Consider the following 56,987-nt stretch of genomic DNA (forward strand, 5'->3'; position numbering starts at 1 on the left):
AGGGCTTCTACGCCGAGCTGACGGTCCCGGTCCCCGGGGTGGACCTCGCCCGTGACGAGAGCATCCGCGCCGGGTCGACACCGGAGAAACTCGCCGGGCTCAAACCGTCGTTCCGTCCGGACGGGACGATCACGGCGGGGAACGCCTCACCGCTCAACGACGGCGCTTCCGCCGTACTCCTGGGATCCTCCGATCTCGCGGGGTTGATCGGTTCTGCGCCGATCGCACGGATCGCCGGTCGCGGGGCGCACGCGCTCGACCCGCAGGACTTCGGGTTCGCGCCGGTCGAGGCCGCGGAGAAGGCCCTGAAACGGGCCGGGATCACCTGGTCGGACGTCAGCGCGGTCGAGCTCAACGAGGCGTTCGCGGTGCAGTCGCTGGCCTGCGTCGACGCCTGGGGCATCGACCCGTCGATCGTCAACGCCCGCGGCGGCGCGATCGCGATCGGACACCCGCTCGGCGCGTCCGGCGCCCGGATCCTCGGCACCCTGGCCGCGCGGCTGCGCGAGACCGGCGGCCGGTGGGGCGTCGCCGCGATCTGCATCGGCGTGGGTCAGGCCCTCGCCGTGGTCCTGGAGAGTGCGGCGTGACCGTGACCATCTGCGACACCGCGCTCGAGGCGGTCGCCGGCATCCGGGACGGCTCCACCGTCCTGGTCGGCGGGTTCGGCATGGCCGGCATGCCGGTACGGCTCATCGACGCCCTGATCGAGCAGGGCGCCGGCGACCTGACGGTCGTCTCCAACAACGCCGGCAACGGCGACACCGGCCTGGCCGCGCTGCTCGCCAAGGGCCGGGTCCGCAAGGTGATCTGCTCGTTCCCCCGGCAGACCGACTCGTGGGTCTTCGACGGGCTGTACCGGGCCGGCAAGATCGAGCTGGAGGTGGTGCCGCAGGGCAACCTCGCCGAGCGGATGCGGGCGGCGGGGGCCGGCATCGGGGCGTTCTACGGGCGCACCGGCGTGGGCACTCCCCTGGCCGAGGGCAAGGAGACACGGGAGATCGACGGCCGTACCCATGTGCTGGAATTTCCGATCAAGGGTGACGTGGCGCTGATCGGCGCCCACCGCGCGGACCGGATGGGCAATCTGGTCTACCGCAAGACCGCCCGCAACTTCGGTCCGGTGATGGCGACCGCCGCCGCGCTGGTGATCGCCCAGGTCCGCGAGATCGTGCCGACCGGCGACCTGGACCCCGAAGTGATCGTGACGCCGAGCATCTACGTGGACCGGGTGGTGGCGGTATGAGTTCCCTGGACAAGCACGCGATGGCCGCGCTGGTGGCCCGCGACATCGAACCCGGCTCCTACGTGAACCTCGGCATCGGCCAGCCCACCCTGGTCGCCGACCACCTGCCGGCCGGCGCCGGGATCGTTCTGCACACCGAGAACGGCATGCTCAACATGGGCCCTGCCGCCACCGGCGACGCCGTCGACCCGGACCTCACCAACGCCGGCAAGATCCCGGTGACCGAGCTGCCGGGCTCGTCCTACTTCCACCACGCGGACTCGTTCGCGATGATGCGCGGCGGTCACCTGGACGTCTGCGTGATGGGCGCCTTCCAGGTGTCGGCCCGCGGCGACCTGGCGAACTGGCACACCGGCGACCCGGACGCGATCCCGGCCGTCGGCGGGGCGATGGACCTGGCGGTCGGGGCGAAGAGTGTCTACGTGATGATGACGCTGTTCGCCAAGGACGGCTCGCCGAAACTGGTGCCGTCATGCACGTACCCGCTGACCGGGCTGGCGTGCGTCGACCGGGTCTACACGGACCGGGCGACGTTCCTGATCACGCCGGAGGGCGTGGTGGTGCGCGAGACGTTCGGGATCACGTTCGAGGAGCTGAGCGAGCGCCTGGACGTGACACTGCTGCGGCCATAGACGGCTGGCGCTGTCCTCGTATCCTGAGGAGACTCACGCGGGGAGGCGCCCATGCCGCTGACCGAGGTGAGCGTGCTCGGGATCCGGACGTCCGTCATCACGGTCCGGCACCTGTGGGCGCGGCGCACATGCCGGCGGTGGTGCGGGCGCTGGCCGGCCGGCTCGGATACCGCCCGGTCCGGGGCGGGGATTGGTTGACGGCCATTGACTTCTAGACGCGTTCTGATCGTCGCGGCGCCGCTGCTCGGGCACGTGTTCCCGCTCGTGCCCACCGCCGCGTCCCTGCGCAAGGCGGGACACGAGGTGCTGGTGGCCACGGCCGCCGAGGCGCTGAAGGTCCCGCTGCCCACCCACGACATCGCCCCGGGTTTCCGGTTCGGCCCGGTCGCGGCCGGCGCCATGCTCCGCCACCCGCTGCGCATCCGCGCCGAACTGTCCGGCACCGCCGGCACCGAGATGGTCGGCGCCCTCTTCGGCGCGGTCAACCGCAGGCTGCTCCCCGGTCTCCGGACCCTGGTCCGCGAGTGGCGACCGGATCTGATCATCCACGAGCCGCTGGCGGCCGCCGCGGCGACACTGGGCGTGCCGACCGTCCTGCACGAGAACTCGCTCTACGCCGGCCCGCCGCTGGTCACCGCCACCGCCGGCGACGTGCCACCACCGGTCGCCACGATCACGATCGCCCCGCCCAGCGTCGCCGGTCCCCGGGCCGGGCTGCCGATGCGCGCGGTCCCGCACGGCCTCGACGACGCCCTGCCCGGCTGGCTCACCGAGCCGTCGCCCCGCCCGCGCGTCCTGGTCAGCCGCAGCACGGTGACCCAGCCCGGTCCGGAACGCCTGATGAGCCGCGTGATCGCCGCCGCCGCGTCGATCGACGCGGACTTCGTGCTGGTCCGGCCGGACGCGCGGGCGGCGGCGCAAACCCTTCCCCCCACGGTACGGGTGACCGAGTGGCTCCCGCTCTCCCCCGCGATGGCCGTCAGCTCCGCGATCATCCACCACGGCGGGGCCGGGACCGTGCTGGCCGCCCTCCACGCCGGCATCCCCCAGCTGGTGGTCCGCGGCGCCGGCGACCGCCGCCACAACGCCGAGCTGGTGGCGGCCCGGGGCGCGGGAATCGCCGTCGACGGCCGCCAGGTCGGTCCGGAAGTGATCAGCCGCCTGCTGACCGACGCGTCCCTGGCGTCAGCGGCCCGCGAGGTGAGCGCGGAGATCGCGGCGATGCCGCACCCGGACGAGGTGGTCGCCGACCTGCCCGGCCTGTAGGTCCGGCGTCTCAGGCCGCTCGGAGACGCCACCCGATCGCCGATGCCGCGTCGCCACCGCCGGATCGCCGCTGCTTGCCGCGACGTACCGGGGCTGCGGCTGACCGGCCCGGCGAGCCGTAGCCCACGCAGGTAAACCCACCGGCGAACCTGCACCAACTACGGCCGGGAGCGCCGAGCCGTAGTCCAGGCAGGCAAAACACGCCCAGAACCTGCTTGGACGACGGCTCGCGGCCCCGAGCCGTAGCTCCGACAGGTGATCAAGCCGTCATAACCCGCGCCAGCGACGGCTCGCGACGCCGAGCCGTCGCTCCGCCATGTGATCAAGCCGGTTTTCCTGCGCCCGCTACGGCCGAGGGCGCCGACCCAGCCAGAGCGACCGCCCTCAGCCGGTCACCCCAGCACGTCACCCCGGCAAGGTCACCCCAGCACGTCACCCGTGTCCAGGATCGCCACGTCGTTTTCGGTCAGGCTCCCGACGACCACGACGCCGTCCCGCTCCGCCACCGACGTGACGAATCCATACGACCCGTCCGAACTGCGCCAGTCGTGCACCCGCTTCCCCTCCATCGTGAACGCCATCACCCACGCGATCGGGGTGGCCGCCGGCCGTACCCTCTCCGGCAGGTTCCAGACCAGCACCCGCAGCAGTCCCGGCATCGGCAGCAGGCGATCCACCAGCGGGTTCCGGGGCGCGGCGATCGCCACCCAGAGCAGCCCATCGCTGCCCAGTGACATGTTGTCCGGAAAACCGGGAAGGTTCCCCACAAGCGTGTCGGTGCGACCGGCATCCGGCCCGGTCAGCCAGTGCCGCCGGATCCGATAGCCGGCCGTCTCCGCGATCAGCAGGTGGGACTCGTCAGGGGCGAGAACGACCCCGTTCGCGAATTTCAGATCGGTCAGCAGCGTGGTCACGGTCCCGTCCGGGGCACGCCTGACCAGCCTGCCGGTGCAGCTGTGCTCGAGGATGTCACCGGTGTGCTCGTCGAGGGCCCACCGGCTGGTCGACGTGGTGAACCAGATCGTCCCGTCGCTGCCGGCCACGACGTTGCTGGCGAACCGGTACCCGGGGCTGACCAGGGCGGAGATCTCCCCGTCCGGGCTCATCGACAGCAGTCCCCGATCGTGGTCGCAGATCAGCGCTCCCCCGCCGGCGAGCGGCCACAGCCCCAGCGGGCGCCCGCCCGTCGACGCCAGCACCGCGCTCGTCCCGGTCGCCGGGTCGATCCGCACGACGGTCCCACCGGCGAGACCTGTCATGATCCGCCCGGCGTCGTCGAAGCGGACGTCCTCGGGTCCGTGTCCGCCGGTCGGCAGCCTGCGGCTGATCCGCAGCGGCGCGGTGGGCCCCGGATCGGCGAGCCGGGGCGGCGTCCACCGCCGGGGTCTGATCAGGCGACGAGCCATCAGCAACCTTCCAAGATCAAAAACAATTCACCGGTACGTCAACAAGCGCGCGTCCCCGTCGAGGTGAGTGTGCTCGTTGTAGGTCGACATCGACAGCCCGCGCCGCCCGGCGATCAGTTTCGTGACACCGGTGTTGACGGCCACCCGGTTCAACGCGGTCCACACCGTCGCGAGCTGCGCCACGTCCGCCTTCGGACCGCAGGTCAGCAACGCGACGGCCATCGCGATCGGCCCGCCGGAGCTGACCGCCACGATGTCGCGATGCTCGCGGAGCAGCTCGCCCGCCCGATCCAGGACGCCGGCGACCCGGTCCCGGAACGCGGGGAACGACTCGGCGTACTCATGGTCGTTCCCGCCCGACGACCAGCGCCCGGTGGCCGCCTCGAACACCTCCTGGAAGGCGCGGTCCGGACGGGCGTTCCGGCCGAGTTCGGCCATCATGGCGGCCCGGTCCCGGTAGAGCGGCCGGTGCACCTCGACGACGTGCTGGAAGTCGAACTCGTCGCAGCCCGGATCGACCGTCACCGCGGCCGGCAGGTCCAGGCCCGCCACGGTTTCCGCATGCCGGCGCAGGGTTCCGCGCAGCACCAGGCCGGGCCGGATCCCTCGCGCGGCCAGTGACCGGCCGAGCACCCGCGCCTGCTCGTGACCCGCTTCGGAGAGCGCGTCGTAGTCGTCCGCGCCGAACGACGCCTGACCGTGCCGGATCATCAGGAGACGAGCCACGGGCGATCACACCATCTTTCGTACGACGGAAAGCGGAAGCACCCGCATGGCCGCGCCGATCGGCACCCAGGGCCAGGCCGGCACATAGGCCCGCGCCCGCCGTTTCTCGATCGCGTCGACCATGGACCGCACGCCGGCCGGGGTGTCGACCATGAACCGGGTCCGCTGCTGGACCCGGGCGTTCATCTCGGACCTGATGTACCCCGGGAAGATCACCGAGACGTCGACGCCGGGGATCCGCTCGGACCGTACCCCCTCGGCGATCGCGGCGACACCGGCCTTCGTGGCGGCGTACGTGGTCATCGACCGGCGCATGCCGCGCAGCGCGGACATCGACGAGATCAGGACGAGGTGACCCCGTCCCTGCTCCCGGAAGATCCGCAGGGCCGCCTCGGTCTGCGCGAGCGCGCCCACGAAGTTGACCATGGCGGTCTCCCGGTTGGCGTCCCACCGTCCGGTGCCGAGCGGCGCGCCCTTGCCGAGCCCGGCGTTCACGACGATCCGGTCGATCCGGCCGAACTCGGCGGCGAATTCGGCGAAGACCCGGAAAACGGCGTCGTCATCGGTGACGTCCAATGCCCGTACCGCGATGTGGCGCTCGGGAATCGCCTCGCGCAACCGTTCCAGAGGGTCGGTGCGCCGCGCGCAGAGCGCGAGGTCGTAGCCGAGCGCGGCGAACTGCCGCGCCATCTCCTCACCCAGGCCGGCGCTCGCGCCGGTGATCAGAACGACACCCTTGCTCATCCGCGGGAACTTACGCACTTCTCCGGATACGCGCTACTGATCGGTAATTTCCGCGGCGCGCGGAACGGGTTGTCGCCGTGCGAGTGACTTCCGGTCGGAGATCCGACTTGTGTCTTTTCGACGTTGTCCGCGGGGACATCGGTCGTTGCCCTAGGGCATAGGTTGCCCCGACGAACAGGACAGTGACGATGGTGACGGAGAACGACGCGGTGCTGCGCGACCCCGTGCGGCTGGCGGCGGTGGAACAGGCGCGGTTGCTGCTGCCCGTCTCGCCGGCGCCGGCCGACGGGGTCGCCCGCCTCGCGGCCCGGCTGCTGCACACGCCGATGGCGGCGGTGACGCTCGTCGGCGCGGAGGAGGAGCATTTCGCCGGCGTGCACGAGCTGCCCGCGTCACTGGCCGGGACCGGGCACGCGTCGCTGTCGTACTCGGTGTGCAAGTACATCGTCAGCGCCGACCAGCCGGTCAGCTCCGGGGACATGCTCGCCGAGTCCGCCCGCGAGCTGCGCGGGCACCCGCTGGTGACCGAGTACGGAGTACGGGCGTTCGCGGGCGTGCCGGTGCGGGACGCCGAGGACCGTCCGGTGGGGTCGCTGACCGTTCTCGACGTCGCGCCGCGGGAGTGGACCGCGGAGCACATGGACACCCTCACCGAGGCAGCGGCGCTGGTGCGGCCGGTGGCGCCGGCCAAGCTCGACGCCGCGGCCCTGCTCACGGTCCTGCTCGACAGCCTCTCGGTCGGGGTGATCGTCGCCGACGAGCACGCGCGGATCGTGGTGATGAACCGGGCGTTGCGCGAGGTGGTCGGCCTGTCGCCGTACGCGCCGGTGCCGGACGATCTCCCCGCTCACGTCGGCGGGATGCTCCACCGTCCGGATCTGACGCCGCTGCACTGGGAGGAGACCCCGCTGATGCGGGCGCTCGGCGGCGAGCAGGTCGGCGTCTCCGACGTGCTCACGGTGCGTCCCGGGCACCGGATCCGCACCTTCGCCGCCACCGCGAACCCGATCGTCGGCACCGGTGGCCGGCGGCTCGGAGCGTTGTCGGTGGCGCACGAGGTGACCGCGCTGCGCCGGGCCGAGAAGTTCCGGGACTGCCACCGCCGGGTCGAAGTGGTGCTGCGGACCGCGGAGTCGGCCGAGGACGCGGCGCCGGAGATCCTCGAACCGGTGGTCACGACGCTGGGCTGGCCCTGCGCGGAGCTGTTCCTGATCGACGACGCCCACGGCGACCTGCGCTCGGTCGGGCACTACGACGCGACCGGCGCGGACCCCGGCGACGGGCTGTTCGGGCACGTGCCGGCGTACGGGCACGGGATCACCGGCCGGGTCTGGGAGACCGGGCAGCCGCTCTGGGTGCCGGACATCGCGGACACCGCCGCCTACATCCCCCGGCCCGCCGAACGGGCACGCATCGACATCTGCCTGCGGCGCGGCATCCGTACGGTCCTCGCCGTCCCGGTCCGCGACGGCGGCACCATGCTCGGGGTGCTGACCTGTTACGCCGGCACCCCCGAGGTCCAGGAGGACCTGCTGACCGTGCTGCTCGACGGGGTGGCGTCGCAGATCGGCGTCTACGTGGCGCTGCGCCGCGCCGAGCAGCTGGCCCGGCAGCTGAGCCGGGCGCAGAACGACTTCATCGACCTGGTCGGCCACGAGATGCGCACGCCGCTCACCTCGATCACCACGAACGCCGGCGTGCTCGCCGAGGAGGCCGGCGGGCTGGACGACGAGCAACAGCAGATGATCCAGTCGATCAGCCGGAACAGCGCCGCGCTGCAACGGATCATCGACACGCTGCTGGACCTGGCCGGCCTGGACTCCGGTCACCTCGGCCTGCGGCTCACCGAGATCGACCTCGCCGCCCTGGTCACCGACGCGGTGCAGACCGCCCGGGCGAGCACGGCGCTCGACATCGACCTGTGGGTGCCGCCGGCCGTCGGAGTACGCGGCGACGCGGACCGGCTGCGCCAGGTGATCACCGATCTGCTGTCGAACGCGGCGACGTACAGCCCACCCGGCGGTCACGTCGTCGTCACGCTGACCGCCGGCGCCCAGACCGCCGAGCTGAGCATCGCGGACAGCGGGATCGGCATGCCCGCCGAGGAACGGGAGCGGGTGTTCGACCGGTTCTTCCGCGGCAGCAACGTGCGCCACCAGGGGATTCCCGGCAGCGGACTGGGACTCAGCCTGGCCCGCACGATCGTCGCGCTGCACGGCGGGACCATCCGGCTGGACGCCAACGAGCCGGCCGGGACGATCGTGCGGGTGCGCCTGCCGAAGGCCTGATCGCAGAGTTGTGCCGCTGCTCCGGGCACCACTAGGTTGAGGATGCCAACTGCGGCGACGCGAGGGAAGCCGGTGGGAGTCCGGCGCGGTCGCGCCACTGTGACCGGTCCTGCGAGGGGCCGGGAGTCAGGGAACTCGCCCGTCGCAGCCCCACGATCGGGACGCGTCATCCCGTTGGAGGTTCGCTCTCTCATGTCTGCGTCTTTTCCGGCTGGGCAGCCCCGTTTCGTGTCGTTGCTCTTGCGGGGCCTGCTCGCCGGGCTGATCGCCGGTCTGCTGGCCGGCGGGTTCGCCTTCGTGTTCGGTGAGCCGCACGTCGACGCCGCGATCGCCATCGAGGAGGCCGCCGCGCCCGCCTCGTCCACCGACGCGGCGGAGGATCCGCTGGTCAGCCGCAACGGGCAGAAGGCCGGCCTGGTTCTCGCCACCACCCTCTACGGCATCGCGATGGGCGGACTGCTCGCCACCGCCTACACGCTGCTGCGCCGCCGGTTCCGGATCGCCGCGGACAGCCGGGTGGCGCTCGTGCTGGCCGGATCCGCGCTGGTCGGGGCGGTGCTGGTGCCGTGGGTGAAGTACCCGCCGAACCCGCCCGCCGTCGGCGACCCGGCCACCATCAACCAGCGGACCTGGAGTTATCTGGCGGTGCTCGTGCTCGGCCTGGTCGCCGTCTGGGCCGCGGTGATCGCCGCCCGCACGCAGACCGTGGAGTGGCGCCGGGCGGTGGCCGCGACCCTGGCGTTCGTCGTGGTGGTCTCCGTGGCGTACCTGCTGCTGCCCGGCATCCAGGAAGTGCCGGAGTCGTTCCCGGCGGCGCTGCTCTGGGAGTTCCGGATCACCTCGCTCGGCGTGCAGGCGGTGCTCTGGACCGTGCTGGGCCTGGCCTTCGCCGCGCTGGTGACGCCGCGGGTCACCGCTGCGGAGCCGGCCGCCGCCGTCGCTGCCTGACGTTCAGCACGCAGTCGCCGCAGGTGCCGCCGCCCGGGATCCGGTAGTACAGGCAGCAGTTGTTGCGGGTCAGCGTTCTCCGGTGATGACGATCGGGGCGGTGCAGGACGGCCGTCCCGATCAGTGGTTCCCGGGACAGCAGCCCCTCGATCAGGTCGCCCGCGTCCGCCCCCTGCGCGGCCATCATCGTGGCGGCGCCACCGAGCGCGGACGCCACGTTTCCCCACAAAACCCGGGGCGACACCACAAATTGGGTACGGAACACCTCCAGCACCGGCGCGACCAGTATTTCGATCACCGTGTTGAGACCTGTGACAAGGTCACCGGTGCCGGCCGTCAGTCCGGCGCACGTGATCGGGATCGGTCCCCGGTCCACCGGCTGCCACCGCATCCGAGCCGGCTCCGGGATCGGGACCGCGCCGCCGGCCACCGCGGCCGCCAGCGGCGGGGAGACCAGGCGAGCCGCCAGTCCGAGGAAGACGGTCGACGCGACCGCGCGTCTAGGCAGGTCACCGGGGTTGAGCCCGCCCATCGCGGCGAGCAGCCGGGTGGCGGTGTCCACCCGATCGGCGAGCACCGCGGGGTCCTGCAGATCGGTCAGCGGCCTCGTCCCGCCGACCGGAGCTTGTGTCTCCCACGTGCAGTAGGGACCGAACCGCGCAGCGGCTTCCAGCGCGGGCGTCGCATCGATCGGGTCGGCCATGCCGGCGACGGTATCAGCGAAGCCTCAACCGACAGTTCAACGATACGGTTCAGGGGTATGACCGACGTCAACGCCCTGTTCCCCGACCCGCAGTCTCCAAGCACCCAGCCGGCAAGCCCGCAGTCCCCAAGCACCCGGCCGGTGAGCCCGCGGTCCCCAAGCGCCCAGCCGGCAAGCCCGCAGTCCCCGAGCACTCAGCCGGTGAGCCCGCGGTCCCCAAGCGCCCAGCCCTCAAGCACCCAGCCGGTGAGCCCGCGGTCCCCAGGCGCACACCTCGCAAGCGGGCAGTTCCCCAGTGCGCGCCCCGCAAGCGGGCAGCCCGTAAGGCCGCAGCCCGCCAGCCCGCTGTTTACCGGCCCGCCCCGGCTGCTTGCCGTCGGCGAACCCACCCACGGCTCGGAGCCCCTGCTCCGGCAGCGCAACGACCTGTTCCGGTCACTCGTCGAGCGGCACGGCTACCGAACCATCGCGATCGAGAGCGATTGCCTGATGGGCCTGATCGTGGATGAATACGTCGCCGGGGGCGCCGGCACGCTCGACGATGTGATGAAGCGCGGATTCAGCCACGAGTGGGGCGCCTTCGAGGGCAATCGCGAGCTGGTCCAGTGGATGCGTGAGCACAACACCAGCCGTGATGCCGCCGCCAGGATCCGTTTCGCGGGCTTCGACGGCCCTCTGGAGATAACCGCCGCGGCCAGCCCCCGAGAGGCCCTGACGGGTCTCCGCTCAGCCTGCGCCTCAGCCCTCCCGCCGTCCCCGCCGTTGCCATCGGCGCAGGAGCTCGACGATCTACTCGGCGCAGACGAACGGTGGACGAACCCGGCCGCCATGATGGACCCGTCGCAGTCCATCGGGCGGACCACCGAGGCCCTGCGGTTACGCGTCCTCGCCGACGAGATGGCAGGCCTGGTCGAAGCGTGGACGCCACAGCTCGGAGCCGACGTGGACCGGGCGCGCCTCTATGCTCGAACCGCCCTCGGACTGCTGCGCTACCACTACGCGATGGCCGACACCTCCCCCCACCGGATCGAGCGCCTGCTCGGCGTCCGCGACTCCATGATGGCCGCCAACCTGCTCGCCCTCGCCGAGCGCGGCCCGACACTCGCGAACGGCCAGAACGCCCACTTCCAGCGACACAAGAGCTCGATGCGGATGGGCGGCCGGCAGGTGGAGTGGTGGAGCGCCGGCGCGATTGCCGACGTCCACCTGGGTACGGCCTACGGGTTCCTCGCCGGCGCCGCAGGAACGATCCGTGCCCACGGCGTAGAAGTCCCCCCGCCGGACACCGTGGAAGGCTCGCTCTATGCCCTCTCCCTCCCCGAGGGCCGATTCGTCGGACGGGTGCCCGAGACGCCGGGCGCCGCGCGGGTGTCCCCGTGGTTCGGGTACGCCCCGCTCGACCCGTCTCACCTCGGCGACGTGGACGGCATCGTCTTCGTCAAGGACGCCTGAGGTCAGCCGTTGGGGCGGGTCTCGATGGCCTGCAGGGACCAGCTGTTGCCGTCCGGATCCTGGAAGTAGACGAACCTGCCCCACGGCTGAACGTCCACCTCGCCGGTCGTGACGCCCGCCTCCAGCAGCTGGGCGCGGGCAGCGTCGGCGTCGGGCACCACCACCTGGATCTCCTGTGTGCCTGGCGTCTTCGCCGTGATCCCGTCACCGATCACGATGGAGCAGGCCGAACCGGGCGGGGTGAGCTGGACGAACCGCAGGCTGTCGTTGACCTTGTGGTCGTGATCGGCGTTGAAGCCCAGGCTCTCGTAGAACGCTTTGGCCCGGTCGACGTCGGTCACGGGGACGGGGATCAGCTCGATCTTCCATGTGGCTGTCATGGATTCATCCTTCCTCGTATTGCGGTCACTTTCCGACCGCTAAGTGAGCCGACCCGCGAGGACGCGGCGCGGCGCGGCGCGGCGCACAGGACGGAAGCGTTGAGGCGGATCAGGGCGCAAGGACGCGTCACTGTACGAAGGACCTGTCGCGGAACGCCGGACCTGGTTGCCGCGCGGGCGTCGCGGTTACCGCGCGGGGTGCCTCGGTGGCCGCGCGGGCGTCGCGGTTGCCACGCGGGCTTCGCCATTGCCACGCGGGCTTCGCGGTTGCCGCGCGGGGTGCCTCGGTGGCCGCGCGGCTGTCTAATGTGCCGGGGCGGGCGGAGCGGACACCGGACGCTCCGGATCGGCCGGCGTGATGGCGCCCCACTTCGGCCCACCCGGCGGTGGAGTGACCTGCAGCGGGTCCTCCAGAGGCACGGTGTTCTGCGTGAACAGGATGGTCCCCAGCACGACCAGCACACCCGAGACAGCGGCGAACCAGCTGGCGACTTCGACACCCTGCATTCCGAACAGCCACGCGGCGACCGTCAGCGCCGTGGCGGCGAACGCGCCCACATCGAGGATTACCCAGCTTCCAGCACCCATCCCTCCATCATCAACCCGTACGTCAACTCGCCTCCTCCACCGCCGTAGGCCATTCACCCGAAATCGTTTGCCTAGCCGTGCGCCGACTGCTGATGATGGGCGTCATGGTCATGGACACGGTCGATGGCCGCCCGGCCGGCAACGCCGCATCCATCCGGGCGACGGCACAGGCGATGGCAAGGGCCCAATCCGCCGCGTCCGTGATCCTCGTCGAAGGACTCACCGACCAGATCGCGCTCGAGACCGCCGCCGCCCTCTGCGGACGGGACCTCGATGCGGAACAGGTCGTCATCGTCCCGATCGGTGGAGCGCACGCGATCAGCCGAACCCTGTCCGTCCTGATCACCCCATCCTCTCGCCCGGCCCTTCCGGCTGCAAAAACTCGGCTCGCGGGCCTGTGCGACGTGCAGGAGGAACAGATCTTCCGTCGCGGTCTGGAGGCCGCCGGCCTGGGCTCGCCCCGCACGCGCGCCGAGATGGAACAACTCGGGTTCCACGTCTGCATCGACGACCTGGAGGACGAACTCATCCGGGCGGTAGGCGTCTCGGGTGTCACAGCGCTTTTCATGTCTCAGAGAGACCTCCGTTCCTTCCACTCGTTCCAGAAGCAGCCCGCGTGGCGTGGACAGGACACGCGAGCCCAGATGCACCGCTTCGTGCGTAGCAGCTCACGACGCAATCTGCGTTATGCACGGCTGCTCGTCGAAGCAGCCGTCGCCGGAAACGCCCTGCCCCGGCCGCTCGACGCGGTGCTGAACGCCGTTTGAGCTTCGCCTCGTGCGGCTTGGTTCGAAGTGAAACAGGACCGCCATGACAGGAGCAGAACGACCGCTGTTATGCCCCTGTCATACCCGGCGCGCGATGCTGTCGGCACGGAAAGCGGATCGCATCGCCATCGAGGTGGGAGCATGAGCCGATGAGCTGGAGTGAACGACTGGGCGGCGTCGGCGTGTGGCGTCCGGGCCCCTTCCTTGATCGGGACCTCGCCACTGCCATTGAGGACCTCGGGTTCGGCACGCTGTGGCTGGGCGGCTCTCCCGGGTCCGACCTGCGCCAGGCGGAGGAGCTGCTCGACGCCACCACGTCGCTTCAGCTCGCCACCGGCATCGTGAACATCTGGGCGTCCGATGCCGCCGAGCTGGCCGACTCCTATCACCGCATCGAGGCCAGGCATCCGGGACGGCTGCTGCTCGGCATCGGCTCGGGCCACCGTGAGGCCAACCCGGAACGGGTTCGCCCCGTCGACGCGATGGCTCGCTACCTCGACGTTCTCGATGCGAGGGAGGTGCCCGTCCAGTCGCGTGTCCTGTCCGCGCTCGGGCCACGCATGCTCGCGATGGCGAGCGAGCGCAGCGCGGGCACTCATCCCTACCTCACCGTGCCGTCGCAGAGCGGGGAGGCCCGTGCCGCGCTCGGCCCGGACGCGCTCGTCGCTCCGGAGCAGACCGTCGTCCTCGACACCGACGTCGAGTCGGCGCGACGCTCGGCCCGCAGGTTCCTCCGGCTTTACCTGGGCTTGTCGAACTACACGACCACGATGCGGCGGGCCGGCTTCACCGACGACGACGTCGCCGGCGAGGGCAGCGACGCGCTGGTCGACCGCCTCGTCGTGCACGGCGACGCGGCCGTCATCGCCGCAGCTGTCCGGGAGCACCACGACGCCGGCGCCGATCACGTCTGCGTGCAGGTCCAGCCGCAGCGCGACGACATCGTGCCCGCCCTGCGCGCCCTCGCGGCCGAGCTGAAGCTCCGCCCGCAGGGATGAGGCCGCCGATGTGACGCAAGCCCCGATCACCGCGCCCGCAACGGCGGCCGGCAGCGGTCCGGTCGCTCTGAGCGGACTCTAAACAAGAGCGGTCCGGCGCGCTGAGCGGACGCTAAAAGGCAGCGTGTGCTGGTCACCGAAATGTGTCGGGTGGCAACGGGTGCCCGGCAAAAACGAGCGCCGGCCGGCAACGGACGCCCGCCAGAAACTGTGCCAGCTCGGAAAGGGCGCCGGCCTTCACCCGGCGCCCACCGAAGGACGGCGCTGGCCACCACCGAGGGCGGTGACCAGCACGTGCGAAACGGGGGAACATGTCATGCAGGGCTGGGATCAGCGGAGCAGTCGCCGGGGCACTGCGGCGGCCAGTGCTCCGTACCCCGTGGGGTTGAGATGCAAGTGATCTCCGGTGTCATAAGGCCCGGCAAGGCGGGCCGGCGCGGCCGGGTCCCGCACGGCGGCGTCGAAGTCCACCACCGCGTCGAACAGTCCACCACGGATCGCCGCGTTGACCGCCTGCCGGGACCGCTCCCGCAGCCCTTCGGCGTCGTCGTAGATGTTGCCGCCGAACGGGGTGAGCGTCGCGCCGTAGGCTCGCAGCCCCGCCGCCTGGGCACGCAGCATGATCTGACGGTAGGCGCCGATCAGCTCCGCGGTGATCCGCTGCTGATCGGCGACGGTGGCCGGGGCGACGCCGATGTCGTTCACGCCCTCGAAGACCAGCAGCCACCGCGCGCCGCTGGTGGAGAGGACGTCACGGTCGAGCCGGGCGAGCGCGTTGGGTCCGAGCCCGTCCCGCAGCACCCGGTTGCCGCCCGCTGCCTGGTTGAGCACTGCCAGTTCCGGATCGCGCAGCCGGTCGAAGAGCTGGTCGGGCCATCGATTGTTGCCGTTCGTGGTGGAGCCCCGGCCGTCGGTCAGCGAGTCGCCGAGCAGCACGAGACCGGACGCTCCGGCGAGGACTTCGACGCCGCTGATCAGGTACCAGTGGTCGGACCCGGTGGCGCCGGCGAGGTCCAGCGCGGTGTGCTGGTCGCCCTTGACCAGCCACGATGTGGTCCGCGATCCGGGATGCGAGGTCAGTTCTGCGGTAGCGATGCCGTCGCGCAGGTAGGTGGTGAGAGTGAGGTTGGCGGCGGCCAGCACCGGCAGGTCGACCGGGTCGGAGACTATCTGCGCACCGACCGGAACCACCACCGACGGGCTACCGCCGAAGGTGAGCGGCCGGCTGCTGCCCGGCCGGATCGCGGACATGCCGGCCTGGTTACCGACGGGCAGCGCGACAGCCGCCGCGGTGATCGGCAGGTCGGCGGTGCCGAACGCGTTGGAGTACCGCACACGCAACCGGCGCCCGCCGGCGGTGACCCGCACGGTCTGCCGCAGCGTGGTGTCGGCGAGACGATCGAAGGGCGCGGGTGGCATGTTGTGCGGCTCGGTGAGCTGCGGCATCGCCGTCCAGGTGTGCGTCCAGCGGGAGAGTTGATCCCTGCCTCGGGTCAGGAGGAGGCCGGAGGCGGCGAACCCGGACGAGGCGAGCAGTGTGCGGCGTCGCATGGGTCAGAACCTCCTGCTCTCGGCCGGGCCGAGGTAGCTGTAGCCCACGCCACCGGTGTCAACCACGAGCCGCTGCAGGATCACGGTCGGGTCGACGGCGTGGAACGTCAGCGTGTGCGTCCCCGGCCGGTCGATCACGTGCGTCGTGGTGGTCACGTTGACGTTGTCACTGGTGTTCCGCGCCCACTGCCGGTTCATGGTGGTGTCGTCGGCGCCCGTCGCGGCGATGACGTCGACCGTCTGCGGTGGCTGATCATCAACGGATATCGCGTACTTCAGACCCGTGCCAGGCAGCACGTTGTTGCGCGGGGACAGGTGCGCGGAGATCTTCACCGGGCCGGTCGTGGTCAGTGTCATCCGGTATTCCAGGCGACCGTTTCCGGTCACGGCAGCCATCCCGTTGCCGACCTTGCCGATGTCCGGCAGCAACTGCCAGTCACCGACACGGCGATCGTAGCGGTCCGCGTTGATGGCCACGTATCCCCCGGCCTCGGCGAAACCCGCCGGCCTGAGTGCCGGGTTGCGCACGGCGGCCTGCACGACCTGCGTGCCTCCCGGGCCTTCAATCGTGATGGGTACGGTGGTCAGCCCGCCCGGGGCCTTCCGCCAGTCCACGGTCACGGCCACACGGACCTGCTCGTCCACCCGCCCCGCAGACGGGGTGACGCGCAGCCACGGTTGTCCCGTGGTGATCCGGTAATCGAATGCGGTCGTGCCCTTGTTGTAGATCTCGATGTACCGCCGCGCCCCGCTCTGCCACGGACTCAGCTCCGGCAGCAGCGACTCGACACCCATCGACGCCGCCGCGGGAACCTCGATCCGCTTGAGATGCGGGTAGATCTCGTCCGGCAGCGCGACGTGGTCGTCGGTCTGCGGCTGCTGCCAGGACGCGTTGTTGTAACGGGCGGCGTTGCCGTAACCGATCTTCGGTTGGGTCTGCCACCCGGCCCACTTCCCGCCGGCGAGCCGGGTGTTGTAGTGCTCGCTCAGCGCCTGGTCCTCGGCGAACCGGGCCTCCGCCTCGGCCGCGAGATCGTTGGTGGCGGCCCGGCCCTGCGCGGCGTACCGGATGTTGGTGAACTGGGCACGCCGCAGTTCGTACAGATTGGCGCCGGCCTGCACCTGATAGTCGACGAGCTGGAAATAGGCGTCCCGCGCGGCGGCCGGGATCCGGCGTTTGATGCGCGTGGCCTCCGCGGCGAGGGCCTGCCATTCGGCGACGACGGCATCCATTTCCTCGGGTGTGTACGGGTTTTCCTGGTCGTTGTAGACGACGTTCGCGGCGTCCCCGGTGATCCGGCGGTTCAGCAGTTCCGGCTTGCGCCGCGACTGCAGACGGCCGTACTCGGAAAGGACCTCGGCGATGCGCGGCGCCAGCTCCGGTCCGAAGTTCTCGGCCGCGTACTTCCGCTCCCAGGCCCCGAGCTCCGACACTGGCAGAGCATCCGGGTTCCAGGCGTAGTCCAGGAAGAACTGGGTGGGCATCTCCTCGTTCTTCAGATCACCGACGTTGACGACCCAGAGCCGGTCAACCCCCTTCGAGTACGACAGATGCAGCTGCTCCCAGGTGTTGACCAGATTGGTGGTGTCCACCCACTTGTAATTGCGCCCGTCACCGACGTAATCGAAGTGGTAGTACAGCCCGTAGCCTCCGCCGCGCGGCGGCAGACCGGCGTGCGGGAGCTTGCGCATGTTTCCCCAGTTGTCGTCGCAGAAGACGACTGTCACGTCCTGCGGCGGCTGATAGCCCTTGTCCCAATAGCGCTGCACCTCCTTGTAGAGGGTCTGCACCTGCGGCGCCTCCTCGAGACCGAATTCGGCGAGGATGCCGCGCTGCGTCTCGATGATGCTGCTCATCAGGTCGATGCCGTCGCCGTCAGGCAGGCTCACGTCGCCGTTACCGCGCATTCCCAGCGTGATGACGCCCTCGAATCCCTGCTCCTTCATCCGCCGCGCGCCATCGCGCCAGTAGGCGACGATCGCGTCCCGGTTGCGGCGGAAACTCCATTCACCGGTGCCGCCGTAGGGGTCGCTGCCGGGTGTCACGATCGTGCCGTTCGCGTCGCGGACCGCCGCTTTCGCGTGCCGGTTCCACTCCTCGATGCCACGCATCATCGGCGCTTCGTGCGAGGTGCCCATGACGACGCCGTAACGGCTGGCCGTCTCGTGGTTGGCCGGGTCGTCCTCGGCGAAGGCGCGCCCCCACACCGCCGGCCACAGGTAGTTCGCCTTGAGCCGCAGCATGGTTTCGAAGACCTTGGCGTAATAGCCGGCGTTCAGGCCGCCGGAGTAACCGGGCGCCTTCCCGGGTCCGAAGTAGTTCGGCGCCCACGTGCCGGTCGCCGGGTTCTCGTCGTTGATGAAGAACCCGCGGTACTTCACCTTCGGGGTGCCCTGGGTGTGCCGGCCCGGCAGTGCGTAGAGGGCGTCGGCGTGCGGCACCGGTACGTCGTCCCAGAAGTGCCACGGCGAGACGCCGATCCGTTTCGAGACGTCGTAGACGCCGAAGATCGTGCCCCGCTGGTCGCTGCCCGCGATCACGAAGGCGCGCCGGACGCCCGGCAACGGGTTCTCGACGACCTGCTGCAGCGAGGTCTCCCACTTACCCGCGATCCCCCGCGTGTCGATCTTGCCAGCGGCGGCAAGCCGGTCGACCAGCGCGCTCCGCCCGAGCGTGCCGAGGATGACCGGATCCCGCCCGCCGGCCAGAGACGCGGCGGCATCGGCCCCGACCTCGGCCGTGGCTCCGGCCCCGACCCCTACCCCGACCCCGGCTCCGGCTCCGGCTCCGGCTCCGGCTCCGGCTCCGGCTCCGGCCGAGCGTGCCTCACCATCGACGCCGAAAGCTACGGCGCGGAGGTCGGCGCTGACGCCGGTCGCCGAACGAAGGTCGGTGTGGAGGTCGCCGGCTACCCGGACCACGCCCGGGAAGTCGCCGCTGTCCACGATGATGGGCGCGGCGCGGCCGGCGGCAACGAGCGGGAAGCGACCAGGGCCGGGCGTCGTGGAGATGTAACTACCACCGCCTCGGGCACCCGCGGTCGGGTGCGCTGACGCGGATGTGGGAATGGGTGCCTGCGCTGACGCGACCGATGGGGCGGCGGTAACGGCCAGCGCGAGGGCGGTAAGGAGGATGAGGGGACGGTTCCGCATGGGTACGCCTCCGAAAGTTTCGGATTCGTTTCGCGAGGACGTCCGCAACATATAGTTACAGGTCTATGCCGTCAACCCACCCGCCCGCCTATGGACAACCGAAAGGCCGCCCGGAAGTTACGAGCGGCCTTCGGTCCTTCCGGTTCAGCGCTTGGTATTGATGGTCTTGACGATCCACGGGCGGAGCTTGGTCGCGGCGGCTACGGCTACCGTGCTCCGGCGGTCCGAGTCGGTGAGGACTCCCTGGAGCACCGCGGTGCCCCGCTTGGTACGGGTCAGCGCCGGCCCACCGGAGTCGCCGCCGACGGGGAGGCCGGACTTCTTCGTGGCGCAGTAGTCGCTCGTGCCCGCGAGCATGTAGCACTGGTTGCGACTGTGCTTGATGACGGTCACGGTGGCCTGGCGGAGACGGTTCGACTGGCACTTGGCCTCGTTCGGCTCGCACGTGGCGCCCCAGCCCTGCACGGTCAGCACCGAGCCGACCCGCAGCGGCTTCTGGGTCTTCACCGGGAGCGCGATCGGCTTCACCGTCACCAGCGGGATCTGGACGAGAGCCACGTCGGCGTTCGACGCGAAGTAGGTGCGGCCGGGGATTCGCTTGACGACCTTGCCGCGTCGCTGGTCGAGGTTGCCGACCCGGAACGTGATCTTCGTGTTGTCGAACTGCACGCAGTGCGCCGCGGTGATCACCCAGCGTGGGGCGACGACCGCGCCGGTACAGATCGGCTGGCCGTCGGCATAGATCCGGACCGCCCACGGCGCGCTGGTGGCGAGCTTGCCGCCGAGGACGGCCTGCGCCGGCGACGCGACGAAGAGGGCGGCAGCGGCGGCAACCGCAAGGCCGACAGCGACCCGGACAACGTTCCTGAACAAGAGGGGCTCCCTTCGAGCAAAGGCGGAACCCCACCATCACACCGGCGGAGCCGAACGCCGTCCGTCAACCGACTGCCGATCCCGCCGACCCGCCGACCCCGCCCGCGACCCTGCCGCCCTCTCCGGCCCGCCTGCCACCAGCACGCTCAGCGGCACGCGGCCGCCGCTCGCGGCCATCGTGGAGCGCGGCCGCCCGCCGGGACCGGACCCGGAGGGGCGCCCCTACCGCACCTACGCCTCGTTCACCGACCCGGACGGCAACGGCTGGCTGCTCCAGCAGGTCACCGAGCGCCTGCCCGGCCGCTGACACCGGAGCCGCTCAGCGGCGCCAGGCCTCCCTGATGTTGACCAGCAACACCAGCAGGGCGGCCGCGAAGAAGCCGAAAGTGATCACATAGCGGCCGTCCACCACGAGCACCGAGATCAGGAAGATCACGGCGGCCGCGACCAGCAGGCGCAGCAGGACGGCGAAGAACTTGCCGCGGACCAGTCCCTCCACGCCGAGCAGCAGGAGCAGCAGCACGAGCGCGGTCTCCTGCCCCTGGATCGCCGCCAGGGGCGAGGCGACCGCACCGATCGCCCACAGGATCAGCGGGGTGCTCAGCACCGCCCACCAGGAGCGGGATCGGCCGAGGAGACCCGTCGCCTGCTCCATCGGCAGCCTGCGGTGCTGCAGGTGGGCGTGCGGGTCGTCGGGGACGGGTCCGGGCGTGAGGGTGGCCCGGTGCAGCTCGTCGGCGAGGCGGGTGTGTTCCATCCGCAGGCTGAGCAGCCGCTGTTCCTGACCGGCCAGGGCGCGTACCTCCGGGTCGGCGGCCGGCAGACCGGCCGCCGCCACCGCTAGTTCGTGACGCAGCGCGGCGATCTCCTGGTCCAGCTCGGCGAGCCGGTCCCGGTCCTTCTGGGTACGGATCTCCGCGTACCGCCGTTCTTCGGACGGATCGGGTATCACCTTGGCGAGTCCCGCCCAGCTGACCGGATCCGCCCAGCAGGCCCGCACGGTGCCGTCGCGGGTGTACCGGGGACCGGCCGGCCCGCGTTCGCCGCCGAGCCGGTCGCGGGTGTCGCGTCCCCACAGGCCCCGGAAGTCCCGCACCCACGGCGTCTCATCGCTGATCACCACGGGGTGCCAGGCCTCGCGCTGTCCGGGACCGATCGCGCGCCCGTCACCGCGGGCGTAGTCGACGTACGGGATGCCGACGGTCCGCTGGTCCTCCGGCGACCAGGGCGCGAGCAGCCGCGCCGACCAGCGCAGCGCGGTGACCAGCCCGCGCAGCCGCGGCGGCCGCACCGTGATCAGGTAGTCGCCGGGCAGGTACGCCCCGGAGTGCGACCCGGCGCCGACGAACACCACCGGATGGGTGCCGCCGACCAGTGTCAGGTCTGGATCGTCCCAGCGGCGTCGCAGGTCGTCGCCGGTCTCGTCGTGCGCGGAGAAGACCACCCAGGCGGGCCGCGGCTCGGCCGGGTCCCCGGTCCCGTCGAGGAAGACGGTGACCTGCTCCCAGTCCCCCTCGTGCTCGTTGACCCCGCCGAACGCCGAGCGCCAGTTGTTGAAGGAGTAGAAGTACCAGTACTGCAGGACGATCCACGGGTCGTCGCGCAGCACCCGGCCGTAGTACATCGGCCGCATCGGCTCCAGGTGGTCGCGCTGCAGCAGGAACGAGTGCGCCGCGCTGCCGCCCGGCACGCTGCCGCGGAACAGCAGCGAGAACCGGTTGAGCGTGTCGACGAGCCGGGCGGTGAGGCCGACCGACGCGAGCCGGCTGGCCCGGGCCAGGTGCGGCGGGCGTTCGCGGAGCGGGATGTGGGTGAGCCGCTCGCTGCCGATGCCCGAAATCGAATACCCCAGGCCGTGCTGGGCGCCGCCCGCCTCGGCGAGGGTGTCCAGGGTCAGCCCGCCCGGTTCGAGGATCTGCACCGGGTGCGCGCCCGGCTCGGCGCGCCACAGGCCGGCCTGCCGCACGAACCGCTCGACCGAGATCGGGTAGAAGTACTCCCCCTCGGTGAACTTGGCCACCGGCTCGTAGGCGCGCAGCAGCCGCAGGTCGTCCGCAGTCCCCAAACCCGTTCGTTCCTCTCGGCATCGCCGTCGCGTGCCGAGGTTATCCGTATCGCCTGGGTGCCCGTGACAGGGCAGGCTATGGACAGCGTGCCTCGTCACCCTGTTGGATAGTCAACAAATTGACTATCTGGAGGTGGCTGCTATGCATCCGTTCCGTTCTGCCGTGGAGGCCCGTGACGCCGCCGCGGTCGAGGCCCTGCTCGCCGACGACGTCGTGTTCGTCAGCCCGGTCGCGTTCCCGCCCTATCCCGGCAAGGCGATCACCGCGGCGATCCTGCGCGGCGCGCTGCGGGTCTTCGAGGATTTCCGGTACGTCCGGGAGATCGCCGGCGAGCGTGACCACGCGCTCGTCTTCGAGGCCACGGTCGGCGGCAAGCAGGTGACCGGCTGCGACTTCCTGCATCTCGACGAGGACGGGCTGATCGACGAGGTGATGGTCATGGTCCGGCCGCTCTCCGGGGCGAACGCGCTGGCCGAGGCGATGGGCGCCCAGTTCGACCAGATCCGCCGGGAGGCCGCGGCGCAGGCCTGAGCCGATTCGCGCTTACACGGCTGACCCGGGGGTACAGCACCTGCGTGGTTGTGGTGATCACCGGAGCATCCAGCGGCGTCGGGCGGGCCGCCGCGATCGCGTTCGCCCGTGCCGGCGCGCGCCTGGTCCTGGCCGCCCGGTCCGCCTCCTCACTCGAACCGGTCGCCGAGACCTGCCGGGGCCTCGGCGCCGAGGTACGCGTCGTGGTCGCCGACGTGACCGACCCGGCGGCCCTGGACCCGGTCGCCGACGCGTTCGGCCGGGTCGACGTCTGGGTGCACACCGCGGCGGTGATGGCGTACGGGCGGTTCGAGGACGTGCCCGCCGACGTGTTCAACCAGGTCGTCGAGACGGACCTGATCGGCGCGGCGAACGTGGCGCGGGTCGCGCTGCGGCGGTTCCGGGCGCAGGGACGGGGCGTGCTGATCTACGGTGGGTCGCTGCTGGGGACGGTCGTCACCCCGTACACCAGCTCGTATGTCACCAGCAAGTGGGGCCTGCGCGCGCTGGTGCGGGCGTTGCGCCTGGAGACCCGGGACGCCCCGGACATCCATGTCTGCCTGGTCGCTCCCGGCTCGGTGGACACGCCGATCTATCGCACCGCGGCCAACTTCGCCGGACGGTACGGGCAGCCACCGCCCCCGATCGACTCGCCGGAGAAGGTGGCCGCCGCGATCGTGCGCTGTGCCCGGCGGCCCCGCGGCGTGGTGACCGTCGGACTCGCGAACCGGATCATCCAGTTCGGGTTCGTCGCCACCCCACCGCTGTACGACCTGCTGGTGGGCCCGCTCATGCGGCGCGGCGGACTCTCCACGGAGACGGTGGCGCCGCACGAGGGCAACGTGTTCCGCCCCTACTCTCAGGCGGGCCAGACCGCGCGGACCGCCTCGGCCAGCGCCTCGCCCTGGCGCAGCCCGGCCCCGGCCGCCGCCGGGCGTCGCGACGGGTCCATGAAGTTCGGCCCGAACGCCTCCAGCGCGGCCTCGTCCGGCTCGACCAGCAGGGTCTTGCCGGCGCCGGTGGACGCCATCTCGGCGCGGATCCGGTCCCGGCTCAACGCGGCCATCGGGGCGATCACCACGAGGTGGTCGGCGCCGGCGGCCAGGTCCGCTCCGGCGCCCAGCCGCACTCCCCCGTCCATGTAACGGGCGTCGCCGATGGTGACCGGCGGCATCAGACCGGGCACCGCGCAGCTCGCCGACACCGCCTGCAGCAGGGTGGCGCCGGAGGCACGGTCCAGCACCAGGTCCCGGCCGTCGGCCGCGTCGACCACCACCAGCCGCAGGTCACGCTCCGGCCAGTCGCGCACCGGGATCAGCGGCTCCATCCGGGACAGATAGGTGGCCTCGTCCGCGGTGGGCGCGGTCAGAGCCATCGCGCCGACCTGAGCCCGCGCCTGCTGCGGCGGCACCGACGGGTCGGCCAGAACCGCCAGCGCGGCGAGGAACTGCCCGGTGCCGCGGCCACCGCCACCGCCGCCGCCCGGGCGGGGCGCCACCTCGCGGAGCTGCTCGGCCACCGCGGCCTCCAGGTCGACACCCGCCGCCAGCAGCGTGCCGACCACCGAGCCCGCCGACGTGCCGACGATCGTGTCGGCGCCGCCGAGCGGGACACCGGCGCGCTGCAGGCCGCAGAGAAGACCGAGATGCCAGGCGATGCCGGTCACGCCACCGCCGCCGAGAACCAGAGCTTTCGTCACGTCCTGGACCCTAACCGAAGATCGATGGGCGCGGTCATCGGCAATTCCGCCGGGCCGGCAGGCCGATGATCAGAGCGAGGCCCACCGTGAGGTGCAGGCCGATCAGCGCGAGCGTGGTGGTCAGGTCGCCGCCGGCGCCGAGCGGGCCGGCCAGCGACAGCAGCAGCACGATCGCGGCGATGATCCGGAACGTCCGGGCCGGCCGGCGGGTGCGGCGCTCCAGGATCGCGAGCAGGGCCCAGGCGGCCAGACCGGCGAGCAGGGCGGTCGCCAGGACGGCCACCGGGCCGATCACGCCCCGGTCGACGATGAGGTCGTGACCGCCCCGCGGGTCGTTCACGGCCCACAGCAGCAGGGCGCCGGCGGCTCCGGCTGCGATCGTCAGGGGACGGCTGATCCGGCGTACCAGGGAAGGTTTGTGGGTCTGCGTCGTCGTCATGCCGAGAAGCATCGATGAATCGGCGGGCGCGCACATCGGGCCGCGGAAGGGGTGGCCTACAACTTTGGATGGTGTCGGCGGGCGGTGATCGATGGTTAGCCTCGCTGCGTGACCGACCGTCGCAGAACCGATCGCCGCAGAATCGACCGTCGCGGGACCGATCGGCGCGGGCTTGCCATCGCCGTCGCCTGGACCATGACCGCGTCCGGCGTGCTCGTCGCGGTGTCGATCGTGTCCTGGTGGAGCGATCGGGCCACCGGGCCGCTGCTCGCCCTCGACGTGACGACCGGCGTCCTCGGCTGGATGCTCACCCCGCTGCTGCTCCACCGGCCGGTGCTGGCCACCGCGATGCTCACCGCCCTCGCCGCGCTCTCCCCCGCGGTCACCCCGCCGGCCACGATCGGCGCGTTGCAGGTCGCGCGGCGGCCGCGCTTCCCGGTCGCGATCGGCGTGGCAGCCGCCGGTGTCGCCGCGCACGCGATCCAGGGGGCATGGCGATCCAACCCCGGCATGTCATACGGCTGGTGGCTGATATTGATCACCATTGGGTACGGTGCTCTGCTCGGCTGGGGCGCCTGGGCCCAGGCCCGGGAGGCGCTGATCAGCTCCCTGCACGAACGCGCCCGCCGCGCCGAGGCCGAACAGGGCCGCCGCGTCGCCGAGGCCCGCATGCTGGAACGCCGCAAGATCGCTCACGAGATGCACGACGTGCTCGCCCACCGGCTGTCGCTGCTGGCGACGTTCGCCGGAGCGATGGAGTACCGCCCGGACTCCCCGCCCGAGCAGCTCTCCCGCGCCGCCGGGGTGGTCCGGGACGGGGTACATCAGGCTCTCGAAGAACTCCGCGAGGTGATCTCGCTGCTCCGTGAGGACGAGGTGGAATCCGACGGGAGCCGCCCGCAGCCGGTGCTGGCCGACGTGCCCCGCCTCGTCGAGGAGTCCCGGGACGCCGGAACCGCGGTGCAGCTGCGCTCCACCGTGGAGGAGCCGGGAGCGGCGCCGCCCGCGGTGGCGCGGACCGCGTACCGGGTGATCCAGGAAGGGCTGACCAACGCCCGCAAGCACGCGGCGGGGCAGCCGGTGTCGGTCGCTCTGCGCGGCGGTCCCGGTGCCGGGCTGGAGATCTCGCTGGTCAATCCGCTGGTGGTGTCGGGGGCGCCGGGGTTCTCCGGTGGAGCGGGGCTGGTGGGGTTGACCGAGCGGGTCAGCCTTGCCGGGGGACGCCTCGACCACGAGGCGATCGACGGCGAGTTCCGCCTGCACGCGTCGTTACCATGGCCGTCATGACCCCGCCGGTGCGCGTGAGCTCGCTCGTGTTGTCGGCTGCGGCGTGGGCGTGGCCGTCATGACGCCGCCGGTGCGTGTGCTCGTGGTCGACGACGACGCTCTGGTGCGCGCCGGGCTGACCATGATGCTCGACGGCGCGCCCGGCCTCGCCGTCGTCGGGGAGGCCGACGACGGCGACAAGGTCCCGGCCGCCACCGACGCCCACCACCCCGACGTGGTGCTGATGGACCTGCGGATGCCCCGCGTCGACGGCATCACCGCCACCCGGCGGCTGCGCGCCCGCCCCCGGCCGCCCGAGATCATCGTGCTGACCACGTTCGACACCGACGAGAACATCCTGCACGCGCTGCGCGCCGGGGCCAGCGGCTTCCTGCTGAAGGACACGCCGCCCGCCCGGATCGCCGAGGCCATCCGGCAGGTGGCAGCCGGCGAGCCGATCCTGTCCCCGCGGATCACCCGGCGGCTGATGGACCGGGTGTCCGTCCAGGCCGGGGCGTATGCGCGGGCCACCGCGGTGCTGGCCGGCCTCAGCCCCCGGGAACGGGACGTGGTCGTGGCGATCGCGCGCGGCCGGAGCAACGCGGAGATCGGCGCGGAGCTCGACATGACGCTGGCGACCGTGAAGACGCACGTGTCGCATGTGCTCACGAAGCTCGGGCTGGACAACCGGACGCAGATAGCGCTGCTCGCCCACGACGCGGGCCTGGTCTGAGCGCGATCCGCTCTTTTCTGCCGCGCCGCGGTCGACCCCGCGGGAGCGCGTGTCCGCGCTCCCGCGGGCCATCCCCGGTATCTCGACGAGCCCAGCGACTCCGACCGAGGTCAGTTGTTGACGATCCGCCAGCGGTTGTCGGCGCCGCCGTTGTCGGAGTCCTGGACGGCCAGAGCACCCTGGGCGGTGGAGTTGTTCTGGATCGCCAGCAGCTTGCCGCTGTGCACATTGCGGATCTTGTAGGTGCCGTCGCCGTTGTTCACCAGCGTCCACAGGTGGTCCGCGGTTCCCGTGTCGCCCCACTGCAGGACGCGGGCGCCGTCGCCGGTCCCCATGTTCTCCACGCCGAGGACCTTTTGGCTGTTGGCGTTGCGGAACTTCACGTTGTTGCCGGAGGTCACCATCGTCCAGTTGTGGTCGGCCGTGCCGGTGTCGCCCCACTGCAGCGCCAGGCCGCCGTCGGCGGTGGACATGTCCTGGATGCCGAGGACCAGGTTGCTGCCCACGTTGACCAGCTTGACCGTGCCGGTCGGCTGCTGCGGACTGCCGCCGGCGTTCCAATAGACGGTGTAGTTGAAGCCCTGCGCGTCCCAGAACGGACCCAGGTTGACTCGAGCGCCGTTCGCCGTGGCGGTGAACGCCAGCGACGTGGTGCTGGACCGGGCGATCGACGAGACGGTCAGCGACGGCAGGGCGCTGAGCGCGGTGTTGCCGTAGTTGCCGGCGAGCACGCTCGGGCCGTACGTGATGGCCTGGATGTCGGCGTTGTCATTGGCCGCCTTTATGATCACGCGCATCGGCAGCCGCACGGTGATGGTGTCGCCGTCCGCCCAGGTACGGGTGACGGTGGCGTAGCTGCCCGGAGTGACGGTGATGTTCTGGTTGGCACCGTTGACGGCGATGGTCGCGCCGGCCGCCCAGGCGGGGATGCGGAACCGGATGCCCCAGCTGCCGCTCACGCTGCCCGACAGCGTGAACGTCGACGTGTCACCCACCGGGTACGCCGTGGTCTGCGTGACCGTCAGCCCTCGCTCGGACCAGTTGAGCGTCGACGGCACGTACAGGTTGACGGTCAGCGTGGTGCCGCCGCGGAAGTAGATCGAGTCCATCAGCTTGGTGTTGGTCTCGATGCCGGTGCCCTGGCAGCACCAGAACGAGTTGTAGTCGGTGCTCCACGTGCCACCACCCCACGCCGGGCCCACGCCGCGCCGGCCGCCTGCCTTGAGCGGGGTGAAGTACGTGATGTGGCCGTGGCTGTCCGCCGGGTTCTGGGCGCCGATCAGGTGGTTGTACAGCGCGTTCTCGTAGAAGTCGAAATATCCGGCCCGGTTGGGGTCGAGCTGCCACAACTCGCGCGTCAGCTTCAACATGTTGTACGTGTTGCACTGCTCGCACGTGTCGTTGGTCAGGTAACCCGCGATCGCGTTCGGCGCCTTGAAGTGCTCGGCCTGACTGTTGCCACCGATCGCGTACGTGTGTGCGCCGACCGTGATGTTCCAGGCATTGCCGGCGATGTCGCGGTAGCGGGTCGTGCCGGTGGCCTTGAACTCCCGGATGGCGCCGACCCACTTGGGGATGTTGGTGTTGGCGTGCTTGCCGTTGAGCTCGTCGCGGTTGGCCGCCAACGGGTCGAAGATCGCGGCGTGGTCGAAGCGCTGCGCCACTCGCAGCCAGCGGGCGTCGCCGGTCTGCTGGTAGAGGTTGGCCAGCACCTCGTTCATACCGCCGAACTCGGTCTGCAGGGTCGTCTGCATCTGGCTGTAGCTGAGCCGGCCGGTACGCCAGTCGACCCACCCGGCAAGCTTCAACAGGACGTCCTTGGCTTGGGTGTTGCCGATCAGCCGCCACACGTCCAGCAGACCCGCGAGGGTCTTGTGGATGCAGTAGTACGACACCGCGATCGGCTTGCCGGACTCGACGGCGTCGAGGTCCGACTCCGGAAAGCCGGACAGGTAGCCCGCGTTGAACCCGGCCACGGCGTTGTTCGCCTGGCACTTGGCCAGCTCGGCGACCATGTAGTCGGCCTTGTCACGGCAGGTGGTGTCGCCGGTGTAGGCGTACGCCTGCGCCCATGCGGTCAGGAAGTGGCCCTGCATGTGCGAGCGGAACGGGAAGTTCGGCGCGTCCCAGCCGCCGTTCGCGGCGGCACCGGCGGTGGACAGCCGGTGGTTGGCGCGGAAGACGTAGAGCATCCGGTTGACGTCGACGAACCGCAGGTAGTTCATGGTGCGGTTCTGGTTGTCCAGCAGCCGGCTCGCGGTCAGCCGCACCTGACCGGGCATGAACTCGGACGCCGCGTTGCCGATGTCCGTACGTACCGGCGGGACGACGGCGGCATCGGCCTCCGCGGTGGTCGCAGCGATGGAGACGCCGACGGCGGAGACGACCGCACCGGCGCCGGCGGCACGAAGGACGCTCCGCCGGCTCAGGGGAAGGGACGACACGAATCCTCCAGAGGATGGGGACGGGAGGGAACGAAGACGACCGATGTATTCGTACCGGGGGGGATGAACGTTAACATCGACGTAACTGGATCGTTGCACAGGTTCGATGCCGCGACAAGACGCCGACGATTTCGGGCGGGTACTCGCACAGGCTTTCCCACAGCTCCGCTGCTCGGGACCGATCAGGGGAATCATGCCGTGCCCGACATCAGGAAACGGCTCACACCAGACAGGGCTCGATCGATTTGTTAGCGCTCACGAACATCGGCCAGAGATGCGGAAGCAGCCGGTTGTCCGGGCGACCACCCCGCGCCCGAAAGGCCCGGCGTCAGCCCTCCCTCGGGGACCACCTGTTCTCGTGGACCGCCGACTGCCACGGCATTCGCCTGCGCCAGCCATGGCGTTCCAGGTCGGGGGTCTCCTCCAGGTGGGTCACCGGCCCCAGGCAGAGCCACGCCACCGGGCGGATGCCGGCGGGTATGCCGAGCAGGTCCTGGACGAACGGCTCGCGGTAGAAGGAGACCCAGCCGACGCCCAGGTCCTCGGCGGTGGCGGCGAGCCAGAGGTTCTGGATCGCCAGGCAGACCGAGTAGAGGCCGGCGTCCGCGATGGCGTGCCGGCCGAGGACTGCCGGGCTGCCCCGGTCCGGGTCGTAGGTGACGACCACGGAGAGGGTGGATTCCCGTACCCCCTCGATCTTGATTTTGGAGAAGGTGGCGGCGGCGTCCGGGTCGAGGGTGGACGCGAAGGCCGCGCGCTCGCGCTGGACGTGATCGTGGAAAGCGACGCGGGTTGACTCGTCGCTGACCAGGATGAAGTCCCAGGGCTGGGAGAGTCCGACGCTGGGTGCGGCGTGGGCGGCCGCCAGCACGCGATCGAGGACCGCCGGTGGGATCGGGGCGCCGGTGAACTGGCCGCGGACGTCGCGGCGGCGGTGGATGACGTCGTACAGCTGACTGGACATGGGCAGGCTCCCGCTGCGATTCGGCCCGGGCGTGCGCCCGGGCGACAGTCGGCGAGGCCGGTCTTCGGACTCCCGGATCGTCGCCTCACCGCCCGCCTTCCCAGCCGTTGCGGCCAGTGGCTGCGCTCGCGCGCGTGGGCGGCGGCTCCCCGGTCACCGCGGCGGGCCCGTGCCGGAATCACACCGGCTTCCCAGATTCTCCCCGCTCCGAGCCGGACCAATCCATATCGGACACGTCCGGAGCGGAACGGGGCACCTCACCATGATCTTGTGCCGTGCTGAACCCTACAACGCGCTCACGATCCGCCCGCGGACCTCCCCGAAGCTGATCGTGGAGCCGTCCGGGCCCGGCGCGACCGCGCTGATCACCACCTCGTCGCCGTCCTCGAGGAACGCGCGGGTCGAGCCGTCCGGCAGCGCGAGCGGTTCCTGACCGTTCCAGGACAGCTCGATGAGCGAGCCCGGCGAGCCGCCGCTGATCGTTCCGGAGGCGAACAGGTCACCGGTGCGCAGCGAGGCGCCGTTGACCGTCAGATGGGCGAGCATCTGCGCGCCCGTCCAGTACATGTCGGCGGCGCGCGGCTGGGAGATCACGTGACCGTTCAGGGTCACCGTAAGCCGCACGTCCAGGCCCCACGCCGGCGTCTTCTCGTCGTCGAGGTAGGGCTGCACCGGCACGGAACGCTCCGGCGGCGCCACCCGGGCATGATCGAGAGCGGACAGCGGGACGATCCACGGGCTGATCGAGGTGGCGAAGCTCTTGCCCAGGAACGGGCCGAGCGGAACGTACTCGAAGGCCTGGATGTCCCGCGCCGACCAGTCGTTGACCAGGCAGACCCCGAAGACGTGTTCCTCGAAGGCGCCCAGCTCGACCGGTTTGCCGAGCGAGGATCCGACGCCGACGACGAAACCCAGTTCGGCCTCGATGTCGAGCCGCTGGGAGGGCCCGAAGACCGGGCCGACCCGCTGGCCGCTCGGCCGCACGATGTCGGTTCCTGACACGACGACGGTTCCGGCGCGGCCGTGATAGCCGATCGGGAGGTGTTTCCAGTTGGCGGTGAGCGGTTCCTGGCCGGGGCGCAGGATCCGTCCGAGGTTGGTGGCGTGCTGCTCGGAGGCGTAGAAGTCGACGTAGTCGGCCACCGTGAACGGCAGGTGCATCGTCGCCTCCCGGGCCGGCACGAGATGCGCCGCGATCAGATCGCGATGAATCTCGTCGGTGACCCAGGTGGTCAGCTGCGCCCGCAGGTCGGCCCAGACGCGGGGGCCGGCGGCCAGCAGGGCGTCCAGGGACGGGCCGGCGACCGCGCCGGCCAGTTGCGGGGCGAGGCGCCGGACGGCCGCCGGGAGATCGATGATCTGGTCGCCGATCGCGACGCCGGCCCGGGGATGCGGGTCGGCCGCGGTGCTGAACACGCCGTAGGGCAGGGTGGCCGGGCTGCCGAGCGGGCTCACAGGATGTCCTCCGGGAGAAGTCCGAGCTGCAGCAGGCCGTCGACCGGCTCGCTGATGCTGCATGTGCCGAAACTGACGAACTGCCGCCGCACGTCGCGGGCCAGTCGATCATCGATGGTGGCGATCGCCGCGGCGACCCGGTGACCGTCCTGGTCGGCCAGTGCGGCCGCGACCTCGTCCACGCCGCCACCCTGGACGGCGTGCGCGGTCGCGACCAGCACGTTGAGGAACCCGTGATGCTCGAAACCGGTCAGCGGGTCACGGTGACGGATCGGATCGTGGAGTCCCGCGGTGAGCTTGAACGGCACCCCGCCCGCGGTCGCCCGGCAGATCGCCTCAGCCAGATCCTTTTCGGTCGGGAACGCGTCAGGCCGTACCCCACCGGTCCTGATCTTCAATCGCAGGCCCGCGTCGCGCAAGGCCGCGACGCGGGCCGCGGTGATCTCTCCCCGGCCCACCTCGCGGTACGCGGTCAGCGTCCCGCCCGGACTGATCAGTTCCGGCCCCTCGACCGCCACGACTTCGATCGCGGTCGACGCGGCCGGAATCGCGGCCACGTCCGGCCCCGGCAGCACGAGCGACACCGGCAGCGGCCGCCCTGGCGCGGCCGCCGCGATCGGCTCGGCGGCGGCGATCGGCGCGGGTGCGGCGATCGGCGCGGGTGCGGCGACCGGCGCGGATGCGGCGACCGGCCCGGCCGCCGCGACCAGCTCGTCGAGGCGGGCCAGCGAGCAGACGAACGGCCCGAGCAGCGGTTCCAGGGGCGACAGCTGCCGCTCCCGGTACGCCTTGACCGCGTCCGGAACCGGGAGGTCACCCGGCGGGAAGATCGCCGCGTCGTCGAAGAGCCGCGCGAACAGCGGGTTCACGGCTTCCGCGCCCAGGTCCAGGCGTAGACGCCGTCGTCGCTGATCCGGCCGGCCTCGCCGAGACCGAGCGGCCGGAACGTGTCCACCATGACCGCCGTCTCGTCGAACCGTTCCGCGCCGAGGCTCGCCTCGATCGCGGCCGGCTGCGGCCCGTGCGGATAGCCGCCGGGATGCAGGGAGATCGACCCGACGTTGATCCCGGAGCCCTTGCGGGCCTCGTAGTCGCCGCCGACGTAGAACATCACCTCGTCGGAGTCGACGTTGGAGTGGTAGTAGGGCACCGGCACGGCCAGGGGGTGGTAGTCGACCTTGCGCGGCACGAAGTTGCAGATCACGAAGTTGGCGCCCTCGAAGACCTGGTGCACCGGCGGCGGCTGGTGGATCCGGCCGGTGATCGGCTCGTAGTCGGCGATGTTGAACGCGTACGGATAGAGGCAGCCGTCCCAGCCGACCACGTCGAACGGGTGGTGCGGCAGCACGTGCACGCTGCCGGCCAGCCCGGCCGGGCCGTCGCCGCGGTGCTTGATGTAGACCTCGACGTTCTCGTCCTCGACACGATCAGGAGCTGCGGGGGTACGCAGATCGCGCTCACAGTACGGCGAGTGCTCGAGGAACTGGCCGTACCGGGAGAGGTACCGCTTCGGCGGGGCGATATGGCTGTTCGCCTCGATCGGATAGAGCCGCAGCGGCCCGTCCCCGGACGGCACCCACCGGTGCGTGGTGGCCCGCGGGATGATCACGTAGTCGCCGGGCCCGACGTCGAGGTGACCGAAGACGGTCTCGACGGTGCCGCTCCCGGCCTCGACGTAGACGCACTCGTCCCCGGTGGCGTTGCGGTACAGCGGCGACGCGGTGCCGGCGACGACGTAGTTGATCCGTACGTCGGCGTTGCCGAGCACCAGGCGCCGGTCGCGGACCGCGTCGCACGACTTCCACTCCTCGCCCTCGAAGAGGTCGTGCAGCTTGAGGTGGCGCGGGAGCAGCGGCTGGTTGGACTGGGTGGCCTGGTCGGGCAGCTGCCAGATCCGGGCGCCGACCACGGCCGACGGCACGTGCCGGTGGTAGAGCAGCGACGAGTCCGACGAGAAGCCCTCCTCCCCCATCAGCTCCTCGTAGTAGAGCCGCCCGTCGGGATCGCGGTGCTGGGTGTGCCGTTTCGGTGGGACGTGGCCGGCCCGCTGGTAGTGAGCCATGGCTAGAAGTTCCCGCGTTTGGCCTGCTCGCGCTCGATGGCCTCGAACAGCGCCTTGAAGTTGCCCTTGCCGAAGCCGAGCGAGCCGTGCCGCTCGATCAGCTCGAAGAAGACCGTGGGCCGGTCGCCGATCGGCTTCGTGAAGATCTGCAGGAGGTACCCGTCCTCGTCCCGGTCCACCAGGATGCCGCGCTTCTGCAGCTCCTCGATCGGCACCCGGACCTTGCCGATCCGGGCCCGCAGCTCCGGGTCGGAGTAGTAGGAGTCCGGCGTGGCGAGGAACTCGACGCCCTCCTCGGTCAGCACGTCGACGGCCCGCAGGATGTCGTTGGTGGCGAGCGCCAGGTGCTGTGCGCCGGGACCGCCGTAGTACTCCAGGTACTCGTCGATCTGCGACTTCTTCTTGCCGACCGCGGGCTCGTTGAGCGGGAACTTGACCCGGTGGTTGCCGGACGCGACGACCTTCGACATCAGCGCCGAGTAGTCGGTGGCGATGTCGTCGCCGATGAACTCGGCCATGTTGGTGAAGCCGAGCACCCGGTTGTAGAAGTCCACCCACTCGTCCATGGCGCCGAGCTCGACGTTGCCGACCACGTGGTCCAGCGCCTGGAAGATGCGCTTCTTCTTCGGCCGCGCCGAGGTACGCGCCACGTATCCCGGCAGGTAGGGGCCCGTGTAGTGGGTACGGTTGACGAGCGTGTGCCGTGTCTCGCCGTAGGTCGCGATCGCGGCCATCCGCACGGTGCCGAACTCGTCGGAGACGTCGTGCGGCTCCTCGAGGACGGTGGCGCCCTGGGCACGGGCGTGCTCGATGCACTTGTCGACGTCCGGCACCGCCAGCGCGATGTCGGTGATGCCGTCGCCGTGCCGGGCGTGGTGAGCGATGATCGGGCTGTCCGGCGCCACCCCGCCGTTGATGACGAACTTGATGGCGCCGCTCTTCAGCACATACGACATGTGGTCGCGGTTGCCGGTCTCCGGACCCGAGTAGGCGACCAGTTCCATCCCGAACGCCGACTGGAAGAAGTGCGCGGTCTGGGTGGCGTTGCCGGCCGCCCAGACGATCGCGTCCCAGCCGGTGACGGGGAACGGATCGGCGGCGGAGTCGTACTCGACGAGACCCACCAGCTGCTTGAGGGTGTCGAGATCGAGCTCCGCGAGCCGCTCTTCGTTGGTCAGCGTGTCGTTGACGGACATCGTGCTCCCTTCAGCGGGAAACCGGTGATGCCCCACAGGCTGCTCAGTGAGCTGTGGCCTGCGCAACACGTCCAGTTTCCGCCGAGCAGAATGCACAGATACCCGCTGGTAGGGCGGTTAGCACTGCGCAATCTGCTCAGGGAAGCGCTATGTCGGACGACGCCGGGGGCGGCGGTCCGGCGGGGCCCAGATCGGGCGGCGGGCGACCCCGCACCGCGATCGTCCCCGCCGGCGCAGTCGTGACGGGCGCGGCCACTGTGCGGGTTCCACTGATCCTCCTTCGGCGCGACGGGCGCCGGTCGGCCGTACCCGGGAATGGGCGCAAGCGAAACGCCCAGAACAGGGTAATCCTGCCATTGATGGCCGTGCTTCGGAGGTCAGTTCTCGGAGCCGCCGTCGAAGCTCTCCGCTCGCAGGCCGGCCACGGTGAGCGCGTCGAGCCGGTCGGCGAGGGCGGCCTCCTCGGTGCGGACCAGCTCCGCGTATTCGATCAGCACGCTGGGGTCGGTGGTGTCGTCGATCCGGTCGAAGTAGCGCTGCGTCTGCCGCACCGCCTCGGCGTAGGCCTCGGCGGCCGCCCGGATCCGGATCAAGGTCTCGTCTGCCATGACGGCGCGATTACCCGGTCGGATCGGGGCGGACACGTGAGCATGGACACCACCACCCGCTACCCGGCGTCCTCGTTGAGGGCCTCGTCGCGGGGCGTCTCGGTGGGTCGGCGGGTGATGCGTCCGGTCGGGGCGATGGTGTGCACGACCCGGGCGTCCGGCTGAGCCGTCGGGAACGTCATTCGCTGGAACTTCGGCATGACGGTGCCGTTCGGCAGCCGGCCGCCCGGGTTGAGGGAACGCCGGGAATCAGTCCGCAACCGGCTCAGCGCGCTGAGTTCCGCCGTCGCCCGCGGTACCGGCGCTTGCCCCGCGCCGCCGTGAGCAGCCCGATCAGGACGACCAGCACGATCGGGACGGACAGCAGGGCCGCAGGCGGCAGGGTCAGCGCGGCCGGGTCGCCGGCCGGTGGGGCGGCCACGGTGGTCCGGGCCGGCGTGCCGCCCGGCTTGGCGGGCTTCTTCGTGGTCTTCGACGGCTTCACCGACGGGCTCGCGGCCAGGTCGGACTTGATGATCGAGAGGATCCAGGGCGCTATCGCGTCCACCCGGGTCGCGATGTCCGGGCCGGTGTGCGGGCAGGCCGGGCCGCGGCTCACCACGCCCACCACCACCGCCGCGCCGTCCTTCGCCTCGGTGAAGTAGGGGCCGCCGGAGTCGCGCTCGCACGGGCTGGTGCTGCGTTTCGGTGACACTCCGGACAGTCCCATCTCGGTCTGCTCCACGCCGGTGACCCGGAACTGGCCCGTCCGCAGACGATCAGGGGTCCGTTTGGCGGTGGCGGTCGTCAGGCCGTACCCCACCAATCGGGCCTTCTGGCCCGCCGCCGGACGCGCCCGGCTCAGCCGCAGCGGGGTGATGTCCGTGATCCCGCGATCCAGCCGGGCCAGCGCGACATCCGCCTCGCCGTGCTGGCGGACCTCCACGACCTCGGTCTCGTGCCCGTCGTCGCCGCTCTGGTCGGTGCGCCCGACCGTGGCGAGGGACTCCTCGGCGACCGGGCGGGACACCCGGCGGCCGTCCGCGTCCTTGAAACAGTGCCCCGCCGTGAGCACCCAGTGCGGCGAGACCAGCCCGCCCGAGCAGGAGCTGTCGCGGCGGCCACCGTCCGCGGTCGGGATGCCGTTGTCGATCAGTTTGACCGCGAAGGGATACCGGCCGTCGGGCACACTCGTCCCGTTCGCGATCGCTTCGGCGGGCGCGGCCGCGACGACCGCCCCGATCGGCACCGCAAGGATCACCGGCAACAACTTCCAGAACATCCGCACACTGTTATTGACGAACGCAACCCGAATTACGTTCACACGGGTGCCGGGACGCGACGAGCGCCACGTGCCGGGATTGAACTTCGCCGTCTCCCCCGCGGTCGAGTGGCACTTCCGCACGATCTTCACGAAGCTCGGCCTCACCTCCCGCCGCGACCTGGCAACCGCCCTCCGCACCGGCTGACGCCCCGCACTTCCTCGCCATCATATGGACGCGACGTTCATTTCTTGGTTAAATGAACTCGTCGTTCATTTCAGTGAGTTGCAGGAGGCAGCACATGTCCACTCAGCAGAAGCGGGTCGCTCTGGTCACCGGTGGATCCGGGGGCATCGGCCGCGCCGTCGTGGAGCGGCTGTCGCGCGACGGTTTCGCCGTCGCGGTGCACTACGCCGGGAACGCCGCCCGGGCCGAGCAGATCGCCGGCACGATCACCGGGGCCGGCGGGGCCGCGATCGCCGTCGGCGGTGACGTCGCCGACGAGCAGGCGATGACGGCGGCCTTCGACGCCACCGAGGCCGCGTTCGGCGGGATCGACGTGGTCGTCAACACCGCCGGCATCATGCTGCTCTCCCCGATCGCCACCCTCGGCCTCGACGACCTGGACCGCATGCACCGCATCAACATCCGCGGCACCTTCGTCGTGTCGCAACTGGCGGCCAACCGGGTCCGCGCGGGCGGCGCGATCGTCAACTTCTCGACGAGCGTCACCCGGACACAGTTCCCCACGTACGGCGCCTACGTCGCCAGCAAGGCCGCGGTCGAGGCGATGACCCTGGTGCTGGCTCGTGAGCTGCGCGGCAAGGACATCACGGTGAACGCCGTCGCGCCCGGCCCCACCGCCACTCCCCTGTTCCTGGAGGGCAAGGACGAGACCGCCGTGGCGAACCTCGCCAAGGCCGCACCGCTGGAGCGCCTCGGTCAGCCCGAGGACATCGCGGAGGCGGTCGCCTTCCTGGCCGGCCCGGCCCGCTGGGTGAACGGCCAGGTGCTGTTCGCCAACGGCGGCCTCGCCTGAACCCCCGATACGAGACGAAAGCCAGATCATGTACGAGCGGAGGAACCACACGTGACGCGGCTGCCGGACCCGACCGAACCGTCCTCGTCCGGGCCGCGGGCACGGGGCCGCGGCCGGCGACCCATCGAGGAGGTCCGCGGCGACGTGCTCGACGCGACCGGACGCATCGTCCTGGGCGAGGGCATCGCCGGCCTCACCTTCGAGAAGGTCGCCAGGGCCGCCGCCGTCAGCAAGACCACCCTCTACAAACTCTGGCCCTCGCCGAACGCGCTGGCGCTGGACGCCTACTTCCACGCGGTCGCCGACACGCTCGCTTTCGAGACCACCGACGACGTACGCCGTGACCTGCTCGCCCAGCTGCACAACTTCGCCGCCGTCATGCGTACGCCCGGCGGCCGGGCCCTGCTGGAGCTGATCGGCGCCGCCCAGACCGATCCGGATCTCGCCGTCGCGTACCGCACCCGGTACTCGGCCGGCCGCCGGGCGCTCGCCTGCGAGCGGCTGACGCTGGCCCAGGAGCAGGGGCAGATCCGCGGCGACGTGGACGTGCGGGTCCTGGTCGACCAGCTCTGGGGCGCGGTCTACCACCGGCTGCTGGTCCCCGACGAGCCGGTCACCGACGAGTTCATCGAGGCCCTCGTGGCGAATCTGTTCACCGGGGTCACCCCTGACGGCCGCTAAGCTCGGCGGCCATGGGAATCCTCACCTTCAGCCTCAACGTCACCCTGGACGGTTGCGTCGACCACCAGGAGGGGATCGCCGACGACGAGACGCACGCCCACTTCACGCGCCTGATGGACGAGAGCGGCGCCATGCTCTGGGGCCGCGTCACCTACGAGATGATGGAGGTCTTCTGGCCGGCGGTGGCCCGCGGCGACGAGGAGGCGCCGCCGGCCATGCGGGAGTGGGCGGAGAAGCTGGAGGCGAAACCGAAGTACGTGGTGTCGTCGACGCGCACGGACTTCCCGTGGACCAACAGCCACCACGTCGCCGGTGATCTGCGCGAGGGCGTGCAGAAGCTGAAGGACGCCACCCCGGACGGGGTCCTGCTCGGCAGCGGCCTGCTCGCGACCGAGCTCGACCGGCTGGACCTGATCGACGAGTACCAGCTGCTCGTCCATCCCCGGATCGCCGGCCACGGGCCGACGCTGTACCAGCGCGGGCTGCCCGGCACGCGCCGGCTCGAGCTGATCTCCGCGTCGCCGTTCCGCAACGGCGCGGTGGCCATGCACTACCGCCGCGCGCGCTGAGCTCCGGGCGGCTCATCGGTGCGCGTGGTGGTACCGGTGCACGACCGCATGCCCCTTGCCGCGTGAGATCAGCCAGCGGTTGATCGGCACGGTCAGCACGAACGCGACAGCCAGGGCGAACGCCAGCGAGCCCCAGAAGAGGCCGCTGGCCAGCCCGGCCTCCATCGCGCCGGGGACGACGAGCATCACCGCGTTGTCCAGGATCTCCATCACGGCGATCGACACGGTGTCGGCGGCGAGGGCGACGCCGAGGGCGGTGCGCAGCGGGAGGCCGTGCGCCAGCAGCGGCCGCATGGTCAGCGCGTAGCCGAAAACGAACGCCAGCGCGATCGAGAGCACCACGGTGGGTCCGGCATGCCAGCCCAGCGCGGTGCCGATCACCATGCCCAGAATCTCGCCGATGGCGCAGCCGGTCAGGCAGTGCAGGGTGGCTTGAGCCGCGGAACGCCAGGAAGTCATCATGCGTCCAGCATACCCCCCGGGGGTATGAGTAAGTCCAGCGGAATTCGACTCGTGCCGATGCCTCGCGCTCCGGGGCCGGGGCGCTCAGATGACGCCGTACCGCATGGCGTGGGCGATGATGTGCGAGCGGTTGCGCAGCCGCAACCGCCGGGTGATGGCGTGGATGACGCCCTTCACGGTGCGTTCCGAGTAACACAGCTCGGCGGCGATCTCGGTGGTCTCCAGGCCCTCGGCCATCAACCGGATCACGGCGATCTCGCGGGGCGTCAGCCCGGACGCGGTGAGCCCCGCCTCGTCGAGGACCTGCCGTTGCAGCTCACGCAGATGCTTCAGCAGGTCCCCGACGAGCGGCGGCGGGAGCAGGCCGTCACCGGCCGCGACAGCGGTCACCGCGCGAACCAGCCGCTCCCCCGTCGCGGCCGCGCGCGGCAGCACCGACTGCACCCGGCACTCCACCGCGAGCAGCAGCTCGGACTCGTTGATCTCGTCGAGGACCAGCACCACCGGCCGCCGGGTGACGGCCGCCGAGCGGCGCAGCGCCGGCACCACCCGGGCGTCGAGCCGGTCGGCGGCGAACACCAGCACCTCACCGCCGGCCTCGTCCGGGTCCAGCACCAGCAGCTCGGGCCGGTCGGCGAGCAGCCCGCTCAGCCCGGCCAGGGTGAGCGGGTCAGTGGCGCGCAGCGAGACGGAGATCTGCGTCGCCGGCGCGACGGCCTGGGTGGTCATGTCGTCCTCCTTCGGAACCTGCTGCGGCAACAGTGCCGCAGCGGGTGGCGGGAGGCATACGTCGAATCACTGACGATTCAGTGACTGGTGCACCGAGCGGACCGCGCCGGACCCCTCGCCGACCGCGGCGGCGACCCGTTTCATCGAGCCGAGCCGCACGTCGCCGGCGGCGAACACACCGGGCACGCTGGTCTCAAACGGCAGCCGGCCGGGCCCATCGGTACGGATGAACCCGTCCCCGTCCAGCTCCGGCCCGTCCAGCCACGACGTGTCGGCGACCGCGCCGATGAAACTGAACAGCCCCCGGCAGGCGAGCCGCCCGCCCCGGCCGGTCACCGTGATCCGGTCCAGGTGCTTCCCGCCGTGCAGCGCGGTGACCTCGGCACCGGTCAGCACCGTGATCCTCGGATCGGCGCGGATCCGCTCGACCAGGTAGGCCGACATCTTCGCGCCGAGATCGTCACCCCGCACGATCAGGGTGACATGCCGGGCGTACCGGGCCAGGTGCAGCGACGCCTGCCCGGCCGAGTTGGCGCCGCCGACCACCGCGACCGGCTCACCGGCGACGGTCTGCGCCTCCAGATCGGTCGCGGCGTGATAGATCCCCGCGCCGACGAAGTGGTCCCACCTGCCGATCGGCAACGACCGGTACGCGGCGCCGGTCGCGATCAACACGGCCCGCGCCCGGATCCGGGTGCCGTCGCCGAGCACCAGCTCGTGCCCGTCCGGCCCGGACCGCAGGGCCGCGACCCCGCACGGGGTGGCGATCTCGGCGCCGAACTTGAGCGCCTGCACGGCCGCCCGGGTGGTCAGATCCAGGCCGCTGAGCCCGAACGGGAAGCCCAGGTAATTCTCGATCCGGGCGCTCGTCGCGGCCTGCCCGCCGGTGGCGACCGCGTCGAGCAGCAGCGTGGCGAGCCCCTCCGAGGCGCCGTAGACCGCGGCGGCCAGCCCGGCCGGTCCGGCACCGACGATCGCCAGGTCGATCACCCCGCGGCCGGTGCTCCGGTACGACAGACCGAGCCGCTCGCTGAGCACACCCGGCGTGACCCGGCGCAGCGTGGCCCCGGCGGTGAACGCGACGGGCAGGTCGGCGGATCCGAGCCCGGCGTCGCGCAGCGCGGTTCGCCCGGGCGCTGCCTCGCTGTCCACCCAGAGGTGCGGCAGCCCCTGCCGGGACAGGAAGACCTGCAGGGCGAGACTCTCCCCGGCGCGCGGGTCGCCGACGATGCGGGTCTCCTGCTCGGCGCTCATCCGCAGCAGCCGGCGGCGGGCCAGGAACGCGCGCAGGAACAGGTCGCCGAGGTCGGTCTGCTGCGCCATCAACCGGCGGAACCCACCGTGGTCGATCATCAGCACCGTGCCCGGCTCGGCGACCCGCACCGCGAGGTTGCCGATCTGCCCGGTCAGCAGGCTCAGCTCACCGGCGAACCCGCCCGGGCCGTAGGTGAGGAACGGCTCCTCGGACACGGCACGGGAGGTCAGTGTGGCCGACTCGCTGATCACGAGATCGCAGTTGGCGTCGCCGATCTCGTACAGCGGCTGCCCGGCGACCACCGCGACCCGCGTGCCGTAACCGGCGGCCAGGCTCAGCTGCTCGGCGGTGAGCAGCGCGGTCGCGGCCGCCCGCAGATCCTCGGTGCGCAGCCCTAGCTCCGGGAACGATGTTGCTGGCAGGTTCGTCACCCGGCAACCGTGCCAGCGCCGGCGGCCGGAGCGCTGTACGCGGCGCCGTTCCCGTCCCGCACGGGCAGGCCCGGTTGCCCGCCGGACCCGGCGACCGTCGCGGCCAGGCCAGCCAGATCATGGAAGTTAACACGTACCCCATGGTGATCTTGATTTTTTTAAGGTAGAACTTGATATATGACAGAGCGGGCGATGGACTGGCAGGAACTCACCGACCTCACCCGGGGCCGGCCGTTCGTCGTCGAGCGGGTGCGCCTGGAAGGCAGCGGCGTCGTGATCGAGGGCGAGTTCGAGCTGCCGCAGCTGGCTCAGCTCGGCGTCGAGGAGCAGGTCTTCGTCACGGCGTTCGTGCGGTGCCACGGCTCGATCAAGGAGATGGAGCGGATCTTCGGGGTGAGCTACCCGACGATCAAGTCACGGCTGAACCGGATCGCGCAGACGCTCGACTTCGTCGAGACCGATCCGGCGCCGTCCCGGGCCGAGGTCATCGCCCGGCTGCGGCGCGGCGAGATCACCGCCCAGCAGGCCCTCGCCGAGCTGGACGGTGGAGCGTGATACCGCAGCTGGTGACCGTCCGGGTGGACCGGCCGGGGCGCGGGCCGATCCGTGCCTGGGTGCCGGTTCTCCCGGTGGCGCTGCTGCTGTCACCCCTGCTGATCGTGGCGGTGGTGGCGGCGGTGATCGCCTGTGTGGTGTTCCGCATCGACGTGGTGCGGGCGTTCGGCGTCGGCTGGCGACTGATCTGCGCGCTGCCCGGCACCCGGGTCGACGTCCACGAGGGACGCTCGACCCTGCTCGTCAGGATCCGATAGAACCAGAGGGAGAGACAGTGACCGAACAACGCAGAGACATCCTCGACATGCTGGCCGAGGGCAAGATCACCGCAGAGGAGGCGGAGCAGCTGATCGCCGCGCTGGAGCGCAACCAGCCGCCGGTGGCCGCGGTCACCGAGACCCGGCCCAAGGGCACCGCTAAATATCTGCGCGTCGAGGTGGACACCACCGAGGGCGGCGAGCCGGGGCGGGTCAACGTCCGGGTGCCGCTGCAGCTGCTGCGGGCCGGTGTGCGGCTCGCCGCGCTGATCCCGCCGCAGGCGCTGACCAAGGCCAACGCCGAGCTGAGCAAGTCGGGCGTCCCGTTCGACCTGACGCAGCTCAAGCCGGAGCAGCTGGAGGAGCTGATCGAACACCTCGACGAGGTGACGGTCGAGGTCGACCAGCCGGACAGCAAGGTGCGGGTCTTCTGTGAGTGAACCCGGGAGGGTGCTGGAACACCCTCCCGGGGACCGCTGAAACAGCTATCGCGATACTAGCCGAGGGCCATCGAATTCGATGGTCCTCGGCCTCAGCTGCGGGAACGCGGCAGGCAGCACTTCTTGTACTTCTGGCCGGAGCCGCACCAGCACGGCGCGTTCCGCTCCGGCGGCCAGCTGATCTGCGCGGTTCCGGACTCCAGCTGGCGGGCGTACCCCGCGCGGTTCTCCGCGCTTCCCGGGTCGCCGTCACCGGCCAGCGCGGTGAAGCCGGCGACCGAACCCGGCAGCACCGCCAGATCGGCCCGGCCCGCCCCGGCCAGCCGCACCAGCTCGCGCTCCAGCCGGGCGCGGTGCTCGTCCCAGGTCGTGCCGTACGCCTCGGTCAGCTTGCGCACCTCGTCGAACGCGGGCTGCGGCCAGAACACCAGGTCACCGGCCGGCTCCGCGGCCGCGCGGGCGTTCGCGTTCGCGAGCCGGGTCTCCAGCCGCTCGGCCAGGTTGTCGTGCGCGTCGTGCTGCAGACCCAGCATGTGACGGACCCGGTGCCGCTGCTGCAGCAGGAAGAAAAGCGTCCCTGCGTCCTCCGCGCTGGCCGGCTCCGCCGTCCCGCCGCGCTCGGCGAGGGCCTCCTTCACCGCCTCGGTCAGCCACTGCTCGGCCTCCCGGCCACGGCCACCGACAGCCAGGGCGGCACTCAGGTACGCCGCGGCGTCCGGGAACCGGGTCAACGTGGGGCGCAGCGGCTCCAGCTCGGCCATCGCCTCGTCGCCGCGACCAGCCCGGAACAGCAGCCGGGCACGCACCGCACGGGCGGTCGCGGCCGGGCTGTCATCCCGCTTGCCGAACGCGTCGACGGCCTGCTCCACATAACGCAGGGCGGCGTCAAGCTTGCTGCGGCTCTCGGCGATCTCGGCGGCGAGCGTCAACGCCACGCCCGCGTCGTCCGGGTCGGCGAGCCGGCCGGCCTCCGCGGCACTCGCCAGATCGGCGGCGACACCGAGCGGGTCGGCGGCACCGAGGGCGGACTCCCGGATCTCGGTCAGGTCTGCACTGGTCAGATCGGATTTCAACGGCACGTGGTCACGCTACTGCGTTGCGCGCGGGCGCGGCCGTTGATCTGGATCACTCAGCGGGTGCATCGCGGGGCGGGGCGGGGCGGCCCGGGGGCGGGCGTGAGTCGCGGGCTCGAGTCACGGGCGGGGGTCACGGGCCCGGGTCACGGGCGAGAGTCGCAGGCGCGGGTCACGCTCGGGCGCGGGTCGGGGGCGCGAGGCACGAGCGCGGGTCCCAGATCTTGGAAATGCCGACGCCGGCTGGCGCCCAGTGCGGACAAATCGGATGCCCGACAGCACTGAAAGCCAGCCGGACCAGCCGGCTCACAGCGCTGGTCCGGCACCGACGTGACGGCGACTTGATCACGTGCACCAGCTACGGCTCGTTCGCCACCGTGTGCTGACGCCTACGCCGGCGGTCACCGTGAGCGCTGGTCTCGGGTAGACGCAGGCTCACCGTGAGCGCGGGTAAGGGGTCGACGCGGGCTCACCGTGAGCCCTGGGCCCGGGCCGGTGCGGGTTCACCGTGAGCGCGGGTCACGGGTGGACGCGGGGCCACCGTGAGCGCGCGTCACGGGTGGACGCGGGCCCACCGTGAGCGCGCGTCACGGCTCGACGCGGGGCCACCGTGAGCGCCGGGCGCGGGCGGGACGGATCCCCTCAGGGGGGGACCCCGTCAGGCCAGGTAGGCGCCTCGGGTCGGGGGCATCTCGCTGACGCCGTCGCGGTGGGCCTTCACCGCGAGCACCTGGTTGACCCCGATGTTCGCCTGTTCGAACGCGAGCGCGGACGCCGCCATGTAGAGCCGCCACACCCGCGCGCGGCCGGGACTGGTCAGCTGGACGGCGGTGGACCAGTCGGATTCCAGGTTCGCCACCCAGGCCCGCAGCGTACGCCCGTAGTGCTCACGCAGCGCGTGCACGTCACGCACCTCGAAGCCGGCGTCCTCGAGGAGGCTCACGGTGGTGCCGATGGAGGCCAGTTCGCCGTCCGGGAAGACGTAGGCGTCGATGAAGCTGCGCTGCTGGTCCGGCGCGGCGGGTGCCGGGTGCAAGGCGGAGATCTGGTGGTTGAGCAGGCGGCCGCCGCGCTTGAGGTGGCGGAAGAGGATCCCGGCGTACTCCCGGTAGGGGCCGGTACCGACGTGTTCGGCCATGCCGACGCTGGAGATCGCGTCGAACGGGCCGTCGTCGAGGTCGCGGTAGTCCTGGACCCGGATCTCGACCTGGTGGCTGAGGCCGGCGGCGGCGACCTGCTTGCGGGCGAACTCGGCCTGCTCGGTGGAGAGGGTGATGCCGAGGACCTCTACGCCGTACTCCCGGGCGGCGTGGATCGCCAGGCTGCCCCAGCCGCATCCGACGTCGAGCAGCCGCATGCCCGGTTCGAGGCCCAGTTTCCGGCAGATCAGGTCGAGTTTGTCGCGCTGGGCGTCGGCCAGGCCGTACCCGGGGGCGTCCGATGTCCAGTACGCGCAGGAGTAGACCATGCTTTCGCCGAGCACCAGGCGGTAGAAGTCGTTGCCGACGTCGTAGTGGTGGCTGATCGCCTGGCGGTCGCGGCTCTTGCTGTGCCGGGCGCCGGAGACGGCCATCTCCTCGGCGGGCGGCTTGGGCTGGCTGCCGATGACGCCGAGCCGGAGCGCCTCGGTCATCACGGAGCGTAGCGGGATGTGCTTGCCGGTTCCCTTGCTGCCGGACGTGGTCCAGAGCAGCGCGGTGAGGCGGGAGAGCACGTCGTACAGGTCGCCCTCGACGTCGATCTCGCCGGAGACGTACGCCCGGGCCAGGCCGAGCTGGTTGGGCTGCCAGACCAGCCGGCGCAGCGCACGGCGATGCTTGATGATCACAACGGGGGCGTCGGCGGGGCCGGCCTCGGAGCCGTCCCAGGCGCGCAGGCGCACCGGCATGGGCGTCTGCAGCAGCGTCTCGAGCAGGCTTTTCAGGCGTACGGCGGTGGTGTCGGTGTGGATGGTGGTAGGCATGAGGACCTCCCCGGGGTGGAACGCGCCGCGCTCGGGCGGGAACCGAGCGCGGTCGATCTCGAACCACTTCACTATCCGCCCGGACCGGGGATTTGTATAAGGTCCTTCTGTAACTTTGTGTTGAAGGACTCATCCAGGTTTCGTGAGCATCAGCCCACGGTGGGACGTTCGTTGCGTTCGATGTCCTCGGAGTTCTGCACGAACGTCTGCTGGGAGACCTGGACCAGGGTGGCCGTCTCGTGGAAGCGGCGCAGGGTGGTCGAGCCGCAGCTGATCATCGTGGAGCGGAGTTTGGCGAGGGTGACCTTGACGTTGTCGTACAGGCTGCCGGCGAACGGGACGTAACCGTCGACGCCCTCCTCGAAGTGCAGCTCGGTGCCCTGGCCGTACCGGGCCGCGTTGCGAGCCCGCGCGCTGCCCTCGCCCCAGTACTCCTTCAGCGCCTGACCGCGGACCTTGACCAGCGGCGCCGGGCTCTCGGTGAACCGGGCGAAGTAGCGGCCGAGCATCAGGAAGTCGGCGCCGAACGCGAAGGCGATCGCCATGTGCGAGTCGTGCAGGACGCCGCCGTCGGAGCAGAGCGGGACGTACTCGCCGGTCCGCTGCGCGTAGGCGTCCCGGGCGGTGACGATCTCGGCGAGCGCGGACGCCTGGCCCCGGCCGATGCCTTTTTGGTCGCGGGTGATGCAGATCGAACCGCCACCGATACCGACCTTCACGAAATCGGCGCCGGCGTCCGCGAGATAGTCGAATCCCCGGGCGTCGACGACGTTTCCGGCGCCGATCCGGACCGTGTCGCCGTACTCGGTGCGGACGAATTCCAGGACGTTCTTCTGCCACACCGAATAGCCGTCCGAGGAATCGAGGCAGAGCACGTCCGCACCGGCCTCGACGAGCGCCGGAATCCGTTCGCGGTAGTCGTGCGTGTTGACGCCGGCGCCGACCCGGAACTGTTTGTCGTCGTCGACGCTCTCGTTGCTGAACTGCTTGTGCAGCTCGTAGTCGCGGCGTTGGACGAGCGCGGTGACCCGGCCGTCGTCGCCGACCAGCGGCAGCACGTCCTGGCGTGAGTCCCAGAGCAGCGAGTTCGCGGTGGACAGCGACATCCCCGCGGTGCCGGTCACCAGCTCGGCGCCGCCGCGCATCCGGCTCTCCACGCTGTCGCCGACGTGGTGGCGGTGGAAGTTGAAGTCCTGGGTGGTGATCAGGCCGAGGAACGCACCGCTCGGGGTGCCGTCGTCGGTGACCACCGCCGCGTCGCGCCCGGTGGACCGCAGCAGCTCGTCGGCCTCGCCGAGGGTCGCCGACGGCTTGATGTTGACGTCGTTGTGCCGGAAGCCGGCCTTGTGCTTCTTGACCGCGGAGACCATGCCGGCCTGCTCGGCGATCGGCTGGTTCTGGTGGATGAACGACAGGCCGCCGACCTGCGCCAGGGCTATCGCCAGCTGCGGCGACGACACGGCGCCCATGATCGCGCTGGTCAGCGGGGTGGCGATCCGTATCGGGGAGGCCTGCCCGAGGCGGTGGCGGACCACGGGTGCGGAGAGGTCGACGTTGTCCGGGGTGCAGGTCTCATCGGTGAGGTTCGGGACGAGCAGGTATTCACCGAAGGTGCGGGAGATCTCGGGCAGGATCCGCACTGCTGCACTCCTTTGAGTTGTCTGCCATGCTTTGCGGTGCTTGGTGATGATCGGATGACGTTACCAGCCGGACTCCCGGGCGCGGGGCGGTCACCCCGTACCCGAAAGAGGGTTTGCCGTTACGCTCTGCCCGTGAGTGATCGCATAGACATCGGTGTCCTGCGTGAGATCGCCCGGCGTGTGCTCTGGCTGTCGGCCTCGATCGTCGACGCCGCAAACGCCGGACGGCCGAACGACTCCGGGGTGAAGGTCGGTGGCCATCAGGCGTCCAGCGCCTCCATGGTCGACATCATGGTGGCGCTCTGGTTCGCCGAGCTCACCGCGGATGACCGGGTGTCGGTGAAGCCGCACGCCTCCCCGGTGCTGCACGCGATCAACTACCTGCTCGGCGACCTGGACGAGTCCTACCTGCCCCGGCTGCGCGACAAGGGCGGGCTGCAGTCCTACCCGTCGCGGCTGAAGGACCCGGACACCGTCGACTTCTCCACCGGCTCGGTCGGCATCGGCGCGACGGCCGCGCTCTGGGCCGCGATGGCCCACCGCTACCTGGCGTCCCGCTTCCCCGGCACACGGACCGGCGGGCGGTTCGTCAGCCTTCTCGGTGACGCCGAACTCGACGAGGGCGCCATCTGGGAAGCGGTGATGGACCCGGCCGTCGCGAAGATGGGCGAGCTGCTCTGGGTCGTCGACCTCAACCGGCAGTCGCTGGACCGGGTCGTCCCGGACATCCAGATCGCCAAGCTGCAGGGCATGTTCGCCGCCGCCGGCTGGCAGGTGGTCGTCCTCAAGTGGGGACGGATGATCTCCCGGCTGTTCGAGCGGCCCGGGGGCGAGGCGCTGCGCGCCCGGCTCGAGGCGATGCCGAACGAGGAGTACCAGCGGATGCTGCGGGCCGCCCCGGCGCAGACCGCCGAGCGCATCCTCGCCGACGCGCCGCACCTCAAGCCGCTGCTCGACGACATCGACCCGGCCGAGCTGGCCGCCGCCGTGCGCGACCTCGGCGGCCACGACCTGGGCCTGCTCGTCGACACGTTTCGCGGGGTGGACGCGGACCGGCCGACGGTGGTGTTCGCCTACACCGTCAAGGGCCGCGGCCTGCCCACCGAGGGACACCCCAACAACCACTCCGCGCTGCTCACCGCCGCGCAGATGGACGCCCTCGCCGCCGCGTCCGGGATGGATCGCTCCGCGCCGTGGCAGCCGTTCGACGCGGGCGACGCGGCCGGGAGACTGTGCGCGCGGCGGCGGGAGGCACTGCGCCGTGAGCCCGTGACGCCGACCGCGCCGGTGACGGTTCCGGCTCAGCTCGGCCACCCGTACCGCAAGGCGATCAGCACTCAGGCCGCGCTCGGCCGGCTCCTCGCCGACCTGCCCCGGGACGCGCCCGGGGCCGCCGCCCGGGTCGTCACCTGCTCCCCCGACGTCGCGTCCTCCACCAACCTCGGCGGCTGGATCAACAAGACCGGCGTGTGGTCGGCCGAGGACCGGCGGGACTGGTTCGCCGACGACGCCGAACGGGTGCTGCGGTGGCAGGAGAACAGCACCGGCCAGCACATCGAACTCGGCATCGCGGAGGTCAACCTGGTTTCGCTGCTCGGCGAGCTCGGGGCGACCTGGTCGCGCTGGGGCGAGCGGCTCATCCCGATCGCCACCCTGTACGACCCGTTCGTCTCCCGGGCGCTCGAACCGTGGTCGTACGGGATCTACGCCGGTGGGCAGTCGATCCTGGTCGGCACGCCGTCCGGGGTGACCCTCGCGCCGGAGGGCGGCGCCCACCAGTCGATCACCACCCCGTCGATCGGCCTGGAACAGCCCGGATGCGTGGCCTGGGAGCCGGCGTTCGCGCAGGACCTCGAGTGGTGCTTCCTGCACGCGATGAGCCGGGTCGGCGTGGACGGGGGCACGTCCGCGTACTTCCGGCTCTCCACCCGGCCCCTCGACCCGGCTCTCGCGCGGGTCCCCGACGATCCGGCGCTGCGGGAGCGCCGGCGGCGGCAGGCGGTCGCCGGCGGGTACCGGATCTCGGGTTCCGCCACGGACCGGGTCACGCTCGTCGGCGTCGGGGCGATCATGCCGGAGGTGATCGCGGCGGCGGAGGCCCTCGCGGGGCACGGTGTCGACGCCGGTGTCATCTGCCTGACCAGCCCCGACCTGGTGTTCCGGTCGCTGCAGCAGCGCGGCAGCCGGGACCCCGGGGTGGGCGGGGACATCCTCGAGGAGCTGCTGCCGGCCGGGCGGGGGACGCCGCTGGTGACGGTTCAGGACGGGCATCCGCACACGCTGGCGTTCCTGGCGGCGGCTCGCGGTGACCGGATCCGGTGCCTGGGGGTGACCGAGTTCGGTCAGTCGTCGAGCCTCGCTGACGCGTACCGGCTGCACGGGATCGACACGTCGGCGATCGTGGACGCGGCGCTGACCCTGATCTCCTGATCTCTTAGCGCGTCGGGTCGATCATGGTCATGCCGGCGACTGTCGCGCTGTCGAAGCCGGGCAGCAGGGCGGCTGCCTCCTCCAGTCCCACCGTGCGCTCGATCAGGCGATCGGGCGCGAGGACGCCGCGCTCGATCAGCTGCAGCATGGCCGGATAGTCGGCGGCGGCCATCCCGTGGCTGCCGAGGACGTCCAGCTCCCAGCCGATCACGCGGGCCATCGGGACCCGGGGGTGGCCGTCGATCGGGGGCAGCAGGCCGACCTGGACGTGGCGGCCCCGGCGACGCAGGCTGAGGATGGCGTCGGCGCAGGTCTGCTCGCTGCCGACCGCGTCGACGGAGACGTGACTGCCGCCGCCGGTGAGATCGTGGACGGCCTGCGGAATCCCGTCGGCCCGCGGCGCGAGCCCGGTCTCGCGCCCGGCGGCGCGCAGCGTGTGGTCGGCGCCGAGGGCCGCCGCTGCGGCGAGGGCCTCGGCGTTGCGGTCCACGGCGATCACCCGCGCACCCAGGGCTCGCGCGATCATCACGGCGCTCAGGCCGACGCCTCCGGCGCCGATCACCGTCACCCACTCCCCCTCGGCGAGCCGGGCACGACCCACCAGGGCCCGGTACGCGGTGGCGAACCGGCACCCGAGCCCGGCCGCCGCCGCGAACCCCACCTGATCGGGAATCGCCACCAGGTTGGTGTCCGCGGCGTGCAGGGCCACGAACTCGGCGAACGACCCGGCGTGCGTGAAGCCGGGCTGCTGCTGGTCCGGGCAGACCTGGGCCTGCCCGGACCGGCACCACTCGCAGCGCCCGCAGCCGCAGACGAACGGCACGGTCACCCGGTCGCCGGCCGACCAGCGCCGGACACCCGCGCCGACCTCGGCCACCACGCCGGCCAGCTCGTGCCCCGGCACGTGCGGGAACACGATGTCGTCGTCGTGACCCGCCCAGCCGTGCCAGTCGCTGCGGCACATCCCGGTCGCGGCGACCCGCACCACGACTCCGCCGGCCGGGGCGACGGGGGCGGGCATCACCCGTACCCGGGGAAGGGTTTGGGCAGTGTCGATCACGACGGCGCGCATGCGCCCATTGTTCAGCCGCCGTCGACCGGATGGAACGGGTGGGGCAGGGAACGGGGCGCGACGGTCCGCGCGGCCGTGGTGGCGGGCAGGTTGTCCATCATCGTGCGACCGATCCTGGAGTGCGCCTGCACCGCCGGGTGGGTCGCGCCGTAGTTCTCCGGGTCACCCAGACCCTCGGCGAACATCGCGTAGGTCAGCAGCGGCACGCCGTTCGCGCTGAACATGATGCCCGCCTCGTGCCGGGACTCGCCGAGATCGTTGAAGCCGGCGCCGTACTTGGTGGCGACCCGCTCGCGCTCCTTCGACGACATCACCCGGCGGACGCCGTCGTGATAGCCGTTCAGCCAGCGGGTGATGCTCAGCAGGAAGTCGCAGGACTCCGGCTTCAGCAGGGTCTTGGTGGCCAGCCGCCAGAGCAGGTCGTGCATCTCGCGCGGCGTGGTCGTGCCGAGGAAGAAGCGGTTCGGGTTCGCCACCGGCTCCACCCTGGTGTGCACGAACCCCTTGGCGGCGAGGATCTCGTTGATCTCCAGCGCGGGGACGACACGACCACACATGCGTACGGCGGTGTTGTCCGAGACGAGAAGCATGGCGGTCAGGAAGTTCGCGACCGTGATCTCGTCGCCCCAGACGCGGTGCAGGTGGTAGATGCCCGAGCCGCCGAGGATGATGTCGGCGGGCAGGTCGAGCTTCGTGCCGAGGGTCAGCCCGCCACGGTCGATCTTGTCCATGACGGCGGTGGCGACGGCGAGTTTCTGCACGCTGTAGCCGTGGGTGACGTGGTCGGCGTCGTCCTCGACGATCGGTTTCGGCGTGCCGGTGGCGTCGACGGCGGCGATGTGGGTGTGCCAGACGCCGCCCGCTCTGGACTTCTCCCGCTGGTAGACCTTCCGGATCGACCTCGTGCCGTTCTCCGCGGCTTCAGCGGGACTGCTCATGCCTGCGACCGCGGCGGCGGCGCCGAGACCCAGCGCCGAGCGGCGGGACATGCTCGATGACATTGCTCTCCCTCGATGGACAGGAGCGCCAAGATACCGGGGGCCGTCAACGGTGGCATCTCGCAGATCCTGCCACATTGACCCCTGTCGAACGCGTTGACCATTCATGAACGACAAATAGATCAACTTGCGCGGCTCCCTAGAATGAGATCTGCGGCCGAGGCACCGTGGCCCCGGAAACATCTGCATTCTCGGTGGAGGCGCATTCCGCGTGCCGGACGAAACGGGCGAGTCCGAAAAGGGTCACCGTCTGCACACCATCGTGGCCGGTCTGATCGCCATGGTGATCGTGGGAGTTTCGCTTTTCGCTCTGGAACGGGCGAACAACATCTACGTGCTGGCCGTCTCCGCGACGGTGCTGGCGGCCGTCACCCTCTGGACGTTCGCCATTCTCGCCTCGATCTCCAAGGCGGTCGAGGCGGGTTTCTCGCTGCCGCAGAGACTGCCGCGCCGGGCCCGGCTCATCCTGATCGGCGGCACGGTGATCGCCATCGTCACCGTGAGCGGCGTCGTCTTCGAGGCCACCCGCCCCGACATCTGCCCGCAGGCCTTGGAGCTGCGGATCCTCGCCTCGCCGGACGGCGCGCAGGCCACCCGCGAGCTCGCCCACGAGTACACCCGGGCCACCGCGCTCGGCAACGACGGCTGCCCGGCCGTCTACCCCTACGTCTACGCCGCCGGCACGTCGGTGGCGAGCGGCGCGCTGGCCCGGATGTGGACCGGCGCGAAACAGGACCGCCCGCTGGAGCACCTCGGACCGCGCCCGGACATCTGGCTGCCGGACTCCATGCTGGACGTGCGCCAGGTCGAGGAGATCGTGGTCAAGGGCACCCTGCCGTCACCGCTGGCCGGTGTCACGTCGATCGGGTCGTCGCCGATCGTGCTGGCCGGCACGCGGGTGACGGGTGTGCCGGAGTCCACCGACAACACCCTGCCGAAGCTGGTGTCGGCGGTGCTGGACCGGCCGGGCTTCGCGCCGGCGCTCGCCGCCGCGGATCCGCAGTCCTCGACGGCGGGCCTGCTCGCGGCGGACGTCTATCTGCGCGACGCGGAGGGCGAGATGGTCGGTGCCGACGTGGCCCGCCGCCGGACGCAGATCGTGGCCGACTCGGCGCCGCCGGCGGGCAGCGAGACCCGCCTGCTCTGTGCGTACCTGCGGGAGGGCCGGCTGCCGGAGACCGCGCTGACCAGCCTGCGGACGTGGAAGCGTTACCTCAAGGGCAAGCCGCTCGGCACGCCCGGCTGCACCACCCCGCGCACTCCCCCGTCGAACCTGCCGGAGCCGGTGGTGCTCGCCTCCGCGCCCGCCCTCGACCTCCCGTTCGTGCAGTTCACCTGGACCAGCACGCGGCACCGCGCGGAGGTCGAGCGGTTCCGCGCCTGGCTGCTCGGTGAGGACGCCGATCCGTACCTGCGGGAGGCCGGCCTCGGCGAGCCGCATTCCGCGTGTGCCGACCTCGCCCTCAACGCCTGCCTCCCCCGGGACCCCAAGAAAACCCTTTCCCTGTACGAGCGGGCGAAGCGTCCCGGACGCGTCCTGCTGGCCGTGGACACCTCGGGTTCGATGGCCGATCCCGCCGGTCCGGGCAAGGCGACCCGTTTTTCCGTCGCCGCGCGGGGCGTGGGCGAGGCCCTCGGCCAGATCGGCGCCCGGGACGAGTTCGGCCTCTGGTCGTTCCCGACGGTCAAGGGCCGCACCTCCCCGGAGCTGGTGAGCATCGGACCGGGCACCCCGCAGCACCGCACCACGGTGGTCGACACGCTGCGCACCGTGAAACCGGCCGGCGCGACACCGCTCTACACCACGGTCGTGGCCGGGATGCGCGAGCTCGCCGAGCCGGGCGGCGGCGACCGGATCCGGGCGATGGTGGTGCTCACCGACGGCGAGAACACCAGTGGTGATCTCAGTCTGGAACGGACCGTCGCGGAGGTGAAGCGGGCGGCCGGCGCCGACGTCCGGCTGTACGTGATCGCGACCGGCGAGGCCAGCTGCGACGACGGCGGCGGCGGCGCGGCCGATCCGGGTCCGCTGTACCAGCTCGCCCGCGCCGGCCGCGGCGCCTGCCTGCCGGCCGGCGCGCAGGAGCTGCCGGAAACGATGACCCGGCTCTTCGAGACGTTGTGGAGTGGAAAGTGACAAAGTTCCTGTCCGGGCCGTTCACCTGGTTCGTCGCGTTCCTGCTGGGAGTGCTGGTGATGGTCACCGCGGTGGCCGCCCGCAACGTGTTCCGGGAACCGGACGAGCCACGTCAGCAGCAGCAGCCGGGGCGCGCCGAGCTGGTGATCTACTCGGGGGTGGACGAGAGCACCGGCGGTCAGCGGCAGAAGCTGATCGAGGAGTGGAACGCGGAGAACCGGGACACCCCGGCCCGGCTGGTCAGCCTGTCGCGCAGCGCCGACGCCCAGCACAGCGAGATGCGGGCGACCGCCCAGTCGGACGTCTCGGACGCCGACGTCTACAACCTGGACACCACGTGGACCGCCGCGTTCGCCTCGGCCGGGTACATCCTGCCGCTGGACCCCTCGACCGACACCAGCGGATTCCTCGGGCCGCCGCTGGAGACCTGCCGGTTCGAGGGCAAGCTGTGGGCGCTGCCGTTCAACACCGACGCCGGGCTGCTCTACTACCGCAGGAGCGTGCCCGGCAGCGCGTTGCCGGCCGCGCTGCCGCCGGGGCCGAACGACGTGCGGGCGCTGCGGAACGCGATGCCGGGCATGGAGGCCGGGTTCGTCACCCCGCTCGACGCGTACGAAGGGCTCACCGTGAGCGCGCTGGAGGCGATCTGGGCGGAGGGCGGCGAGGTGTACGACCAGGAGAAGGACCTGGTCGTGATCGACAGTAAACAGGCGCGGGAGGGCTTGCGGAAACTGGCCGCGGCGATGGACCGGGTCGACGACCTGCCGCCGGCCGTGCACCCGAAGTCGATGACGTTCCGCGAGGACACCAGCCGGGAGGCGTTCCGGGAGGGCAAGGTCGCGCTGATGCGGAACTGGCCGGTGGCGTACGGACTGCTGCGCTCCGGCGACAAACCGCTGACCGACTTCGACGTCCGGTCGCTGCCCGGCCCCAGTGTGCTGGGCGGGCAGAACCTGGCGGTGGCGAGCAGCACCGACAACCCGCGGGCGGCGCAGAAGCTGATCCAGTTCCTGACCAGCGAGGAGAGCGAGCGCCGGCTGTTCCGTGACGGCGGCCTGGCGGCCACCCGCACGGCCGTCTACAACGACCCGGCGGTGATTCGCTTCCAGCCGTACGCCTCGACGCTGAAGCAGGCCGTGGAGAACGCGAAGGCCCGCCCGGAGACCACGCACTACGCGCTGTTCAGCAGCACCTTCCAGGACATCGTGACGCAGACGCTGAACAGCGACGGCAAGCTGCCGGACGACGCGGTGAAACGGCTCACCGAGGCGCTGAACGGACGCATCGTCTAGCCGCCCGGATTCCGCATTAACAGACAGCCTTGACTGTTTCTGGGTCCACGGTGAAGACTCGGCAGGCGCGGACCCCGCTGCCGGCGGTCCGGCTGGACTGCGAAGGGGATCTGACGTGAGACTGACCGAACACGACGTGGCGCTCGTCACCGGCGGCGCCTCCGGCCTCGGGCTCGCCACCGTGCGGGCGCTCGCCGCCGAGGGCGCGAAGGTGGTGATCGTCGACCTGCCCTCCTCCGACGGCAAGGACGTCGCCGAGCGCCTCGGCGACGCGGTCCGCTTCAGCCCCGCCGACGTGACGAGCGAGGAAGCCGTCTCCACCGCGATCGACCTGGCCGCCGGGCTGGGCCGGCTGCGGGCCGTGGTGAACTGCGCGGGCATCGGCACGCCGGCCCGCGTGCACGGCAAGAACGGCCCGTTCCCGCTGGATCTGTTCCGCCGCACCATCGAGGTCAACCTGATCGGCAGCTTCAACGTGATCCGGCTGGCCGCATCCGTCCTGAAGGCGGCCGAGCCGGTCGACGGCGAGCGCGGCGTCATCGTCAACACCGCCTCGGTCGCCGCGTTCGAGGGGCAGATCGGGCAGGCCGCCTACTCGGCCTCCAAGGGCGGCATCGTCGGCATGACGCTGCCGATCGCCCGTGAGCTTGCCTCCTCGCTGATCCGGGTGGTCACGATCGCGCCCGGCCTGTTCGAGACGCCACTGCTCGCCGGCCTGCCCGAGGACGCGAAGGCCTCGCTCGGCGCCCAGGTGCCGCACCCGGCCCGGCTCGGCAGGCCCGAGGAGTACGCGGATCTGGTGTCGAGCATCGTGCGCAACCCGATGCTGAACGGCGAGACGATCCGGCTGGACGGCGCGATCCGGATGGCGCCGCGATGAGCCCGGCGCTGAGCACCCGGTTCACCGAGACATTCGGGATCCGGCACCCGATCGTGCAGGGCGGCATGCAGTGGGTGGGCCGCGCCGAGCTGGCCGCCGCGGTCTCCGACGCCGGCGGCCTCGGCATGATCACCGCGCTCACCCAGCCCACCCCGGCGGACCTCGCGGCCGAGATCGAGCGCGCCCGGCGCCTCACCGACCAGCCGTTCGGCGTGAACCTCACGATCCTGCCGACGATCACGCCGCCGCCCTACGACGAGTACCGCCGGGTGATCGTGGACTCCGGAGTGACCATCGTGGAGACCGCCGGGTCTAACCCGGAGCCCCACATGGAGATGTTCAAGGCCAACCACATCAAGATCATTCACAAATGTACGAGTGTGCGCCACGCTCTCAAGGCCGAGGCGGTCGGCGTGGACGCGGTCAGCATCGACGGTTTCGAGTGCGCGGGGCATCCCGGCGAGGACGACATCCCGGGCCTGGTCCTGATCCCGGCGGCCACCGAGCGGCTCACCATCCCGGTCCTCGCCTCCGGCGGATTCGCCGACGCGCGCGGGCTGGTCGCGGCCCTGGCGCTCGGGGCCGACGGGATCAACATGGGCAGCCGGTTCATGTGCACCGCCGAGTCCCCGATCCACGACAAGGTGAAGCAGGCCATC

54 protein-coding genes, 1 pseudogene and 2 riboswitches (2 of these 57 cut by a window edge) are annotated in these 56,987 nt (G+C 71.1%); of the genes and pseudogenes, 26 read left to right on the plus strand and 29 right to left on the minus strand.

Going from position 1 to position 56,987, the window contains the following annotated elements; translation table 11 throughout:
- The 4 genes from AMIS_RS20985 to AMIS_RS21000 form a co-directional block, all read left to right on the plus strand.
- A protein-coding gene (locus AMIS_RS20985) for a thiolase family protein (RefSeq protein WP_014444379.1) crosses the window boundary here: on the plus strand, positions 1–590 show its final stretch. Its footprint begins 592 nt before the window's first position; 590 of the gene's 1,182 nt are visible here — the last part of the coding sequence; its start codon lies beyond the left edge, outside the window; it ends in the stop codon at positions 588–590.
- On the plus strand, positions 587–1,246 hold the full coding sequence (locus AMIS_RS20990; protein ID WP_014444380.1) for a 3-oxoacid CoA-transferase subunit A: 660 nt from the start codon (positions 587–589) through the stop codon (positions 1,244–1,246). Before AMIS_RS20985 ends, AMIS_RS20990 begins: the two co-directional genes overlap by 4 nt.
- Positions 1,243–1,878, plus strand: a complete 636-nt coding sequence (locus AMIS_RS20995) for a 3-oxoacid CoA-transferase subunit B (protein ID WP_014444381.1) — start codon at positions 1,243–1,245, stop codon at positions 1,876–1,878. The genes AMIS_RS20990 and AMIS_RS20995 overlap by 4 nt, the downstream gene beginning before the upstream one ends.
- 204 nt (positions 1,879–2,082) lie before the next feature.
- On the plus strand, positions 2,083–3,144 hold the full coding sequence (locus tag AMIS_RS21000; protein WP_157434960.1) for a glycosyltransferase: 1,062 nt from the start codon (positions 2,083–2,085) through the stop codon (positions 3,142–3,144).
- 419 nt (positions 3,145–3,563) lie between these two features.
- Here AMIS_RS21000 and AMIS_RS21005 read toward each other — a convergent pair whose 3' ends face one another.
- The 3 genes from AMIS_RS21005 to AMIS_RS21015 are packed head-to-tail and all read right to left on the minus strand — an operon-like array spanning position 3,564 to position 6,020.
- On the minus strand, positions 3,564–4,550 hold the full coding sequence (locus AMIS_RS21005; protein WP_014444383.1) for an SMP-30/gluconolactonase/LRE family protein: 987 nt from the start codon (positions 4,548–4,550) through the stop codon (positions 3,564–3,566).
- 27 nt (positions 4,551–4,577) lie between these two features.
- Positions 4,578–5,276, minus strand: coding sequence for a histidine phosphatase family protein (locus AMIS_RS21010; protein WP_014444384.1), 699 nt, complete (start codon positions 5,274–5,276; stop codon positions 4,578–4,580).
- Between the two features lie 6 nt (positions 5,277–5,282).
- Positions 5,283–6,020 carry an SDR family oxidoreductase gene (locus AMIS_RS21015; protein ID WP_014444385.1) on the minus strand — a complete coding sequence of 246 codons (738 nt, stop codon included), beginning with the start codon at positions 6,018–6,020 and terminating at the stop codon, positions 5,283–5,285.
- Between the two features lie 188 nt (positions 6,021–6,208).
- Here AMIS_RS21015 and AMIS_RS21020 point away from each other — a divergent pair, with 188 nt between their 5' ends.
- A complete protein-coding gene (locus tag AMIS_RS21020) occupies positions 6,209–8,308 on the plus strand; it encodes an ATP-binding protein (RefSeq protein WP_014444386.1) in 2,100 nt (699 codons plus the stop codon).
- 6 nt (positions 8,309–8,314) lie between these two features.
- A riboswitch (cobalamin riboswitch) is annotated at positions 8,315–8,465 on the plus strand.
- A gap of 71 nt (positions 8,466–8,536) precedes the next feature.
- On the plus strand, positions 8,537–9,256 hold the full coding sequence (locus tag AMIS_RS21025; RefSeq protein WP_231859042.1) for a CbtA family protein: 720 nt from the start codon (positions 8,537–8,539) through the stop codon (positions 9,254–9,256).
- Here the strand turns inward: AMIS_RS21025 and AMIS_RS21030 are convergent.
- Positions 9,219–9,959, minus strand: a complete 741-nt coding sequence (locus AMIS_RS21030) for a (2Fe-2S)-binding protein (protein ID WP_014444388.1) — start codon at positions 9,957–9,959, stop codon at positions 9,219–9,221. The genes AMIS_RS21025 and AMIS_RS21030 overlap by 38 nt on opposite strands.
- A 366-nt stretch (positions 9,960–10,325) precedes the next feature.
- Here AMIS_RS21030 and AMIS_RS21035 point away from each other — a divergent pair, with 366 nt between their 5' ends.
- The gene (locus AMIS_RS21035; RefSeq protein WP_269447733.1) at positions 10,326–11,411 is read left to right on the plus strand and encodes an erythromycin esterase family protein; all 1,086 of its coding nucleotides are present in this window, start codon (positions 10,326–10,328) and stop codon (positions 11,409–11,411) included.
- 2 nt (positions 11,412–11,413) lie between these two features.
- Here AMIS_RS21035 and AMIS_RS21040 read toward each other — a convergent pair whose 3' ends face one another.
- Both AMIS_RS21040 and AMIS_RS21045 read right to left on the minus strand, forming a co-directional pair.
- Positions 11,414–11,791 (minus strand): VOC family protein, encoded by a 378-nt coding sequence (locus AMIS_RS21040; protein WP_014444390.1) that lies wholly within the window; start codon positions 11,789–11,791, stop codon positions 11,414–11,416.
- Between the two features lie 303 nt (positions 11,792–12,094).
- Positions 12,095–12,379 carry a hypothetical protein gene (locus AMIS_RS21045; RefSeq protein WP_014444391.1) on the minus strand — a complete coding sequence of 95 codons (285 nt, stop codon included), beginning with the start codon at positions 12,377–12,379 and terminating at the stop codon, positions 12,095–12,097.
- Between the two features lie 77 nt (positions 12,380–12,456).
- Here AMIS_RS21045 and AMIS_RS21050 point away from each other — a divergent pair, with 77 nt between their 5' ends.
- Positions 12,457–13,146 (plus strand): TOPRIM nucleotidyl transferase/hydrolase domain-containing protein, encoded by a 690-nt coding sequence (locus AMIS_RS21050; RefSeq protein ID WP_231859044.1) that lies wholly within the window; start codon positions 12,457–12,459, stop codon positions 13,144–13,146.
- Positions 13,147–13,295: 149 nt separating this feature from the next.
- Complete coding sequence (locus AMIS_RS21055; RefSeq protein WP_014444393.1) at positions 13,296–14,144, plus strand: LLM class F420-dependent oxidoreductase; 849 nt, start codon at positions 13,296–13,298, stop codon at positions 14,142–14,144.
- A gap of 330 nt (positions 14,145–14,474) precedes the next feature.
- On the opposite strand, the gene AMIS_RS21060 is transcribed toward AMIS_RS21055, so the two are convergent.
- The 3 genes from AMIS_RS21060 to AMIS_RS21070 form a co-directional block, all read right to left on the minus strand.
- The gene (locus tag AMIS_RS21060; RefSeq protein ID WP_014444394.1) at positions 14,475–15,695 is read right to left on the minus strand and encodes an SGNH/GDSL hydrolase family protein; all 1,221 of its coding nucleotides are present in this window, start codon (positions 15,693–15,695) and stop codon (positions 14,475–14,477) included.
- A 3-nt stretch (positions 15,696–15,698) separates the two neighbouring features.
- Entirely contained in the window at positions 15,699–18,848 is a 3,150-nt protein-coding gene (locus AMIS_RS21065; protein ID WP_014444395.1) for a glycosyl hydrolase 115 family protein, read from the minus strand.
- Positions 18,849–18,992: 144 nt separating this feature from the next.
- A complete protein-coding gene (locus tag AMIS_RS21070; protein ID WP_014444396.1) occupies positions 18,993–19,721 on the minus strand; it encodes a S1 family peptidase in 729 nt (242 codons plus the stop codon).
- A 178-nt stretch (positions 19,722–19,899) separates the two neighbouring features.
- Between AMIS_RS21070 and AMIS_RS44650 the strand changes: the two genes are divergently transcribed.
- Positions 19,900–20,028, plus strand: coding sequence for a VOC family protein (locus tag AMIS_RS44650; RefSeq protein ID WP_014444397.1), 129 nt, complete (start codon positions 19,900–19,902; stop codon positions 20,026–20,028).
- A 12-nt stretch (positions 20,029–20,040) separates the two neighbouring features.
- Here AMIS_RS44650 and AMIS_RS21075 read toward each other — a convergent pair whose 3' ends face one another.
- Positions 20,041–21,786 carry a hypothetical protein gene (locus tag AMIS_RS21075; protein ID WP_014444398.1) on the minus strand — a complete coding sequence of 582 codons (1,746 nt, stop codon included), beginning with the start codon at positions 21,784–21,786 and terminating at the stop codon, positions 20,041–20,043.
- A gap of 142 nt (positions 21,787–21,928) precedes the next feature.
- Here AMIS_RS21075 and AMIS_RS21080 point away from each other — a divergent pair, with 142 nt between their 5' ends.
- Both AMIS_RS21080 and AMIS_RS44175 read left to right on the plus strand, forming a co-directional pair.
- Positions 21,929–22,318: a nuclear transport factor 2 family protein gene (locus AMIS_RS21080; RefSeq protein WP_014444399.1), complete on the plus strand. Its 390-nt coding sequence runs from the start codon at positions 21,929–21,931 to the stop codon at positions 22,316–22,318.
- Between the two features lie 53 nt (positions 22,319–22,371).
- Positions 22,372–22,923: pseudogene (locus tag AMIS_RS44175) on the plus strand (SDR family NAD(P)-dependent oxidoreductase); the annotation flags it as partial.
- A 254-nt stretch (positions 22,924–23,177) separates the two neighbouring features.
- Here the strand turns inward: AMIS_RS44175 and AMIS_RS21085 are convergent.
- Entirely contained in the window at positions 23,178–24,017 is an 840-nt protein-coding gene (locus AMIS_RS21085; RefSeq protein WP_014444401.1) for a patatin-like phospholipase family protein, read from the minus strand.
- Between the two features lie 34 nt (positions 24,018–24,051).
- Positions 24,052–24,456, minus strand: coding sequence for a DUF6069 family protein (locus AMIS_RS21090; RefSeq protein WP_041831101.1), 405 nt, complete (start codon positions 24,454–24,456; stop codon positions 24,052–24,054).
- 108 nt (positions 24,457–24,564) lie between these two features.
- On the opposite strand from AMIS_RS21090, the gene AMIS_RS21095 reads away from it, so the two are divergent.
- Positions 24,565–25,743, plus strand: a complete 1,179-nt coding sequence (locus AMIS_RS21095) for a sensor histidine kinase (RefSeq protein ID WP_231859045.1) — start codon at positions 24,565–24,567, stop codon at positions 25,741–25,743.
- Positions 25,744–25,801: 58 nt separating this feature from the next.
- Positions 25,802–26,455 carry a response regulator gene (locus AMIS_RS21100; RefSeq protein WP_041831102.1) on the plus strand — a complete coding sequence of 218 codons (654 nt, stop codon included), beginning with the start codon at positions 25,802–25,804 and terminating at the stop codon, positions 26,453–26,455.
- A 110-nt stretch (positions 26,456–26,565) separates the two neighbouring features.
- Here AMIS_RS21100 and AMIS_RS21105 read toward each other — a convergent pair whose 3' ends face one another.
- The 9 genes from AMIS_RS21105 to AMIS_RS21145 all read right to left on the minus strand — a co-directional run bounded on the left by AMIS_RS21105 (position 26,566) and on the right by AMIS_RS21145 (position 36,445).
- Positions 26,566–28,899: a beta-L-arabinofuranosidase domain-containing protein gene (locus AMIS_RS21105; protein ID WP_014444405.1), complete on the minus strand. Its 2,334-nt coding sequence runs from the start codon at positions 28,897–28,899 to the stop codon at positions 26,566–26,568.
- Positions 28,900–29,227: 328 nt separating this feature from the next.
- Positions 29,228–29,863, minus strand: coding sequence for a 5,6-dimethylbenzimidazole synthase (gene bluB / locus AMIS_RS21110; protein WP_014444406.1), 636 nt, complete (start codon positions 29,861–29,863; stop codon positions 29,228–29,230).
- A 38-nt stretch (positions 29,864–29,901) separates the two neighbouring features.
- Positions 29,902–30,100, minus strand: a riboswitch (cobalamin riboswitch).
- Positions 30,101–30,148: 48 nt separating this feature from the next.
- Entirely contained in the window at positions 30,149–31,318 is a 1,170-nt protein-coding gene (gene fahA, locus AMIS_RS21115; protein WP_014444407.1) for a fumarylacetoacetase, read from the minus strand.
- Positions 31,315–32,187, minus strand: coding sequence for a hypothetical protein (locus AMIS_RS21120; protein ID WP_014444408.1), 873 nt, complete (start codon positions 32,185–32,187; stop codon positions 31,315–31,317). The genes fahA and AMIS_RS21120 overlap by 4 nt, the downstream gene beginning before the upstream one ends.
- Positions 32,184–33,380, minus strand: coding sequence for a homogentisate 1,2-dioxygenase (locus AMIS_RS21125; RefSeq protein ID WP_014444409.1), 1,197 nt, complete (start codon positions 33,378–33,380; stop codon positions 32,184–32,186). The genes AMIS_RS21120 and AMIS_RS21125 overlap by 4 nt, the downstream gene beginning before the upstream one ends.
- A gap of 2 nt (positions 33,381–33,382) precedes the next feature.
- A complete protein-coding gene (gene hppD, locus AMIS_RS21130; protein WP_014444410.1) occupies positions 33,383–34,576 on the minus strand; it encodes a 4-hydroxyphenylpyruvate dioxygenase in 1,194 nt (397 codons plus the stop codon).
- Positions 34,577–34,953: 377 nt separating this feature from the next.
- Complete coding sequence (locus AMIS_RS21135) at positions 34,954–35,184, minus strand: hypothetical protein (protein WP_014444411.1); 231 nt, start codon at positions 35,182–35,184, stop codon at positions 34,954–34,956.
- A 59-nt stretch (positions 35,185–35,243) separates the two neighbouring features.
- The gene (locus AMIS_RS21140; protein ID WP_014444412.1) at positions 35,244–35,444 is read right to left on the minus strand and encodes a hypothetical protein; all 201 of its coding nucleotides are present in this window, start codon (positions 35,442–35,444) and stop codon (positions 35,244–35,246) included.
- A gap of 5 nt (positions 35,445–35,449) precedes the next feature.
- Entirely contained in the window at positions 35,450–36,445 is a 996-nt protein-coding gene (locus AMIS_RS21145) for a S1 family peptidase (RefSeq protein WP_063711169.1), read from the minus strand.
- A gap of 46 nt (positions 36,446–36,491) precedes the next feature.
- Between AMIS_RS21145 and AMIS_RS42800 the strand changes: the two genes are divergently transcribed.
- The 4 genes from AMIS_RS42800 to AMIS_RS21160 all read left to right on the plus strand — a co-directional run bounded on the left by AMIS_RS42800 (position 36,492) and on the right by AMIS_RS21160 (position 38,714).
- Positions 36,492–36,632: a hypothetical protein gene (locus tag AMIS_RS42800; RefSeq protein WP_157434961.1), complete on the plus strand. Its 141-nt coding sequence runs from the start codon at positions 36,492–36,494 to the stop codon at positions 36,630–36,632.
- Between the two features lie 94 nt (positions 36,633–36,726).
- Positions 36,727–37,464: an SDR family oxidoreductase gene (locus AMIS_RS21150; protein WP_014444414.1), complete on the plus strand. Its 738-nt coding sequence runs from the start codon at positions 36,727–36,729 to the stop codon at positions 37,462–37,464.
- A 51-nt stretch (positions 37,465–37,515) separates the two neighbouring features.
- Positions 37,516–38,145, plus strand: a complete 630-nt coding sequence (locus AMIS_RS21155) for a TetR/AcrR family transcriptional regulator (protein WP_014444415.1) — start codon at positions 37,516–37,518, stop codon at positions 38,143–38,145.
- Between the two features lie 11 nt (positions 38,146–38,156).
- On the plus strand, positions 38,157–38,714 hold the full coding sequence (locus AMIS_RS21160) for a dihydrofolate reductase family protein (RefSeq protein ID WP_014444416.1): 558 nt from the start codon (positions 38,157–38,159) through the stop codon (positions 38,712–38,714).
- A 12-nt stretch (positions 38,715–38,726) separates the two neighbouring features.
- Here AMIS_RS21160 and AMIS_RS21165 read toward each other — a convergent pair whose 3' ends face one another.
- From AMIS_RS21165 to AMIS_RS21175, 3 genes are all read right to left on the minus strand, one after another.
- Complete coding sequence (locus tag AMIS_RS21165) at positions 38,727–39,176, minus strand: DUF4396 domain-containing protein (RefSeq protein WP_014444417.1); 450 nt, start codon at positions 39,174–39,176, stop codon at positions 38,727–38,729.
- A gap of 84 nt (positions 39,177–39,260) precedes the next feature.
- Positions 39,261–39,905: a helix-turn-helix transcriptional regulator gene (locus tag AMIS_RS21170; RefSeq protein ID WP_041831105.1), complete on the minus strand. Its 645-nt coding sequence runs from the start codon at positions 39,903–39,905 to the stop codon at positions 39,261–39,263.
- Positions 39,906–39,971: 66 nt separating this feature from the next.
- Positions 39,972–41,591 (minus strand): cyclic nucleotide-binding domain-containing thioredoxin-disulfide reductase, encoded by a 1,620-nt coding sequence (locus tag AMIS_RS21175; RefSeq protein WP_014444419.1) that lies wholly within the window; start codon positions 41,589–41,591, stop codon positions 39,972–39,974.
- A 177-nt stretch (positions 41,592–41,768) separates the two neighbouring features.
- Here AMIS_RS21175 and AMIS_RS21180 point away from each other — a divergent pair, with 177 nt between their 5' ends.
- The 3 genes from AMIS_RS21180 to AMIS_RS21190 are packed head-to-tail and all read left to right on the plus strand — an operon-like array spanning position 41,769 to position 42,843.
- Positions 41,769–42,146 (plus strand): DUF2089 domain-containing protein, encoded by a 378-nt coding sequence (locus AMIS_RS21180; protein ID WP_197537959.1) that lies wholly within the window; start codon positions 41,769–41,771, stop codon positions 42,144–42,146.
- Entirely contained in the window at positions 42,143–42,403 is a 261-nt protein-coding gene (locus AMIS_RS21185) for a hypothetical protein (protein WP_014444421.1), read from the plus strand. Before AMIS_RS21180 ends, AMIS_RS21185 begins: the two co-directional genes overlap by 4 nt.
- Positions 42,404–42,420: 17 nt before the next feature.
- Positions 42,421–42,843 carry an SHOCT-like domain-containing protein gene (locus AMIS_RS21190; protein ID WP_014444422.1) on the plus strand — a complete coding sequence of 141 codons (423 nt, stop codon included), beginning with the start codon at positions 42,421–42,423 and terminating at the stop codon, positions 42,841–42,843.
- A 92-nt stretch (positions 42,844–42,935) separates the two neighbouring features.
- Here the strand turns inward: AMIS_RS21190 and AMIS_RS21195 are convergent, their stop codons facing one another.
- From AMIS_RS21195 to AMIS_RS21205, 3 genes are all read right to left on the minus strand, one after another.
- On the minus strand, positions 42,936–43,922 hold the full coding sequence (locus AMIS_RS21195; protein ID WP_014444423.1) for an SEC-C metal-binding domain-containing protein: 987 nt from the start codon (positions 43,920–43,922) through the stop codon (positions 42,936–42,938).
- A gap of 652 nt (positions 43,923–44,574) precedes the next feature.
- Positions 44,575–45,879: an SAM-dependent methyltransferase gene (locus tag AMIS_RS21200; protein WP_041831107.1), complete on the minus strand. Its 1,305-nt coding sequence runs from the start codon at positions 45,877–45,879 to the stop codon at positions 44,575–44,577.
- A 149-nt stretch (positions 45,880–46,028) separates the two neighbouring features.
- Positions 46,029–47,519 (minus strand): IMP dehydrogenase, encoded by a 1,491-nt coding sequence (locus tag AMIS_RS21205; protein ID WP_014444425.1) that lies wholly within the window; start codon positions 47,517–47,519, stop codon positions 46,029–46,031.
- A 132-nt stretch (positions 47,520–47,651) separates the two neighbouring features.
- On the opposite strand from AMIS_RS21205, the gene AMIS_RS21210 reads away from it, so the two are divergent.
- A complete protein-coding gene (locus AMIS_RS21210) occupies positions 47,652–49,949 on the plus strand; it encodes a transketolase-like TK C-terminal-containing protein (RefSeq protein ID WP_014444426.1) in 2,298 nt (765 codons plus the stop codon).
- A 4-nt stretch (positions 49,950–49,953) separates the two neighbouring features.
- Here the strand turns inward: AMIS_RS21210 and AMIS_RS21215 are convergent, their stop codons facing one another.
- Entirely contained in the window at positions 49,954–51,021 is a 1,068-nt protein-coding gene (locus tag AMIS_RS21215; protein WP_014444427.1) for a zinc-dependent alcohol dehydrogenase family protein, read from the minus strand.
- Positions 51,022–51,032: 11 nt separating this feature from the next.
- On the minus strand, positions 51,033–52,022 hold the full coding sequence (locus AMIS_RS21220) for a serine hydrolase (RefSeq protein ID WP_014444428.1): 990 nt from the start codon (positions 52,020–52,022) through the stop codon (positions 51,033–51,035).
- 208 nt (positions 52,023–52,230) lie between these two features.
- Here AMIS_RS21220 and AMIS_RS21225 point away from each other — a divergent pair, with 208 nt between their 5' ends.
- From AMIS_RS21225 to AMIS_RS21240, 4 genes are all read left to right on the plus strand, one after another.
- Positions 52,231–54,156 carry a vWA domain-containing protein gene (locus AMIS_RS21225; protein WP_014444429.1) on the plus strand — a complete coding sequence of 642 codons (1,926 nt, stop codon included), beginning with the start codon at positions 52,231–52,233 and terminating at the stop codon, positions 54,154–54,156.
- Positions 54,153–55,448 carry an extracellular solute-binding protein gene (locus AMIS_RS21230; RefSeq protein ID WP_014444430.1) on the plus strand — a complete coding sequence of 432 codons (1,296 nt, stop codon included), beginning with the start codon at positions 54,153–54,155 and terminating at the stop codon, positions 55,446–55,448. Before AMIS_RS21225 ends, AMIS_RS21230 begins: the two co-directional genes overlap by 4 nt.
- A 115-nt stretch (positions 55,449–55,563) precedes the next feature.
- Positions 55,564–56,328 (plus strand): 3-hydroxyacyl-CoA dehydrogenase, encoded by a 765-nt coding sequence (locus AMIS_RS21235; protein ID WP_014444431.1) that lies wholly within the window; start codon positions 55,564–55,566, stop codon positions 56,326–56,328.
- A protein-coding gene (locus AMIS_RS21240) for an NAD(P)H-dependent flavin oxidoreductase (RefSeq protein WP_014444432.1) crosses the window boundary here: on the plus strand, positions 56,325–56,987 show its 5' portion. It continues 327 nt past the right edge of the window; only the first 663 of its 990 coding nucleotides appear in the window; the start codon lies at positions 56,325–56,327; its stop codon lies beyond the right edge, outside the window. Before AMIS_RS21235 ends, AMIS_RS21240 begins: the two co-directional genes overlap by 4 nt.

Origin of the sequence: Actinoplanes missouriensis 431, from assembly GCF_000284295.1 — a bacterium.
Taxonomy (GTDB): Bacteria; Actinomycetota; Actinomycetes; order Mycobacteriales; family Micromonosporaceae; genus Actinoplanes; species Actinoplanes missouriensis.

Bases quoted from the DNA above. Each gene is read 5' to 3' on its own strand.
- AMIS_RS21180 (WP_197537959.1), top strand. From the start codon at position 41,769: ATGACAGAGCGGGCGATGGACTGGCAGGAACTCACCGACCTCACCCGG.
- AMIS_RS21080 (WP_014444399.1), top strand. From the start codon at position 21,929: ATGCATCCGTTCCGTTCTGCCGTGGAGGCCCGTGACGCCGCCGCGGTC.
- AMIS_RS21005 (WP_014444383.1), bottom strand. From the start codon at position 4,550: ATGGCTCGTCGCCTGATCAGACCCCGGCGGTGGACGCCGCCCCGGCTC.
- AMIS_RS21030 (WP_014444388.1), bottom strand. From the start codon at position 9,959: ATGGCCGACCCGATCGATGCGACGCCCGCGCTGGAAGCCGCTGCGCGG.
- AMIS_RS21135 (WP_014444411.1), bottom strand. From the start codon at position 35,184: ATGGCAGACGAGACCTTGATCCGGATCCGGGCGGCCGCCGAGGCCTAC.
- AMIS_RS21100 (WP_041831102.1), top strand. From the start codon at position 25,802: ATGACGCCGCCGGTGCGTGTGCTCGTGGTCGACGACGACGCTCTGGTG.
- AMIS_RS21200 (WP_041831107.1), bottom strand. From the start codon at position 45,879: ATGCCTACCACCATCCACACCGACACCACCGCCGTACGCCTGAAAAGC.
- AMIS_RS21060 (WP_014444394.1), bottom strand. From the start codon at position 15,695: ATGCGACGCCGCACACTGCTCGCCTCGTCCGGGTTCGCCGCCTCCGGC.
- AMIS_RS21165 (WP_014444417.1), bottom strand. From the start codon at position 39,176: ATGATGACTTCCTGGCGTTCCGCGGCTCAAGCCACCCTGCACTGCCTG.
- AMIS_RS21170 (WP_041831105.1), bottom strand. From the start codon at position 39,905: ATGACCACCCAGGCCGTCGCGCCGGCGACGCAGATCTCCGTCTCGCTG.
- AMIS_RS20995 (WP_014444381.1), top strand. From the start codon at position 1,243: ATGAGTTCCCTGGACAAGCACGCGATGGCCGCGCTGGTGGCCCGCGAC.
- AMIS_RS21215 (WP_014444427.1), bottom strand. From the start codon at position 51,021: ATGCGCGCCGTCGTGATCGACACTGCCCAAACCCTTCCCCGGGTACGG.
- AMIS_RS21150 (WP_014444414.1), top strand. From the start codon at position 36,727: ATGTCCACTCAGCAGAAGCGGGTCGCTCTGGTCACCGGTGGATCCGGG.
- AMIS_RS21055 (WP_014444393.1), top strand. From the start codon at position 13,296: ATGAGCTGGAGTGAACGACTGGGCGGCGTCGGCGTGTGGCGTCCGGGC.
- AMIS_RS21040 (WP_014444390.1), bottom strand. From the start codon at position 11,791: ATGACAGCCACATGGAAGATCGAGCTGATCCCCGTCCCCGTGACCGAC.
- bluB (WP_014444406.1), bottom strand. From the start codon at position 29,863: ATGTCCAGTCAGCTGTACGACGTCATCCACCGCCGCCGCGACGTCCGC.
- hppD (WP_014444410.1), bottom strand. From the start codon at position 34,576: ATGTCCGTCAACGACACGCTGACCAACGAAGAGCGGCTCGCGGAGCTC.
- AMIS_RS21020 (WP_014444386.1), top strand. From the start codon at position 6,209: ATGGTGACGGAGAACGACGCGGTGCTGCGCGACCCCGTGCGGCTGGCG.
- AMIS_RS21015 (WP_014444385.1), bottom strand. From the start codon at position 6,020: ATGAGCAAGGGTGTCGTTCTGATCACCGGCGCGAGCGCCGGCCTGGGT.
- AMIS_RS21160 (WP_014444416.1), top strand. From the start codon at position 38,157: ATGGGAATCCTCACCTTCAGCCTCAACGTCACCCTGGACGGTTGCGTC.
- AMIS_RS21125 (WP_014444409.1), bottom strand. From the start codon at position 33,380: ATGGCTCACTACCAGCGGGCCGGCCACGTCCCACCGAAACGGCACACC.
- AMIS_RS21045 (WP_014444391.1), bottom strand. From the start codon at position 12,379: ATGGGTGCTGGAAGCTGGGTAATCCTCGATGTGGGCGCGTTCGCCGCC.
- AMIS_RS21065 (WP_014444395.1), bottom strand. From the start codon at position 18,848: ATGCGGAACCGTCCCCTCATCCTCCTTACCGCCCTCGCGCTGGCCGTT.
- AMIS_RS21145 (WP_063711169.1), bottom strand. From the start codon at position 36,445: ATGTTCTGGAAGTTGTTGCCGGTGATCCTTGCGGTGCCGATCGGGGCG.
- AMIS_RS21220 (WP_014444428.1), bottom strand. From the start codon at position 52,022: ATGTCATCGAGCATGTCCCGCCGCTCGGCGCTGGGTCTCGGCGCCGCC.
- AMIS_RS21090 (WP_041831101.1), bottom strand. From the start codon at position 24,456: ATGACGACGACGCAGACCCACAAACCTTCCCTGGTACGCCGGATCAGC.